This window comes from Ornithinibacillus massiliensis, assembly GCF_018310345.1.
Classification (GTDB): Bacteria; Bacillota; Bacilli; order Bacillales; family Amphibacillaceae; genus Ornithinibacillus; species Ornithinibacillus massiliensis.
In genome coordinates, this window is the sequence record NZ_JAGXBY010000001.1 from 749,730 (window position 1) to 807,400 (window position 57,671).

Below are 57,671 nucleotides of genomic sequence, written 5' to 3' on the forward strand. Positions count from 1 at the left end.
ATGACGAACGGAACTGGAGAGATCCGTCAATATACACTAGAGGAATTAAAGCAATTTACAATTCATTCTGAAGAAAAAATCCCGACTTTAGAAGAAGTGTTGGCCATAGCTAAAGATCGGATTATCGTTTCAATCGAATTAAAGAAGCCAAAACTATATCCCGGTATTGAACAGAAAATATATGACATAATCAGGAAATTCGAGATGGAAGATCAAGTGTATGTTATCTCCTTTAATCATGATTCCTTATTAAAGCTACGTGCGATATCAGATGAAATACAATTAGGCCCTTTAGTAAATAAAGTTCGTCCATCCCATTTTAGACTCATTAAGAAGATGAATGCTCGGTACTTTGCTGTGAATTGTAAGGCGATTAAAGAAAAGCACATCAAAAAGTGTGAAAGCATGGGAGTTCAATTAGTGGTCTGGACGGTAAATACTATAGAACAAATGAAGAGCTTTAAAGCGTACCCATCAATTTTAATTACTACAGATGAATTGGAAAGGTATAAGGCCTTATCTTTAGGGTAGAAGGGGAAGGTGTTTTAGAAAATGAAACGTAAATCTTATTTGAAAAAGTTAGTTTACTTCATGTTTTTTCCGGTTTTGATTTTGCTAATACTGAAGAGTTTTCGGAGAGAACAGTATGTCAGAATTTGAAAGGAGCCTCCCTAGGATTATTCCATCGGGAGGTTCCTTATGTTGTCTTTATCATAGTGTAAATAGAAAATCTCCAGCGAGAATTAATTTGCCAGAGTATCGTTACTTCGATATAATTCTACATAGTAAATGATGAAATGTAATGGGAGAATACTATGTTCAATTATATAGATTTAGCAATTGCCTTTATCATAGCTTTGCTATCCACCTTCTTATTAACTTTTGTAGTGAATAAGTTTGCGGTAAAAATTGGTGCGGTGGATTTACCGAATGACAGGAAAATCCACAAAAAGATAACTCCGAGACTGGGAGGCTTAGCGATATTTTTGGGGGCCTTTCTTGGAGCTTTATATCTACAGCCACAGGACCAACATTTAATTGAAATATTATGTGGTGCAATTGTAATTGTTATTACAGGTGCATTGGATGATCGGTTTACCCTTCGTCCAATACCTAAGCTAACTGGTCAATTGATTGCTACTTCGTTCTTAGTATCTAGTGGTTTAATAATAGACAAAGTTACTCTTCCGTTTATAGGACAAGTCGAATTAGGTTTTATGAGTGTATTAGTAACTGTTATTTGGGTAGTAGGAATAACGAATGCCATTAACTTAATTGATGGTCTGGATGGATTAGCTACTGGTGTTACGACAATCGCATTAATAAGTTTATTTGTTATGGGAATTATTGATGGACGTCTAATTGTAGTCTACCTGTGTATTGCGTTAATAGGTGCAAACCTTGGATTTCTATATCATAATTTCTATCCGGCTAAGATTTATATGGGTGATACAGGATCTAATTTACTAGGATATATGATTGCAGTTATTTCAATTCTTGGGCTGTTTAAGAACATTGCTTTATTTAGCTTTGTTATACCGATTATTGTATTGGCTGTACCAATATTCGATACACTATTTGCTATTGTAAGGAGAATGTTAAACAAGCAAAGTATTTTGAAGGCTGATAATAAGCATATTCATTACCAATTGCTTGCTGCTGGTTATAGTCATCGTAAAACAGTATTAATCTTATACGGAATCAGTGCTATCTTCGGTACGTTGGCCGTGATTTTTAATGAAGTTTCTATAACAATGAATCTTGTTGTTATAATTATATTGCTATTCTTGCTACATATTTTAGCGGAATTGGCTGGACTTGTTTTTGGTGGGAAGCGTCCTGTACTAGATACAATTGTTAAATTGTTTAAAAGAAAAGTACCAAACCAAGAGCAATAGTGGATTTTAATACATCTAAAGTATTCGATTTAATTAGTATGTATTATACTATTCCTAAAAGGTTGCTTTATCATGGTTGTATAAAGTTGACCCTAAAAGTTAGACAAACAGTCTGACTTTTAGGGTTTTATACTAGAATAAGGAACTTCAAAATGAGAAATATTTTAGGATGGGAACTAAATCGTGTTATATTTACCAATCTTCTTTTATAAAGAGTGAATAAGATTGAAAGAATGGAATGGGGCTAGTTAAATATTTCTTCACTTAACCAGGATGCACCTTAATACTAATGTGTATATACGAGTAATTTTTTTATAATTATAATTTTTCCTTCTGATTTTATATTATTTATATTATACTAGTCTTTAGAGGTGAAGAAGGAGACATGCCACTAAATTACACAAATTCAATACCACTTCATATTCAATTGAAACATGAGATAGAAGAGAAAATTTTTAACGGCGAATATATTGGCAAAATTCCTAGTGAACGGGAACTAATGGACGAATATTATGTTAGTAGAAGTACTGTTAGAGAAGGGATTGCTCAGCTTGTAAGAGAAGGGGTTCTTGAAAAGCGACCTGGTAGAGGTACGTTTGTTAAATTAAGACCTATTAATGATTGGCTTGGAAATTTAAGTAGCACTTCAGAAATCATTGAAAGAATGGGTATGACTCCTGGTGCTAAATTAATTGAGCATAATATTATTGAGCTTAGTGATAGTTTACATGAACTGACGGGTTTAAAGGATGCATATTATTTCAAAAGAATCCGGTATGCTAATAATATTCCTATTGGAATAGAAAAACATTATTATCCAGTTAATATCGGGCAGGAACTTATCAAGTTTGATTTGAATAAAGAAGCGTTTTATGAGTTGTTAGAACATAAAATAGGCATCAAGCCTTATGCGGCGGAACAAATTATTAAGTCTAATAAAGTTTCTATGGAGGATGCTAGGTTACTTGGAGTATCCCCAACACTGAGTATGCTTAATGCAGAGCGTAAAATTACTGACATTGATAATAACTTTGTTGAGTTTGAAAATGCCTTTTATCGCTCAGATATGTATTCGTTTAAAATAAATCTATCTAGGAAAAGCAATTAGCTAGTCCAAGATAGATTTATTTGTATCAGCTGTAAACTAATCTATTTGGCTTTCACCATATACTAAATTACCGTTTAGGAAAGTAGCTTTTACATTAATATCCTTAATATCTTCTTTGTCTATACTTAAAGGATCTGCATCAAGAACAGCAAAGTCTGCTAACTTTCCAACTTCAATACTTCCGGTATTTTCTTCATCAAAATTTAATATAGCGCCATATATGGTCATCGATTTTAATGCAGTTATTATATCAATTTGTTGATTTGGCCCCAAGACTCTATTAGACGAAGTTAACCTATTAACAGCTGCCCATACCGAGAACAATGGAGAAATTGGTGTGATTGGACAGTCTGAATGTAATGTGAATAGTAAATTATTACGGATAGCATCTGCTAAAGGACTTATTCGTCTTGCCCTTTCAGGTCCCAAAAACAACTCCTCATGTCTATCCCCCCAATAATATACATGATTAATAAAGAAAGAACCTGCAACTTCTAAGCTTGACATTTTTTCTAAGTCATCTAAAGTAGCTGTCTGTACGTGTTCAATGCGATGCTGGTGTCTCTTCCTAGGGAATTTGGAGATTGCATTTTCATAAGCTTGTAGGATAGATTCAATGGCACGGTCTCCGTTCCCATGAATAGCTATGCGAAAGCCCTTTTGATGCAATTGTATTATCTCTTCTTGAAAATCCTCTTGTGGATGGATTAGATTACCTAGTAAAGCTTTATTATTATGGTAAGGCTTCCGAAGCGCACCTGTTAGTCCTTGAATTGAACCGTCCTGAAACATTTTGATACTATCCAATTTTACTAATCCATTAGATTTAGCCATAAGCTCATTATTTAATTGTTCGGGTGAATAACCTTCAAAAGGAGCTCCTTCACGCAGTAACGTATGCATAATCATAAGCCTTGTTCGCATTGGATTCTCTCCAGTCTTTGCTGCTAACAGATGTACATTTAAATCTTCTACATTACTTACCATTGCATCTGTATTTGTGGTTATTCCTTGGCTTAAGTATTCTTTAGCTGCATGTTTAAGATGGTCTAATGATTCAGTTACGGACTTTTTAGGTAGGATGGAAGTTATAGGGTCCATTGCACCATTTTCATATAGCACCCCATTCACTAAACCATTTTCATACCTGCCGTAATGTCCACCAGATGGATCTTCCACATCTTCAGCTATACTAGCTAATCTTAGTGCCAAAGAATTGACATAAGCTAGATGTCCAGAAATATGTGTTATTATAACAGGGTTATCTGGTGCAACTCTATCTAACTCGTGTCTAAGGATATGTCGCTTCTCAGAAATCATAGTATCATCAAATCCGTAACCTTGAATCCATTCACCGTTAATAGTATCTGCTGCTGCCTTTTCAATTTTGTTTAGAATGTCATAAATTGAATGGTTTGGTGGTGTACTACAATTAACTTGGGAACGCATTAAAGCATACATTAATATATGATTATGGGTATCAATAAATCCTGGAATTAACGTATCCCCTTTTAAATCTATCACCGTAGTTCTTTCATTTATCTTGATATCTCCTTTTGACGGTTCTGGAGTATCCCAAATACTCACGATTTTCCCTTCTGATATCGCCACTGACCCAGCAACCCGGTTATTGCTATCTAACGTTAGCACATTAGCATTTTTAATAATTAGTGTAGCATCCATTTTTTACATATCTCCTTTTCTTACAGTTAACTTATTTTTAAGTCTGAGTTTAAGTCCTCTTCTTTTACTTCTTTCATGGAATAGAAGTAGGCTGTTACATGTTCATCCTTGGAATGTTTAGTTAATAGGCTGACTATTACTAGGATTACCATAGAAGATGTAAGGCCTGGTATGATCATATGTAAACCGAATGGATTATTAAATATACTCCAAATTACAGCTACAAGTAAGGAGCCAATTACGCTAGAAATAACACCTGCTTTTGTAGCTCGTTTCCAAAACATTGCTGCCAGAACAGGCATTACCATCGTAATAGCTGATAAGGATAAAGCAAAGGAGTAAATTTCGATTACATCGGTAATTAATAAAGCGACTAATAGCCCAAGTACTGCCATTCCAGCTACAGACAATCTAGAGACTTTAAGTACTTTCTGCGTGTCTGCTTTAGGGTTAATCCATCCTTGATAAATATCTTTAGAAATGTTCAAGGCACCACTTAAAAGGAAGGATGTAGCCCCTGTTAATACAGCAGCAAACAAGGAAACCATAAAGATACCACCAATTTCAGGAGGGAATACCTCTGTGAGAAATGCGGTATAAACTAGGTCAGGGGCAGTATTATCCGGTAGTGATTGGCGAGCAATAACCCCAATTCCTATAGAGAATATCGCAATAAAGAAAGTTATGATGAAACCAATAGAAATAGCTTTCTTTGCAACTTTTTCAGTTTTGGCTGCAGAAATTCGTTGCCAGGTTGTTTGCCAAACTAAATAGAAGGGGCCAAATATTATTAAGTAATTAATTAGCTCCGTTGTGCCCATACTAAATAAATCGAAATATTGTTTTGGTGTGTTTTGTACGACAACATCGATTCCTCCGACATAATGAAGCCCCATTAGAAACATGATAATAAGACCTACGAGAATTAAGATTGACTGGACAGCATCTGTCCATGCAACACTGGGTAGGCCACCCATTAAAGTGAATGCGACAGAAATAACAAAACCTAGGAGCATTGCGTTTGTAAGAGAAATATCAATGATTGAGCTTAGAATAGCACCCATGCCCACAATTTGCATACCAAAAGTTGGTGTCATATATAGAATACTAATAATTAATGATGGGATAATTCCTGACGCTCTACCATACCTTCTTACAAATAAGTCTGGTAAAGTATATAGTTTAAGCTTACGTATAGTTGAACCAAGTACGAACACTAATAGTATCGAAAAAAGAGCAACTGGAAAATTGGTTAAAAACCACCCCATACCGATCTCAAATCCCTTACCAGCGCTTCCAATTACTGCTGCAGAACCTAAGGATGTTGCGATAATACTTCCACAAATCGGGAAAAATCCTAAACTGAAATTAGCCATGGTATAATCATCCGCAGTTTTAATTTTTCGTGAATAATATATTCCAACTGCAGTAATGAGCACAATAAATGTTATAACCCAAAATAAGTACCAATTCATATCGTAACGCACCTTTCTATAAGTAGTTTTCAGTACCCATATTTCAAAATTCTAAAGTAAAAGTATATTTTCGTGAAGGTTATCGGGATGTTCGAACTGGCTGAACTGGTACGGACGTTCGGACAACATTGTCCCAATTCAGATCATAAATTAACATATATATTGAAGTATTATCGATATTTAAAGGAGAATGTTCATGAAAGAAAGAACGACGTTAGATAAATCCCTTAAGCCCCATTGGGTTTGGGCAATAGCATTAGGATCAGCGATAGGATGGGGAGCTTTCGTTCAACCTGTAAACTGGATGTCTACAGCCGGTCCCTTAGGTGTAATATTAGGTTTTGCTATTGGTGGACTATTAATGATTTTAATTGCTGTCAGTTATGGATTTTTAATTAAATCTTTTCCGGTATCTGGAGGGGAATTTGCATATGCATATGTTAGTTTAGGAAGGACTCATGCATTCATTAGTGGATGGTTTTTAACGCTAGGGTATATATGTATTGTTGCATTAAATGCATCTGCTCTTGCTTTAATGTTTAAGTTTGTTTTTCCAAAGTTTATTCAAAATATGCAGTTATATGAAGTTGCTGGATGGGATGTATATTTTACAGAAATAATTGTTGCAACAGTAGCGTTAGCCTTATTTGGTTATTTTAATGTAAAAAACACTTCATTTTCTGGTAGGTTACAATTTATTTTCTGTTGCGTTATGATATTAGCTATTGTAACACTTACTTTCTTAGTCGGTTCCCAGCCTGGAGTGGGATTTGCTAATATCGAACCGTTGTTTCCAACAGGTACAACAGCTTTTGCTGCTATAATCTCTATTGTAGCAATTGCACCTTGGGCATACGTAGGATTTGACAATGTTCCTCAAGCTGCCGAGGAATTTAACTTTTCTACTAAAAAGGCATTCGGCCTAATTGTATTTGCAATTATTGCCGCAGCGATATTGTATAGCTTAATGATCATCGCAACTTCGATGGCTGCACCTTGGACAGATTTAGTAGATGCAGGACATATATGGGGTACAGGAGCTGCAATTCAAGATATATTAGGTACTACAGGATTGTTAATATTAGTAGTTGCACTTTCAATGGGAATATTCACAGGTCTAAATGGGTTTATCCTATCATCTAGTCGTCTATTATTTGCAATGGCCCGTGCGAAGTTTATTCCAGAGGCATTTGCAAAAGTGCATCCTAAATATAAAACGCCGTACTGGGGGATTATATTTACGGTTATAATTGCTTTATTTGCACCTTGGTTTGGTAGAGAGGCATTATTATGGGTAGTTGATATGTCATCGGTAGGCGTAACCATAGCATACTTCTATTCCTGCTATGCTGCATTTACGTTTATTAGAAAAAGTAAAGCAAAGTCAACTTGGAAAGTAACGGTGTCAATCTTAGGAATGGCAGCTAGTATTACATTCTTAGTATTATTATTGTTCCCTGGTTCACCAGCATTTTTGGGAATTGAGTCAAGAATCGCATTGATTGCTTGGATTGTACTAGGTTTAATCTTCTACTTGATAAAGAGGAAAGATATAAATAATATTCCAGAAGAAGAACTTAATTACTTAATTTTGGGAAATAAAGAAATAAAGCCTTTAAAAGAGTAAAAATATTATAAGTCCCCCAAGGGTTAGTGTGAAAAAATCTAACTCTTGGGTTTTTTTATGACAAAATAGAATTTCGTCATTAATTAAAGGTATGAATAGCTACTTGGATCGTACGATTGAATAGGCGATGGCGAATGACTCTCAGAAATGAACAGTACTCTAATACTGGAGTATCAAGCTAACAATAAAGAAAATTTTATAAGTAAAAAATATTTGGGGGTGTTTTTAGTTGAGAGAGGGATTATTATATCTATTATTGTCACAAGGAATGGATAGGAGCAAATATGACTGGAATGATTCAGTTTAATTACTGTTCAAACCAGTCATGATGCTACTTATAATTAATATGGAATGGGAAGGGAAAAATTACTTTTTTATAAGCTCCAATATTGATAGCCTCTTGCTTGCCAATCTTTTCGATCTAACACACTTTTTATATCTACTAATACCTTTTTATCATCTCGGTATAACTTCTCTAGATTATCTAGATTGTAAATTTCTTGATATATTTTATGTGGAACTGCTAATACAACACAATCTAAATTATTGAGCTCATCTTCATTTACCAGTTTAATATTATATTCTTCGTAAACGTCATTAGCCTCTGCGATTGGGTCATGTACAAGCACATTTACACCATATTCTTTTAATTCTTCAATGATATCAATAACCTTAGTATTACGGACATCACCAACATTTTCCTTGAAGGTTAATCCTAATATAGCTACTCTTGCACCATCAATATCTTGTTTTGCTTTTATCATTTGTTTGATAACATTACTAGCAACATATTTCCCCATATCATCGTTGATTTTTCTCCCTGACAGGATTATTTGGGAATGATACCCGAGTTGCTCCGCCTTATAGGTGAAATAATATGGGTCAACTCCGATACAGTGTCCACCAACTAATCCAGGAGTGAATTTAAGGAAGTTCCACTTTGTTCCTGCCGCCTCTAATACAGCTTTAGTATTAATACCCATTTTATTGAAGACCATAGATAACTCATTCATAAAAGCAATGTTAATATCTCGTTGAGAGTTTTCTATTACTTTTGCTGCTTCTGCAACTTTAATTGATTCCGCTTCATGAACACCTGCTTCAATAATGGAGCTGTATACATTAGAAATTTCTTGAAGCGCCTCATCATCAGATCCGGAAACGATCTTAATAATTTTAGTCAATGTATTGACTTTGTCTCCGGGATTAATTCTTTCAGGGGAATACCCAACTTTAAAATCAGTTCCATATTTTAGTCCAGATACTTCCTCTAAAATCGGAATGCAAATCTCTTCAGTCGTACCAGGATATACCGTAGATTCATAAACAACAATAGAACCTTTTGTAAGATTCCTTCCAACCGTTTCACTGGCACCGATAACTGGATCCAAATTTGGTGTTTTATCAATGTTTATCGGAGTTGGAACTGCGACGATATGAAATTTACAATGCTTTAACTCCTCTTCTTCACTTGTGAATTTCATAGTGGTGTTTTGGAGTGCTTCATTTCCCACTTCATCTGTAACATCTATGCCACTTAAGTATTTATCAAGCTTTGCTCGATTAACATCAAATCCAACGACATCATATTTTTTGGCAAATTCAACTGCGAGTGGAAGTCCTACGTAACCTAATCCTATTACAGAGATTTTTTCTTCTTTTGTTATTATTTTTTCATATAAACTCATTATTTAGCCTACCTTTTTTAGTTTATATAGTAATTCAACTTTATCTTGACCTGTCTAGCAATTAATATTATACATTGTTTATTAGCTGAATGCATTTCTTTATACCTTAATAAAATTGGACGTGTAAAAAGCTTATGATAAACTTATACATATCCATTGTAACATTAGTAGAGGAGATATGATGATGAAGGTTAAAAAGGCGATTATTCCTGCAGCAGGTTTAGGCACGCGTTTTCTACCTGCTACAAAAGCACAACCAAAGGAAATGCTCCCCATTGTAGATAAACCAACGATACAATATATAGTCGAAGAGGCAGTAGCTTCTGGTATAGAAGATATTATCATTATCTCTGGTAGAGGAAAAAGAGCAATAGAAGATCATTTTGATATTTCCTATGAATTAGAAGAAAAACTTGCAAGTAAAGGGGATGAAGAGACCTTAAAAATGGTACGTGATATCTCCAACCTAGCAAACATTCATTATATCCGGCAAAAGGAACCGAAAGGATTAGGACATGCAATTGCTTGTGCTCATACTTTTGTAGGAGATGAGCCCTTTGCGGTATTACTCGGAGATGATATTGTTGAATCGAGTGAACCGGCATTAAAGCAATTAATAAACATCTATAACGAATATCAACTTTCTGTAGTAGGAGTACATGATATTCCAATGCAGGAAGTATCGAAGTATGGCGTTATTAAACCATTACAAGATGTAAGCTATAGTTCAAAGGTTACAGCAATTGAGTCCTTGATTGAGAAACCTAGTATAGAAGAAGCGCCATCTAATTTAGCCATTATGGGTCGGTACGTACTTTCCCCGGCAATATTTCCTATATTAGAGAGTCTTAATCCTGGTAAAAATAATGAAATCCAGTTAACAGATGCACTTGTAAAGTTAAATGAAGTAGAGCAAGTCTTAGCTTATAACTTCGATGGTAGGCGGTTTGATGTTGGAGATAAATTAGGCTTTGTTCAAGCAACCATTGAATTTGCGTTAAATCGACCTGAATTACGTGAGGATGTTAAGCAATTTATGAAAAAGAAGCTTCAATCATTAGAAGATAAGAAGTTGTGAGGAATTTGGCTTCCAAATTCCTTTTTTTAGCAGGAAGGCTTAAAAATCTTCCCCAACAGAATAAGAGAAACTACGATATTTTCTAAAAGGCAAGCGAATCCGAGTTTTTCTAAAGGTTATATTTGGCTAGTCCGGAACTATAATTTATAAATTTTTCATGCTATGGTATAATTCCATGAGTATTTGTTATTAAATAAGCCAAATGATGAAGAAAGGCTGTTAACATTGAAGAAGAAGAAGGTTCTTTTTTTCATTTATCAAATGGGAGCCGGTGGTGCAGCGAGAACGATGCTGAATATCGTTAACCATTTGGATCGAAATAGGTTTACTCCTGTTCTAGTTACATTAAATTATGAAGGTAGCTATGAAAAATATTTAAATGAAGATGTAAAGTTCATTAAATTACATACAAGACGACTTCGTTCGGCAATTATTCCATTGTCTAAGATTATACGAAAAGAAAAAGTCGACCTTGTATTCAGTACGATACCGAATTATAATATTGTAGCAATTTTAGCGAGACTATTATCTTTCACAAAAGCAAAGAATATCGTTAGGGAAGCTGCTTTTTTAGGTGGTTCTCGGTCTGCCAATTTGAAGTTAAGATTCGTTGGACTTCTTTATAAGTTTTCTAGTCGTGTAATCTCACTTTCAAATGGCGTAAAAGAGAATATTATAAAACGGTATAGGGTACCGTCAGAAAAAATAACGGTAATTTATAATCCTGTGGATTTAAAGGTTATTCAACAAAATATTGAGGGTGGACAGATAGAGGAAGAACATCGACATATCTTCAATGGAACAGGAAACGTTATCATTACTGCTGGTAGACTTGTCCCTGATAAGGACCATAAAACACTTCTGAAAGCCTTCTCTATGATACAACAGCAACTAGAGGCAAAACTAGTTATACTAGGAGAAGGAGAACTAGAAGCGCAGTTAAAAAAACAAGCTAAAGAATTAAATATTGAGGATAAGGTGTTCTTTTTAGGGTTTATGACGAATCCGTATATTTATTTTACTCATGCTGACCTATTTGTTCTATCATCATTAAGAGAAGGATTTGGACATGTATTAGCAGAAGCGTTGGCCGCGGGTGTACCGATTGTTTCGACAAAATGTAAACCGGGTGCAGTCGAGGTGCTAGAGGAAGGTAAATACGGTAAATTATGTGAAATCGGTAACCCGAAGGATATGTCAGAAAAAATATATCAAGTTTTAACCTTACAGGATCATGAAAAAGATTACTTGGTTCAAAGAGGCTTAAGTAGAGCTCGTCAGTTTGATGCCCAAGAAATTGTCAAACAGTATGAGGATGTTTTTGTTGATTGCCTGGAAGTAAAACAGAGGTTAGCAAGCAGGAGCTGATGAAATGAATACTCCAAAACGAGTAGTACACCTAACAACGGTGCATCATCCCTATGATCCTAGAATTTTTCATAAGGAATGTATGTCATTATCGCATGCGGGATTTGATGTAACGTTAATTGCACAAGAGGCAGAACAGCCCACTACTAACAAGGGAATAAAGCATATTCCACTAAAGAAATATTCCAATCGGTTAAAACGAATGATTTTTGGTACGTGGGATGCTTATAAAAAATCAAAACAACTAAGTGCAGACGTTTATCATTTTCACGATCCTGAGTTGTTATTAGTAGCATGGCTCTTAAAGAAAAAAAATAATATTGTGATTTATGACATTCATGAAGATTATGTTACCAGTATTATGCAAAAAGATTATATGAGTAAGCCTGTCAGAAAAATAATAGCAAAAACGTATAAGCTAATAGAGGCATTCTTTAGTAGGAAATTCGAACTTTGCTTAGCAGAAAAGTATTATAAAGACCTCTATCCAAGGGGAAAATGTATATTAAACTATCCGACCGTTAATGAGAAAATTGTGAAACATGATCGGAATGATGAAAAACCAGTAAATAAGGTGCTTTACACTGGTAATGTTACACATGTAAGAGGTGCCTTAATTCACGCTAAACTACCGTTAATAGATGAAACAATTTCGGTCCAATTTGTTGGGAAGTGTTCCCGTAGTATAGCTGATGAAATGTATCAGATAGCCAAGGATAAAAAGAATAATTTACTTATAGAGGGTTTAGATCAATTTGTGCAGAAAGAAACGATTGAAGCATACTACATGAATGAAAATTGGTTGGCGGGAGTAGCCTTATTTCCACCTACAGAGCACTATATGAAAAAGGAACTGACGAAGTTTTTTGAGTATATGAGTGCTGGAATTCCGATACTATGCTCGAACTTTCCAGTATGGAAGAAATTTGTCGAGACGTATCAGTGCGGCATTGCCGTTGATCCCTATGATGAAAAAGAAATCGAAAATGCACTCCATTATTTAAAGTCAAACCCGGATAAGGTAAGAGAGATGGGGGAGAATGGGAAGAAGGCGGTGCTTCGTAGTTTAAATTGGAAAGTGGAAGAGGAAAAGCTTGTTTCATGGTACAATGATTTATTAGCGAATAAATAGCTTAATGTTTGAGAAAAGAGGGGAGAAATTGTTAGCAAATGACCCTTTGATTTCTGTTATTACACCAGCGTATAATGCAGAAAGATTTATTGGAGAAACGATTGAATCTGTCCTATGCCAGACTTATTCTAACTGGGAAATGATCATTGTGGACGACTGTTCAACAGATAGGACAGTGGCATATATACAAGAATATGCAAAGAAGGATTCAAGGATAAAGTTAATACAACTAAAAACTAATAGTGGTTCAGCAATTGCGAGGAATACAGCAATGGAGAATGCTAGTGGTCGATATATTGCCTTTTTAGATAGTGACGATCTTTGGTATCCAGAGAAGCTTGAAAGACAACTTCGGTTTATGCAAGAAAAGGATATAGCCTTTTCCTTTACGAAGTATATTCGGATGGAAGAAGACGGAACATTAAAAGATGCTATCTCAAGGGCACCAGAATCAGTTGGATATGAGGATTTATTAAAGCATTGTGTTATTGGTTGTTTAACTGTCATGATAGATCGAGAAAAAACCGGGTATCATGAAATGATTAATATTCGTACGAGGCAAGATTATGCCTATTGGTTAACCCTGACAAAGATGGGGTTTAGGGCATATGGACTGCCAGAGGTACTTGCAAAATATAGAAACGTAGGAAATTCTATTTCTAGTAATAAAGTAAAAGCCGCTAAGCGCCAATGGTATGTTTATCGAAAGATAGAAAAACAGCCACTGATAAAGAGTATTTGGTATTTTATGCACTACGCCAGTATCGGAATTCGTAACTTAATTAAGTTTAAAATTTCATAAAACATGTGTATTGCAGGTAAAAAAGGAGTAAATTCCAATGAAATCCTATTTACAGGAATTAGCTAAAAGAAAAGATTTATTATTTTATCTAGTAAAATCAGGACTAAAAGCCGAGCATCGAAATAGCTATCTGGGCTATTTTTGGTGGTTATTGGATCCATTATTGAATGTACTAGTGTATTATTTTGTCGTTGTTATTATTTTGGAACGCGGTGGACCAGATTACCCTACATTCCTAGTTATTGGACTAGTTGTTTGGAGATGGATTAGCTCATCTATTAATGCATCAGCTCGTTCCGTATTACGTTACCGGTCCATCATTAACCAAGTATATTTGCCTAAATCTATTTTCCCTGTGGCCTTTTCTTTGACTCAATTATTTAACTTTGCCTTTGGTCTAGTAGTAATTGCGTTATTCTTAGTATTCTTTGGCTATATACCAGGGTGGGAAATTATATATTTACCAGTATTAATCTTAATCACCTTAGCCTTTTTATTAGCAATAGGGCTGTTCTTAGGGTATTTTACAGTGTTTATTCGTGATATTGATAACTTACTCACGTATGTTACACGTATCTTTTTCTATGCTTCGCCTATTATTTGGGTTGGAAGCCGTTTACCAGAAAACTATAGCTGGGCTGTAGACTATAATCCGATTGCGATCATTATCGAATCCTATCGAGATATATTAATGCGGAACACTAGTCCTGACTTTATTGGTTTAGGGATTATATTCTTTGTATCCATTATAGTCATTATTTTTATGCTTTATTACTTCAGTAAGAACGAACATAAGATTATTAAGGCGTTATAAGAAAATTATCAGATAAAGAGGGTTTTAAATTGGAAAACAAAAAAGATCCTTCCATGATACTAAGTGAAAAAAATAACCTTGTGGTAAAAGCCCGTAATATTGGAGTGTCTTTCGAAACAGGAAGGCAACGTGATGATATAAAGTCGATTTTATTCAGCGCAATAAAAGATAAGGGGAAATCAGAAAGTAAAAAGAAGGTATGGTCATTAAAGGACATTAGCTTTGATGGACATCAAGGAGAAATATTGGGAATTATCGGTTCCAATGGAGCGGGTAAAACAACATTAAGTAAAATTATTGCCGGGATTCTAAAAGAAGACAAAGGTGATATAAACGTTAATGGGAAAGTAACGGCCCTATTCTCCTTCGGTATGGGATTTAATCAAGAGTTAACAGGACGAGAGAATGTTTATTTAAACGGTATGATGCTAGGAATTGAAAAGGAAGTTATCAATCATTATATTGATGACATTCATGAATTCTCTGAAATCGGCGAGTTCCTAGATCAACCAATGAAGTATTACTCTAGCGGAATGCGGGCTAGACTTGGGTTTAGTGTAGCTGCCCATTTAGAACCCGAGGTTTTAATCCTGGATGAAGCCTTAAACACTGGTGATGCACGTTTTAGTAGGAAAGCTGCAGAAAAGATGAAGGAAATTGTAAACAAGGCGAAGCTAGTTATTATTGTGACGCATGGTTTACTATATGCGCAACGCAATTGTGACCGATTAATGTGGATTGATAATGGTAAAGTGCGAGAAATAGGCGATCCGAAAGAAATCGTCCAAAAGTATCGGGCAACTGTACCACCTAGACCACCTAGGAAGAATAAGAATTTACAATTGAAAAAAACGGAAACGAATATTGAAGATAATATCGTTATAAAGGCTGAAAAGGTAGGAATATCATATCAATTAAGCTCCAAAGAATTTTGGGCTCTAAAAGATGTTAATTTTGAAGTAAGAGAAGGCGAAGTCATTGGAATCATTGGTCATAATGGTGCAGGGAAAAGTACGTTATGTAAAGTGTTAACGAATATTCTAGTACCAGACACAGGTAATATTGAAATTAATGGCAAAACCTCGGCTTTACTTGGTTATGGTACAGGATTCAACCCACAGTTAACGGGTGTAGATAATATATATCTAAACGCGATGCTGTTAGGGATACCGAAAAAACGAGTGAATAGAGACTTTGATAAGATTGTAGAATTTTCAGGTATTGGTGATGCTATTAATAAGCCAGTAAAAAATTATTCAGCAGGTATGAAATCTCGTTTAGGCTTTAGTATTGCAGCGATACTACAACCGGATGTCTTTATTATTGATGAAGCATTATCCACTGGTGATATAGCATTTCAACAAAAAGCAAGCGAACGAATTCAAGATATGATGGAGCGTGCAAAAGCTGTAATTATTGTTTCCCATAGCATGGGATTTATCGAAAAGGTGTGTACTAGAGCCATTTGGATGGAAAAAGGTCAAATTCGTTACGATGGTACAGCTGAGGAAGCTGTTGCCAAATATCGTGAAGCAAACGGTGTGAAACGAAAAATTCAATTAAAGCAGAATAACGGAATAGACAATAATGGGTAGTGTACTTTTATAGGTGGTGGAGAAGTTGGGAATTAAAAAAGTCTTAACTGGACCAATTGATTGGTTTATGTATAATGTCTTAAGCGAGAATCAGCGTAAGCGTTTAGGGGATTTATTTACAGATGAGCAAAAGGAAAAATTGCGTGCGATAATTTTAGGAAAACAACAATTACAACGGCAAGAATTAAAACAAATTCGCTACCATCTATATAATTTAGGATTTCAAGATAGAGGTCTATCAGAATTGAAAAGCTTCTATGAACAAAATAAATATCCTTATATAAAAAGGCTGGCAGCTTGGGAGCTTGCATTATGGTATGCCAATGATTATTCAAAGGAAGGTGCTGAAAAAGCACTCCAATATATTGCCGTTGCAAAAGATGGCGAGAAAAATCAAGATCAATTAAGAAGATTTGGAATTGTGGAAGCGGAGTGTTATGACCTGCTACAAAAGAAAGAGATGGGAAAGGTTGTTTTACAAGATTTGATTCATATTCAACCACACCCCGATTTATTTCTAGGCATGGCTAATCTAGAAAATTCAATTGATAAAAAGTTAGATTGGATTAACAAGGTGATGGAACAGTATCATCTAACACCAATCTATTTTGAAAAGGGAAATGATAGTACCTACGATGATTTGAGAACGCAATCTAGTAATGAATCCATTGAAGATGTGCCTAAGATTTCGGTAATATTACCTGCCTTTAAAGCAGAGCAAGGGATTCGCATTGCTATTGAGTCCATTCTTTCACAGACGTGGAAGAATCTTGAACTCATTGTAGTGGATGATTGCAGTCCAGATGGTACGGCCGAAGTAGTGAAGGAGTATGTAGCAAAGGATCCTAGAGTGAAGCTTCTATCTACTCCAGAAAATAGTGGACCATATGTAGCTCGTAATATTGGCTTGCAGCATGTAACGGGTGACTTTATAACAGTTAATGACTCTGATGATTGGTCTCACGCCCAAAAATTAGAAATACAGGCTCGTCATCTTATGCAACATCAAGATATTATCGCGAATACATCTGCACATGCAAGACTTACAGAAGACATTAAATTCTATCGTAGAGGAACACCTGGTAAGTATATTTTTCCAAATATGTCTTCTTTAATGTTCCGAAGAAAACCAGTGCTAGAAAAATTAGGGAATTGGGACAGTGTACGTTTCGCAGCAGATGGTGAATTTAAACGTAGATTAATTAAGGCCTTCGGTAAAAATAAGTTTGTCGATTTAAATTCTGGTCCTTTATCCTTGCCGAGACAGTCTGTTAATTCACTTACTGGTAGTTCAGCGTTCGGTTATAATGGTTTCTTTATGGGAGCTCGTAAGGAATATGTGGAGAGCTTTTCAACATACCATCAGTCTGGAAGGTCATTGTTCTATCCATATCCAGCTGATAAAAGACTATATCCAGTTCCAGAACCAATGTGGCCAAAAAGAGAAGAAAAACAAGAAAATTACCGGTATTTTGAGATGATATTAGTTGCTGATTATAGGGATATTCCTAATGAAGCAGTAGATAAAATTAAAAGTCTATCCAAAACTAGTAGTAGGATAGGGCTTATTCAAATGAACAAGTATGACGTAAAGTTATCTAACAAAAAAATTCGTTCGGAAATAAGAGCTTTAATTGATAATAATCAAGTACACATGCTTGTGTTCGGGGAACAAATTAAAGCGCGTCATTTAGTTGTTTTAGGAACATCAATATTACATGATTTTCAGCGTTACATACCTAGTGTAACAGCAGATCAGATTAAAGTAATGGTAGACCATTTCATTGAAACAGATATAACTAAGTATAAGAAAAATCTGGACCGTTATTTTTCCGGACCTATGCATTGGTTGGTAAAAGATAATGATTTATTCGAAAAGTTTAAAGTAGCGTATCCAAACGAAGTTGATTTCCTTCTATTAGATAAGGATTGGAAGATATGAAATGAAATATGATGCTAAAAAACTAAAGGAACGAAATATTGAACTTCAGAACGAATTAGAAAAGTTAGAGAATCAATGGTTAGAGCAAAAAAGGCTGACTGAAGAATCACGACTATTCCGCCAAACTCTAGAGAGAGAGTTTAGAGAGATCACGAATAGTCGTATCTTTCATTTAAAGAAAATACCATCTAAATGGAAATATGCTATAAAAGAATCGGGAGCATATATTCTAGGTAGAAGAGACAAGCGTCAGCTATATAGTAAAACATATAAGCAGAAGAAAGCTTCAAATAAAATTAAAGAATACAGATACTGGCTATATACTTTAGGATTTGAAGAAAAAGTATTGAATGAATTAGAAGCAATCTTTAAGGATACGGATAATCGTTATATGAAGCAAGCTGTATCATGGGAGCTTGCTCTTTGGCATGCAAATAAAAATTCATCTATTGATGCTGTTAAAGCCTTACATTATTTACAAGCATTACATACCGTTAATGATGACGATTTTCAAAGAAGAGTGGCTATATTAAAGGCGGAATGTTATTTGTTATGTGAGGAACCAGAGCAGGCAGAACGTATCCTATCAACTTACATTAGCCACCACAACCATCCTGATTTATTGTTGGCAATGGCTAACCTAGAGAAAGACATGACATCGAAATTGGAATGGATTAATAAAGCACTGAACCATTATCAACTTCTTCCAATTGAAGTTAGGGAGAATAGTGAAGCTTATCCTTATGATCATTTAAATACATTATTAAATAAATCGTTATTACGTAATGGTCCTACTGTAACGGTCATCATCCCTGCCTATAATGCAGAAAATAGTATTTCTATTTCAATTGAGTCCATGCTAAAGCAGACATGGCAAAACATAGAAATAATAGTAGTGGACGACTGTAGTACGGATAGTACAGTAAAGATTGTAGAACATTATATAGAAAGAGATTCTCGTGTGAAACTATTTTCTACGGGGAAAAATAGTGGTCCCTATGTAGCAAGAAACATCGGCCTAAAGCATGCTACAGGTGAATATTTGACAGTGAATGACGCAGACGATTGGTCCCATGCTCAAAAAATAGCGATACAGGTGGAACACTTAATCAACAATCCATCTGTTATAGGCAATACTTCAGAACTAGCGCGTATGACAGAATCCCTTCGATTAACTAGAAGAGGAACAGAAGGAGAATACATTTTTTCTAATATGTCCTCTCTAATGTTTCGCAGAAAGCCAGTCTTAGAAAAATTAGGTGCTTGGGATAGTGTACGTTTTGCGGCAGACAGCGAGTTCAAACATAGACTTATGAAAGTCTTTGGATCTCAGAGCGTGGTTGACTTGCATACAGGCCCGTTATCTTTTGCTAGACAATCATTAAGCTCCTTAACGAGTAGTAGTTTCTTTGGATATAATGGTTTCTTAATGGGGATACGTAAGGAATATCGTGAGGCTTTTTTGGCTCATCATCAATCGAGAAGGTCATTATACTATGACTTCCCCATGAAGAATCGTCCATTTCCAGTACCCGAGCCTTTATGGGTCCAAAGAGAAGAGAAGCGTTTCGGCTTCAGAGAGTTTGATGTGATCATGGCGGCTGATTTTCGAAACGAAGGATTTGTTGAATCTACTCTTATGAAAATCCAAGAACATTTAAAACGCGGATTAAAAACGGGGCTAATTCAATGGAATGATTATCATTATAAAGATATAAAAATGATAAGCCCTAGAATTAGAGAAATCGTTGATGGCAAGGATGTTCAATTTATCGTGTATGGCGAACAAATAACATGTGACCTTCTCATCCTAATTGATCCTTCTATATTGGAAGAAAAACAAAGATATTTACCATACATAAAGGCAGAGGCAGTTAAGGTATTGATATATCAGCCGCCAAAACGAAACGGCATACCTCACTACCATTTACGAAAATGTGCCAAGCATCTTATTCAGCAAGTTGATCACTTAGGTAAATGGTATCCATGCAACCAGGAAATCAGGGAAAGCTTAGACCGATTAGCAAAAAATGATTTAAAATATATCAAATTATCTAAGGAGAATTTACAACCTTATTCTGTTCATTTAGATGATTGGATTGTACAAGAAAATCCATTTCATTTAGGTCATGTTAAAGGGGAGCAATCAAATGAGTAAAAAAGAGCATCCTATAAGCCCTATCGACAAAAGTAATCTAATGGATGATTTAACTGATTCCTTAGAAGTAGGAGAGGAAATACGTAAACGAGATTTTTTACTGGAAGCTTTATTAGACAAGGAAGTAGATATAAAAAAGTTAGCTAGTGAAAATATACAAAATAAAAAAAAGGCAAAACAAATCTCCTCAAGCAATACCTATAAACTCTTTAAGCCAATAACAAAAGCTAAATTTAGTAGGGGAACTTCTAAAGAGGTAATTATATCAGAATTAGAAGAGAAACTAGCTGAAATTCAAAAGGAACTTTATAGTACGAAGGAAAAATATCATGATCTAATAATACGTGATCGCTTGCTTAATATTGGGTCTCTCCATGATGTTCTGAAAGAAAAGAAAGAAAATGGAGAGTTAATTTCCTTCCTAAAACAAACAATTGAAAACAAAAAACAACTCGATTCTAACTATAACCATATGTTGAGGTATATAGCAAGACTATTCATGAAGGAAAAAGAAGAATATCGAGATTATATTTATCAACTAGTGTTGGATGGTTTAACGATGGAAGCTATTCCGGAGTTTATTCTAAGAGAAGGATTGAAGGATAGTCCAATAGAACTTAGGCAGGTATCATCATTTCGGGCTAGCATGAATATGAGAATCAGAAAAATGCAATTAACAGGTACGTTGCCTGAATGGCAATTAGATGATAAGCGAAATGCCTACAACTTCATGGATAAATTAAATGTTCCAATTCCTTGGGTGGCAGAGGATACGTACAGCATATCAACCATTCCAAAACGAGAAGGAATCGTTATCAAGCCTGCAAATGGTGCAGGTTCACGCGGAGTTTACTTAGTATATTCCACTACAGATATATTTGATATAAAGCGTTCTAGGAATGTAAAAAGCTGGGAAGGATTACTTGAATCATTAGCTAAAGACCTTTCTTCAGGTTGGGTTGAAGAAGACAAGTGGATTATAGAAGAGCTTATCCTGGAAAATAAGGACGATAAGCTTCCCTCACGTGATATAAAATTTTATTGCTTTTATGGTAGGGTTGGACTTATATTGGAGATATCTCGTTATCCAGAGTTGAAGTATTGCTGGTGGACAGAAAATGGTGAACGAGTAAAAACAGGAAAATATACGAATGATTTGTTTAAAGGGAAGGGATGCACACAAGCGGAAGTTCAGCTTGCAAAGGAAATTAGCCAATTAATCCCCGCTCCATTTATTAGGATTGACTTCCTCCGTTCAGATAAAGGACTAGTGTTTGGGGAATTTACGCCTAAACCAGGAAACTATGATGAATTTGATGAAGCCACAGATAAGTGGTTAGGTGATTATTTTAACGAAGCTGAAGGTCGATTAATAAATGATTTACTAAATGGTAAGGAATTTAGTTATTTTAATGAGATGATCAAAACGTTTTAAGCGTAACTATTTTAGGAGAGAAATTTAGGAGGATATTCAATGGAAGATGAGAAACAATGGCTACCACACCTTTCTAGTAAGTTTGCTTCAGAGGCACATGGGAATCTGTTAGATGCTTATGCAGTTTCCTTAGAAGGTTGGAGAAGAGGTCTGAAATTAAGATGGCATGTAAAGGATTCTGAGAAATTTAAAGAAATGAAGACGTGGTATGTCGATAAGCCTGGACAATTATTCTCTCTAAGCTCTGAAAAGAAAACACACTATTTCTTTAGAACAAGAGGGGATCTCATTCCAAACCAAGCAGTTGAAATCGGTATGGATAAAGAAAAAACAAAACATTATCTTAAAAAAGCTGGGGTCCCTACACCCGAGGGTAAGAGATTTTCATCCGAAGATGCTAACGAGACAATTATTAGTTTTGCTAATTCTTTAGGTTATCCAATCGTAATAAAGCCAACCGATGGTAGCTTTGGTCGAGGGGTAGTAGCTAATATCACTAGCTCAGGAGAATTAGAATATTCACTAGATTATGTGCGTAATGAATTAAACTATAAGGATATTATCGTCGAAAAATTTATAGATGGATCGGATTATCGAATATATGTAGTAGATGATAGGGTAGTCGGTGCTATCATACGTATCCCTCCTAATATTATTGGAGACGGTATAAATACAATTAAATCATTAATTGAATTAAAAAATGAGGAAAGAAGCTTAAACCCTCGATTAGCTAGTTGTTTAATTGAAATTAATCAAGAATTACTAGAGGTTATTGGTCGTAAGGGTTATACAGTAGACTCAATTCTTGATAAAGATGAGCAACTATTCTTAAGTACAAAAAGTAATATTTCACTTGGTGGTGATCCAATTGATGTATTAGATGAGCTACCGGAACATGTCAAACAAACTGCTATAAATGCTTTAAAAGCAGTTCCAGGTCTTGTACATGGAGCTGTCGATTTAATTTATGATAGTAATAACAATACAAATAATAATTCAAGTATTGTTATTGAACTTAATCCAACCGCTCAATTGGGTGGGATATTGTATCCTATTAAAGGAAAGTCCAGAGATGTTCCCGCAGCAATTATTGATTATTACTTCCCGGAAACCAAGGGGGATATAGAGAACAAAGGTAGGACGTATTTTGATTTCCATGATGTCTTGGATCCACTTATATCTAGACAAGGTTTTATTACAACTGTTACGCCATCACCAGTAGGGAAGATATATTCTAAAAAGTATATTGTGTCTGGGGATGTACAAGATATCGGCTATCATCGTGGGTTAAGAAAACAAGCTTTTGAAAGATACCTTCATGGATTCGTTAGTAACCTTGAAAATGGAGACATCGAGGTAGTAGTTGCTGGTACTGATGAGGAAATGGTCAATGATTTTAGAAATGCTCTATTTGAGGATCCAGAGAGATCCCATGTATTAGAGGTTCAGGAAGAGATTTATCAGGAACCAATAAAAGTAGGTTTTGAAATCAAAGCAGATTTAAAGACACAGTTAGAGGAACTAAAAATTATCCTCCAAGAGTTAGAGGTAACTGAACTATCGCTAAAGAAAGCTGAATTGCAAAATCGTAAATTTGAGCAAAGCCTCTCCTGGAGAGTATCTAAGCCAGTTCGGTTAGCTGGAGCTTTATTTAAGAGATTCAAATAATATATCTAGTGTTTATAGGAGGAATTCACCCATGAAAGAAGAGCAGGGTATCAGTTTGCCTCAATTACCGAATGAAATAGTTGTCAATGCTCAGAAAACGAGGCTAGATGCGTTTGCTATAGCTCTTGAAGGCTGGAGAAGAGGTCTTAAACTGAAATGGTATACAAGGGACTCGGAATATTTTAAGGATATGATTATTTTTGGAGTTAATCCACCAGGGAGATTATATTCTTTAAGTTCCGATCAACGAACCCATTTCTTTTTCCGTTCCAGAGGAGATAAAGTTACCAATGAAGCAGTAGAAATTGGTTCAGAAAAGGACGATACAAAGATTTGGTTAGAAAAAGCGGGAGTTCCAGTTCCGAAAGGGAAAGGTTTTAATGAGGACGCGCAGGATGAGGAGATTATTAGTTATAGCAAAACCATCCCATATCCTTTAGTTATTAAGCCTACAAATGCTAGTCTTGGAAATGGTGTAGTAACAAATATTAGAAGTGAAAAAGAATTTAGAAAAGCGTTGACTTATATTCGGGAGGAACTAGGCTATCCGGAAGTAATAGTTGAACAGCATGTAGAAGGTAAGGAGTATAGAGTTTATGTAGTAGATGACAAGGTTATTGCTGCTTATAACCGAGTACCCGCAAATATTAAAGGTGATGGAGTACACACCATTGAAGAACTAATCGAAATGAAAAATATCGAGAGAAGAAAAAATGCACGGTTGAAGAGTTGTTTGATAGAAATTGATAAAGAAATTCTAGAGTTCGTTCAAGAAGCCGGTTATAGGATGGAAGATGTTCCTGAAAAAGGAAAACTTATCTATTTAAGAGAAAAGACAAATGTTTCTTCTGGTGGTGATCCTATTGATGTAACGGATACAATGCCAGTTGATATAAAGAAAATTGCAATTGACGCACTAAAAGCTATACCTGGTTTATACCATGGTGGTGTTGATATAATTGTAAATGAAGACAGATCGATTAAGGATAAGGCAGTTGTTATAGAATTAAACCCAACAGCACAAATAGGTGGAGCACTGTTTCCTTTACGTGGAAAAGCGAGAGATATACCGGCGGCTATAATTGATTATTATTTCCCTGAAACAAAGGGTATTGATACATCTAATTCAAATATATACTTTGATATGTCTACCGTTCTAGAACCATTAGAGAATAGATCAGCAATAGAAGTCGAAGTAGCTCCAGCTCCGAACAATAATTTATTTGCTAAGCGCTATATTGTTACAGGTAATGTCCAAAGACAGAGCTACCACCAATGGTTAAAGAAGCAAGCTTTAGAAAGAAATTTACATGGATATGTAAAAAATATGGTTTTTGATGAAATTGAGGTAGTTGTTGCGGGAACAGACAAATCTATCGTTAATGAGTTTAAGAAGGTAATGGGTGAATATAAGCATGTGCATATAGTAAAGGTGAAAGAAGAAATCTGGAATGAACCAATAATGGTTGGATTTGATATTGCAGAGAGATTTAATACTTCTAATTTAAAATCAGTACAGTATGCTCTGCGAAAGTTGGACAAAGAGCTGAAGCACATGACTAAGAAGAAAAACAGAATGGAGAAGGACAACAACCATATTTTAAATAGTACGTCATGGAAAGTTATGGCTCCTATCCGAACTGTAGGGAAAGTGATTAAAAAAGTAGTAAAAAACAATTAGCTTTAGGTTAGGAAAGGCGGGATATTCTTGAGATTATTCAAGAAAAAAACAGATACTGTTTCTATAACAGCAGTAGGTGATATTTTATTACATGGTAGAGTCTACGGTGGCTTGAATAAGAAATCGGATTATGATTTTGATAATCAATTAAAGAATGTAAAAAGTTTAGTGGGACAAACCGACATCACGATTGCTAATCTGGAAACGATAATAGCTGGTAATGATATTGGGCTATCCTCCTTTCCTAAATTTAATGCACCAAAAGAAATTGGTTATACATTAAAAAACATGGGTGTTAATCTAGTAACAATAGCAAACAACCATGTACTAGACCACGGAGAAGAAGGTCTATTAAAATCGATAAAGAACTTAGAAGAAATTGGATTAGAATATGATGGCGCTTATAAATCTGAAGAAGACAGTGAACGTTTACGAGTTATAGAGAAAAATGGTTTACGGATAGCCTTTGTTTCTTATACAAGAGGTACTAATGGTATTAAAGTACCGAAATCATATCTCGTGAATAGTCTAAAAAATACGCCCGTATTAAGTCTAGTAAAAAAATTGAGAAAGATAAAAAGGGAAAATCTAGCTGATGTAATTGTTGCAAATCTTCATCATGGTGAAGAATATCACTTACAACCTAGCAGCCAGCAGAGAGAGGTATTTGCTTCACTTGCGGATGCAGGTGCCGATATTATAATTGGACATCATCCACATGTCCTTCAAGCACCAGAATGGATTGAAACTTCTCGTGGAACTAGGACTTTTGTAGCCTATTCTCTAGGAAACTTCTTTTCAGGACAAAATGGGTTGCATAGACAGATAGGTGCATCATTGTCATTAGAGGTTAGTAAGCCAGATCCCAAGTATAGTGGTATTGAGGTGTTAAACCCAAGATATAATCTTACATACGTACACCGAGAAAGTAAGCTGAAATATGTCATCTATCAATTGAAGGATTGGATTGAAAAAAATCCATATATCGAAACGGATGATGGTTTATTCTCCTCACAAGAGATATATGAAAATACAATAAAAAGAATGCGTTCAAGTATTACTGATTTAGACATTGAGTGAATGAAGGTGAAAGGTTTGAAGAATTATCAGCATAGTTTACCAAGTTTAAAGAACTCTGTACCTCCTGAAGCATACGGCTATATAGTAAGTATGTACAGTGTAGCATTGGAAGGATGGAGAAGAGGGTTAAGTTTAAAGTTTATTAATAAAAATACAGCTGCTGCTCATACCTATTATTCACTTTCTAATGGTAAGGTAGAACATTCCTTTACTGTTGCTAGAGGGGATATAGTGTCTAATGAAGCAATTAAAATTTGTATACATAAAGACCTAACAAAGAAATATTTAGAGAAAAAAAGTATTCCTATCCCTAGAGGGAAAGTATTTACTAATGACAATACAGATCAAGATATTCTTCAATATGCATCAAATGATTTAGGATATCCAGTTGTGATTAAACCAGTGAATGGTACTGGCGGTCATGGTGTTATAGCTAATATACGGGATGAAAGGGAATTTGAGAATGCACTTCAGTATGTAAAATACGAACTCAATTATTCAGATATTATTGTCGAAAAGTACTTTTTGGGAGAAGATTACCGTTTATACGTAATTGGTAATCGGGTAGTAGGCGCATTTAAAAAAATCCCAGCTAATGTTATTGGTGATGGAAAGAGTAGCATTAGAGAACTATTACGTATTAAAAATCAAGAAAGAAATAGTATTCCTGCTTTTAACAACCGACTAATAAAGGTTGATAAAGAAACAAACAGTCTGTTAGAAGAAAAGGGTTACACATTAGATACGGTGCCTAAAGCAGGAGAACAAGTATTTTTAAAGACAAAAAATAATGTGTCTTCCGGCGGAGACCCGATTGATGTTACAGACCTATTAACAGATGAAATAAAGCAAATTGCTATTGAGGCTTGTAATGCTATTCCTGGCTTGGTGCAATGCGGTGTTGACATGATTGTTGATCCTTCTTTTAAAAACGGTGTTGTTCTAGAGATAAATTCTAGACCTCATATAACTTCACACCTGTTCCCTATGCAAGGAAAAGGGAGAGATATTCCCAAAGCTATTATTGATTACTATTTCCCTGAGACAAAGGGAAAAATTACAGAACACGCTAGCTTATTATATTTCGATTTTAAAAGTGTAGTAACAGCTTTTCGTAATGGTTTTGCCCAAGAAATTAGAATTCCTGACTTACCCACAGGGGAAATGAATTTCACTCGATACCATTTGATTGCACCAAAGAAAGAGAGTTTTAGAAAATGGGTGCAAAGACAGGCGAGAAAACATAACATAAATGGATATGTGAAATTGTTAAAAAATGGAAAGACCTCAGTTGTAGTAGGAGGGAATATAAATTCGATAAATAAGTTAAGAGAACTTCTTGATAATCACCCACAAATAAATAGTATTGAAGAAAAAAGCTGGAATAAACCAGTCAAAGTCGGATTTGAGTTGATTGAAATAGAAGATATAGACAAAAAACCAGAAGAGAAACCGTATCTTATTAAATACCAGAAGTTAGAAAAAGACTATATTCTATTAAAGAAAAAGTATCAAAGTGTAATCAATAGTACTTCATGGAAAACCACAAGATTATTGCGGAGTATAGGAAGAATTTTTAAAAGGTAAAATAGTTTTATAATCTTTTTAGAAAGTTGGTTTAGAATGCTTTTAGGCTACATGAGGAATTTTATAAAGCCACCAATTATGGCGGAAATTACAGCAAGATTTTGTAAAGCATATGGTATAGATATGGTTTATATACTACCTAGTGGAGTAGATATGAAGAAAAATAAAGTAACTGGAAAAATGCTTTTGGAAGATACTTGGATTGAAGTAACAACCGATTTACCTGTATTTTTTGATATCTCACCATATTGCTTTAAACCTAAGAATAAGAAAATTATGGACTACCTACGTAAAAATACGGTGTTATCAGATCCTAGAACTAATATTTTGTCTAAGGATCGATTGCAAGAAAAGCTAAAGGAAGATACTAACTTTGCTCATCTAGTAATTCCTACGGAGAATGTGATAGACATTGATAGTGTTGATGATTTTCTTGAGAAGTTCGGATCAATAGTATTAAAGCCTCTTAGAGGGGAAAGAGGACAAGGTGTATATATACTGAATAAGACTGGTTCAGAATACATTCTTGGTTATGGTAAAGAGGAGACCACTATTACACATAAGGAATTAATGAAATTTGTAACAAGAACGGTAGCAGAACGTAAATATATTATGCAAAAATATATTAACTCTCGAACAAGCAATGGTGACCCTTTCGATTGTCGCATACACGTAGAAAAAAATGGACAAGGTCAATGGCAGGTTGCTCGGAAATATATCCGAATTGGTATTGGACAAAAAGTAATATCGAATGTTAACCAGGGTGGTGGAATCGCAGACGCAGATGTATTTTTAAAGGCCAATTTCCCAAACAATTGGGAAGAAATTAACGTGAAATTAGATGAGCTTGGTAATTCATTACCATATAAAATTGAAGAACTAAGAGGGACATCTGTGATGTCCTTAGGGATGGATGTTGCAATACATGGGGACGGTAATCTATATATCTTTGAAGTGAATGGTGCACCAGCAACAGCTGCTTTAAAGGCTGAAGCAGCTTTACTACGTACACAATATTATGTCTACATGCTCAATAGAATAAATAATGAACAATATAAATAGTTATTGTTAAGCTGAAAATAATAATACAAAATAGAAGGTGAAGAGACTTAATGTGTTTATACAACATTAGATTAATCAATACCGATGAAACCAAATTAAAATTAAACAGCTCATTGAATGCAAAATTACAAATTAATCAAATAAAGTACACAAATTTAAGATTCGGACACCGAGTAACAGAGGTAAGTATTGAGATAGATGATTCTTTAAAAGACAATGAGATTCTATTAGCAGAATCACTAGTAGATAAGCTAAAGCTACCAGTTGAATGCCGCTACAACATCCTTGTTAAGAATAATGAATTAATCTTTGGACCTTTCATTGGTATTTTCCTTGGAGAGAAGGAAACTGTCGTATTGAAAAAATTACGATTTTTAAATAGTTATATATTACGATACCAAGAAATTAATGGTGTGGTATTTGCTTTTACCCTCGAGAATATCAATAAAGCAGATTTATTAGTTGAAGGATATTATTATAATCCTAAGTTAGACACTTGGGAAAAAGCAACCTTACCCTTTCCGGCTGCTATCTATAAGAGGAGCACGTTTACTAAAGAATGGAGAGAGTATTTTGGTATCTTCTATGGAAATAAATTATTTAACTACAACACATTTGATAAGTGGAATATGTATGAACGTTTACAACAATTCCCTGAAGCATTAGATTTATTACCTAGAACCGTATTGTACCAAGATAGTGAGAATCTAGTGGATTTCCTAAATGAGTGGGGCAATATTTACATTAAACCGATTAATGGTAAGAAGGGACTAGGAATATTTAATGTACTCAAGGAAGACAATAAATATTGCGTAAAAACACGTGAAAAAGAAGCTAATGTACAGTGGGATTTTCTAAATGAAGACGAACTTTTAACATTTATGAGATCTAAATTAGAAACCAAAGGCATTACTTATATTATGCAAAATACTATAGATATTCATATTAACCAGAAGGTATTAGATTTTAGAGTAGGTATGGATAAAGATAAGCATGGTAACTGGCAAAATATTATGTTAGTCTCCAGGATAAGTGGTGAAAATAGCATTGTAAGTAACAGGGCGATTAGTGGTGGAGAAATTCAACGTGTTTCCGATGTATTAAAAAATATCTATGGTTATGAAGAAGAAAAAGTTAAGTTTTATGAAAGAGAATTAGTTCGTAATGCCAAATTAGTTTCAGAATTTTTGGAGAGGACAGGCTTATTAATAGGGAAGTTAGCATTTGATTTTGCTATCGATACAAATGGGAGAATTTGGATTATCGAAATTAACAGTCGATATCCTGACGATTCTTTGGCAAACAAATTAGGTGATAAGGATGTCTACTTTGATATCCACCATTCTAATATCATGTATACAAAGTTTTTAACTGGCTTCGAAAAGGCATCTACAGATTTTGAAGTGGTTCCAATAGAAAGAGTCCCTGAACCAAAAAATTATAAATTAATTATAGCAATTCCTGTCAAAGAGAGAAAGAACTACATAAATAATATTAGACAGGAGTTACAAAAAATTGGATATCCAGAAAAGGTTAGCTATAACACTGACCTTAAAAAAGTAGAGATAGAATTCTATGGTACAAGAATGGAACTTGATAGATTTATTGAAAATATAAAGTTTGGCGTAGAGCATAGACAAAAAAGTATTATTAGTGTAAAGGAAGTGTAATAAAGACCTTTCTCAAGAACACTTGGGAAAGGTCTTTATATTCAACTTCGCTAAGTTTAAGACTTTAAAAATGTAATATTTATCCGATACTTATAAAGTAATAATAAATTGACCATGATGGAGGAGACAATTTTTTGAGAATAACGAGAAGTACTATTGCTATACTATTTCTAATAACCTATTTTTTTACTTATAGTCCACAGATATTTGCTTCAGAATTAAAAGTAGATTCTAGTAATATGGAAGTGGGAAATGTAGCACAAGAACCACTAGATGAGGAATTAGATGTTGAATTGAGTACGGTCGATATAGAATTCCAGGAAAATGAAGAAATTTTAGAGACAGGAACTAACAAAGATGCTACTTCTGATGAGGTAGAGAGTGTCGGGGATGAAGAGTTAGATACTGAAGTTAATGATAAAAGTCATGAAAATACTAAACAAGAAACTACAACAGATTCTTTAATAGAAGAATCTAGTAATAAAGATTTACTAAGTAATACTGAAGAAGAAAAGATTCCTGGACTTTATTTAAAAAAAGGAATGTTTCATGAATCTGTCATCGAGTTGAAGAAAGACTTGGAAAAACTCGGCTTTATAAAATGGAAAAGTCAACCAAATGATTATTTTGGCCCGTCAACTGAAGAGGCTTTAATAAATCTACAAAATTATTATGGCCTTGAACCAAGTGGGCAAACAGATATTGAAACATTGAACAAAATTTCAGAGATCCTCTCCCTCCCATACCAAAATGGAAAAAGAGATAAATCTATCATAACTCTGAAAGTGAATTTAGGAATACTTGGTTATGTAAAATGGAAGAATCAACCAACAGATTTTTATGGCAAACAAACAGAGAATGCAATCATGGCATTTCAGAGTGATAATAATTTACCATCATCCGGAATTGCAGATCCACGTACTATATTAAAATTAGAGGAATTAGCAAATGCGCCTCTTAAACGTGGGATGTATCGACAGGATGTAATTGATTTAAAGAAGAAATTAGAAAAATTAGGTTTTGTGAAGTGGAAAAATGAACCAAATGATTTCTTTGGAAGTTCTACTGATAGTGTATTAAAGGATTTCCAGCAATATTACGATGTAAGAGTAACCGGAATAGCGGATGAGGAAACTTTAAAATTAGTAGAACAGATATTGTCAAGTCCACTTCAAGAGGGTAGATCAAGTAAAGATGCAATTAAGTTAAAAAAGGATCTTGAAACCTTAGGGTACGTACAGTGGAAAAACAGTCCAAATGAGTATTATGGAGCTAGCACGAAAGAAGCGGTTAAAAAATTCCAAAAATCATATTCTCTTCCAGAGAGCGGTATAGCAGATGCTAAAACCTTAAATAAAATAGCAGCTATTTTGAAAACTACTAATAGTATTGGCAACAGACATAAGGACAATATACAATTGAAAAAAGACCTAGAATTATTAGGGTTTGTTAGTTGGAAGAATCCACCAAATGATTATTTTGGTGTAAGCACTGAACAAGCGGTGAAAAGTTTTCAAAAACATTATGGTCTAGCAGTTAATGGAATAGCGGATAAATTTACATTGGACAAAATAGAAGAAATAAAGAATAGTTCATTACGTATTGGTCAGAGACATAAAGATGTTATCCAACTGAAAAAAAACCTGGAAATATTAGGATATGTGAAATGGAAAAATAGCCCAAATAATTATTATGGTAAAGAGACGGCTTGGGCTGTGAAGAAGTTCCAAAAGGAGAATAATTTACCCACTTCAGGTATTGTAGATGAAATTACGTTAACTATATATAAGAAGGCTACAAAGAGTATTGTTAAAATATTCCTTGACCCAGGCCATGGTGGGAAGGATTCCGGTGGTGTTGGGATTGGATTAAAAGAAAAGGATGTAGTTCTTGATATTGCCTTAAAAACAAGTTCATATTTAACAAACGGCTATCTAGGGGTAGATGTAAAACTGTCTAGGACTACAGATCAATTTATTGAATTAGTTGATAGAAGCCAAATAGCAAATAGCTGGGGGGCTGACTATTTCGTAAGTTTGCATACAAATGCTCTTAATGGTACTGCGGAAGGTTTTGAGACCTATATTTACAATGGAAAAATATCTAAAGAAGAAAAAGATAGACAAGCTGACATTCATAATTATATATTAAAGCGGATCGAAGTAAAAGATAGAGGGATGAAACAAGCTAATTTTAGTGTACTACGAAATACAAACATGCCTGCTATTTTGATAGAGTATATGTTTATTGATAATGCAGTTGAAAATAGATTATTAAAATCTGCTAGTTATCGAGATTATTTGGCAAAAATTACTGCTGATGCAATTGCAAATTCCTATGGATTAAAAAGGAGATAAATCATTTATATGGTTTATCTCCTTTTCTTAAATTGGATGAGATAGATAGATATATAGAGAAAATCTTATTGAAAAAATGCAGTTTTTGTCGGATACTAGTATAGTAATTTACTTTATAATAAAGGGGAGGTGAAACTAAAGTGAAAATAAAAAATATTATGGTGATTTTGGTGCTCATATCCCTATTCCACTTTAGTCCACTATTAGCAAAAGCGAATGAGGTAGGAGAAAATGAGGAACAGGTAACAGAAGAGTATCATGAGAACGACGAATCTATTAATCTACAAAGTCTTCAAGTCGCAGCTTCAACAGAAGAAGCTGTTGAAATACAAGAGAAACTTGTAAAGTTAGGATTTCTTTCTAATGAACATGTTACAGGTTTACTAGATGAACATACAGTTAAAGCTGTTAAAGAATTACAAAAGTATTACGGCTTACCTGAATCAGGAAATATAGATGAAACTACTAGTCTTAAAATGGATGAGGTCTTATCAAGTCCTTTTCAAGTTTCAAAAAGCCACTCTGATACAGTTAGCTATAAGAAATACTTAGTTATTCTGGGGTATGCTAAGTTTACTAATCCTAATGAATACTTTGGTTCTCAAACGGAGCAAGCTGTAAAGGATTTTCAAAGAGACCAAGGATTACCTGTATCCGGTATAATTGAATCCAATACAGGTGTTAGATTAAAAGATTTGGCAACAGGTCCTTTACAAAATGGTATGTACAGAGATGATGCAATTGAATTTAAGAAAAACTTAGAGAAACTAGGCTTTATCTCATGGAAAAGCCCTCCAAATAATTATTTTGGTTCTTCAACCGAACAGGCTTTAACTGTTCTTCAAAATTATTATGGTTTAACAGAAACGGGAATAGTGGATGAGGCAACATTAGCAAAAGTAGAAGAGGTATTAGCAAGTCCATTTCAAAGTGGGAAAAATCATTCTGAAACTGTACAACTTAAAGAGTATCTAACAATATTAGGATATGCAGATTTCAAGAACCCAACAACTTATTATGGAGCTCAAACATCAGCTGCTGTAAAGGATTTCCAAAAGGCGGAGGGGCTTGCTGTATCTGGTATAATTGAGCCAGTTACTAAGGCTAGATTAACAGAATTAGCAACTAGGCCATTAGCTAAAGGGATGCGTAGATTGGACGCTATCCAATTTAAATTAGACTTAGAAAAGTTAGGTTTTATTTCATGGAAGAATCCTCCGAATGATTTCTATGGTGACTCCACTGAAAAAGCAGTACTAGAATTACAAAACTACTATAGTTTACCTAAGACTGGAATAGCGGATAAAGAAACGTTAACCTTAATCAAAGAAGTATTAGAAAGTCCTTTTCAGAAAGGTAAAAGTAATAGTGAGACGATTATTCTTAAAGAGTACTTAATGCTATTGGGTTATGCAAATTTTAAAAATCCAACAACTTATTACGGGGTTGAAACATCAGCTGCTGTAAAGGATTTCCAAAAAGCAGAGGGACTTGTTGTATCTGGTATTATTGAACCAGTAACTAAGGCTAGATTAACTGAACTAGCAACTAGGCCTTTAGAAAACGGTATGAGACGTTCTGATGCAATCGAGTTTAAATTAAACTTAGAAAAGCTAGGATTTGTATCTTGGAAAAATCCACCAAATGATTTCTATGGTGCTTCCACAGAACAGTCAGTAATTGAGTTACAAAAGTACTATGGATTGCCTATAACCGGAAAGGCTGATCAAGCAACCTTATCAAAGATTAAGGAAGTGTTAAATAGCCCGCTTCAAATGGGAAAAAGTAATGACGCTTCTATCTCATTAAAGGAACAACTTGTTCAACTAGGCTATGCCGAATTCAAAAATCCAACCAAATATTATGGGATACAAACGGAGACAGCAGTAAAAGACTTTCAAAGGGATTATAATCTAGTTGTTTCTGGTATTGCTGAGGAAATAACGATTCAAAAAATATTAGAAGTATTAGAGAGCTCCTTAAAACAAGGAGTAACTAATCCTGAAGTTGTTGAGTTAAAGAAACAACTAAACAGACTAGGATTTCCAATCTCTGATTCAACTCAAAATTATAATTCTGAGACATCAAAAGCTGTATCTAATTTCCAAAAACATTATGGCTTAATTAGTAGTGGAGTAGCTAACCCTAAAACGGTTGAAAAAATTAATGAGATATTATCAACTCCATTTCAAAGAGGGGTAACTCATGAAGATAATATTCAACTGAAGAAGTTTCTAGAAGTTTTAGGGTATGTAAAATGGCAAAATGAGCCAAATGGGTTCTTTGGCGCTAGTACTGAACAAGCTGTAAAAGACTTTCAAGCGGATAATGGTCTCCCTGTTAGTGGGATAATTGATGAAATAACGCTATCATTGCTTGCAGAAGCAGCTAATGCTAAAGAGGTGGTACTAACTACACAATATGATATTACTCTAACAAAAGCATTAAGCTTGCAGATGAATGTTAATCCTCAATCTGATAAATACTACTCAGGATATATCAGTAGTAGTTATATGAAGGTATATGATGGAGGAACAATTACAGGTCTTACTGTTAATTTACGTACCTCTCCAGAGATTACAAATGGTAATGTGTACAAGGGTGTTGGTGTTGGAGAACGATTTATTCTTCTAGATGATAATGTTACTGGAACGAAATATAGTAACAGCACTCGATGGTATAAAATCGAGTACGAAGGTAGAGTTCTATACGTTCATAGCTCCTTAGCAGAACCAACTGGAAAAATGGGTGTGACTACTGAAAGAGTTAATATTAGAGCAGGACAAGGTACTAATACACACGTTTATGAGACCGTAAATGCGGGTACTGTTTTCTCTATTTCACAAGTAGGTACTAACTGGCATAAGGTAAACCTAGGATATAAATGGAGAAATGCTACTTCAGATGACACGTTATATTATCTAGATCCGAGAAATTTTGTGAAAGATGAAAATCAAAAATATCAGTTTCTAGATTTACGTCATTTTACTGGGGTACCTGTTGAAGAATTGAACAAGCTACTTCAAGGAGCAGGTAAACTTGCTGGAAAGGGTGCAGTATTTAGTGAAGCTGCGCGCAAAGCCAATATAAATGAGATTTACTTAGTGTCACATGCGATATTAGAGACAGGAAGAGGAAGCTCTTCTTTAGCCGATGGTAGTATGAAGCATGAAGGTAAATCAGTTTATAACTTCTTTGGTATAGGTGCATATGATAACTGTGCTAAAGAATGTGGTAAACAAAGAGCTATTGAAGAAGGTTGGTTTACCGTAGATGAAGCTATAATTGGTGGAGCCCAATTTGCTAAGAATGACTATATCTATGCTGGACAACATACTTTATATTTGATGCGCTGGAATCCGGCAAACATGGTTCAGTATAATAGAGCAGGTCATCAATATGCAACAGATATAGGATGGGCATCGAAGCAAATCACTAATTACAAGAACATTTATTCAAAAGGTAATTACAATCTAATCTTTGATGTACCTGTTTATAAGTAATCTCTCAGTCTAGTTCTTCTTTGTAAGGACTAGACATTTTTTTAGAGGATTCACTATAATACTATATCTAACTGAGTTCGTAGAAAATCTATAGCGAGATAAAGTAAAGTGTAGCTTAGGTTCTCGATGCAAAGGTAAAAGTTATAGTCGAGTTATACATTATATAGTATTTAATTGTGGTAACCAATAGAAAAAGGTTCTGAACATCAAATTATGGTGTGCAGAACCTTTTTCTATTCTATTTGGTTATATCACAATCTATTTATTTATTCATTTACTAGCATATGATATTTATTCTATCAAGTTTTAATTAACGTGGTTACACCTTAAAATTAAGAGCTACATTTCGAATAATATGTTAGAATACTAATAGAAAAAAATTATTAGAGTTGGTGCATTATGTTTAATGTGAAGGAATTAATTATCGCTTTTTGTATAGCAACATTAACCACTTTATTCATTACACCTCTAATCAAAAAAATAGCATATAGGTGTAATGGCGTTGATAAACCAGACCAAGACAGAAAAATGCACGGTAAAGAGCGTGCGAGTATGGGAGGTTTAGCTATTTTTATTGGTGCCTCTGTGGGGTTTCTATATTTGAAGCCATATGACCCGCACATGAACGCCATTATCATTGGTGCAGTGATTATGATTATTACTGGCTTGATAGATGATATTTTTAACCTTAAACCGTTACTTAAACTGACTGGTCAAATTATGGCTGCAGTTGTAGTGGTCTCCTCTGGATTAATTATAGAAAAATTGACCATTCCTTTTATTGGAACAGTTTATATAGATTATTTCGGAATCGTACTAACAATCATTTGGATTGTTGCTGCTTCTAACGCAATTAACCTGATTGATGGGTTAGATGGATTGGCTGCTGGCGTTTCAGCGATTGCGTTAATTAGTATGTTAGTTATGGGGATAATGGACGCGCGTTTAATAGTCGTGTCATTATGCATTATTTTAATTGGAAGTTGTCTAGGTTTTTTATTCCACAACTTCTATCCAGCCAAGATATTTATGGGAGACACCGGGGCATTATTTTTAGGCTATTCTATTGGAATTATATCCATGCTAGGTCTATTTAAGAATGTTGCCTTCTTTAGCTTTATTATTCCTATTATCGTAATAGCTGTCCCAGCTTTTGATACCGTTCTTGCCATAATAAGAAGAATTCTGAACAGGCAGGGCATTGCTACTGCTGACCGAGATCATATCCACTATCGTTTAATGAAAATGGGATATTCACATCGTACTACAGTACTTATTATATACGGATTTAGTGCGTTTTTTGGTAGTATGGCAATTATATTTAACAGTACAAGGCTCCTTACTTCATTAGCTATTTGCTTTTTTATTAGTTTAGGAATCCAGTTAATTTCTGAATTAGCAGGGATTACACGTGATAACCGACAGCCGCTATTAAATAGCTTACGAAAGATATCCTTATTTAGTAAGGGACCAAGGGTAAAATAAGAAATAACAACTTAATCTTAAGCGGTAATGCCCACTGAAAGGGAGAGTTTCAAATCTTACTTTCAGTGGGATTTTTAGTTTGGTTAAATATCATGAGAAACGTAGATATTCATAATGGAATGGAAATATTTCTAAGGAGATGGAAATTAAAACTAGGGATAATAAAAAGTACCGCTCCCTAAAAGATTTACTTTTAGGGAGCGGTGCCTAGATTGAGTTTATCTATACTTAAGGAGTACTATTACTATTATCTATAGATTGGTTGACTACTTCAGTATTTTCCAACTCCAAATGGTTCTTAAGCAGTGTTTTTACATCATAAAGTGATGTTTGATCTAACTGCCAGTAGTAAACCGATCCTGGTTGATAATCTGAACCTTGTACGGTCATCGATTCCATATCCAGGCCGTCTCCATTTAAGGCATAGGAAACTAAACTTGTCATTTCATCAAATGTCATATTTGTTGTCATGTTGGACCCTACTGCTTCAATCACATCTCCTAGTTTTAGAATGGAACTAGCAGACATGGATTCTTTAACTACTGCTTTGATGATTTCCATTTGGCGTTTTCCACGTTCTATATCGTTATCTAGCTTTCTAGTACGAGCTAAAGCTAGTGCCTCTTCACCGTCTAATACTTGCTCACCTGGTAATAGGTGGATAGAATTTTTCTTGTCTTCTGAATTGGATTCCCAAAATTCATATGGTACTTCAACTGTAATACCACCAATTGCATCAATTACTTCAACGAAAGCGTGGAAGTTGACCTTCACATAATAGTCGACAGGTATTTCTAATAAATTTTCTACTGTTTCAATTGATGCTTCTACCCCACCGAATGCATGGGCATGAGCGATTTTATCTTCATAACCAACCTCTGGTATATAAACATAAGAATCACGAGGGATACTTAATAATTTTACACTTTTATCTTTTTTATTCAAAGTGGCTAGAATTAATGCGTCGGATCTTGAGTTTCCTTCGTTAGCACGATGGTCACTTTCATCAACACCAATAATTAAAATCGATACATTATCCACATTAGGATCTACAACCACATCCCTAAATTTGGACTTCTCTCTTCCATCATCTTCATATGAGTCGGTAATAGCAGCGTCTGCCTTTATATATAAAGATATAGCGTAGCCAACTCCAGCAAATATAACCAGTAGTGGCACTAAGAGTATAAATACTCTTTTCCTTAACTTTCTTTTTTTCTTTCGTTGTACCATCCGAGACTGGTCGGAATCCTGTTTAACCATTTTAATTTTTCCCCTTTTTCTTAAAAGACTTGTAGATTAAAAGCTATCCTTTATTTTACTATGAATTAAGACACTCGTACATTAAAAATTTATTACATGTACATGAAAAAACTGTCATTACATTAGACGAAACTTAACTAAAGATGTTTCAAAAGACACAAACTATTCTAGCATATTTAGATCATTTCAACTACAACTTATTAATAGTAACCAATTTAGGTTAGAAACTTATTTAATGGGATTAGTATGTGAATTGTCACACAATGTAGGTTGTGTAGGATATTACAAAGAATATTGGAAAAGTAATAGGTTACCCTATATAGTAAACGCTGGGACATTTGCTTAATGGAGATGTTGTCTTCTTATGTATATGTCCACGAAAACGAATAAAATTATCCTTACTCACTATAACATAATGGTATAATTAGGAGAGGAATTTTAAGGAGTGACTACAATGAATATAACAGTAGCTGGCATTGGATATGTCGGATTATCCAACGCTATCTTATTAGCTCAGCATAATGAAGTAATTGCACTAGATATAGTGAAAGATAAAGTAGATATGATTAATAATAGAAAATCTCCGATAGAAGACAAAGAGATTGCGGAATATTTAACTTCAAGACAATTATCCTTAACCGCAACAACTGATGATACCCTAGCTTTTCAACATGCAGATTATGTAATCATTTCTACACCAACCAACTACCATCCTGATAAAAACTATTTTGACACTAGTAGTGTGGAGAATGTAATAGAGAAAGTGTTGTCGATAAATCCTAATGCTGTAATGGTAATAAAGTCTACTATTCCGGTTGGATTTACGGATAAAGTTAGAAAGCAGTTTAATACAGATAAGATTATTTTCTCACCAGAATTTTTAAGAGAAGGGAAGGCTCTGTACGATAATTTGTATCCTTCTAGAATTATAGTTGGGGAGCAATCAGATCGAGCAAAAACTTTTGCTGATTTGCTAGTACAGGGAGCTATTAAGGAAGATATTCCGGTTCTTTTTACAAATTCAACAGAGGCTGAAGCTATTAAACTTTTCGCCAATACCTATCTTGCTATGAGGGTTTCTTTCTTTAATGAGCTAGATACGTATGCAGAAATAAAGGGGCTAAATACTCGTCAAATAATTGAGGGAGTTGGATTAGATCCGCGAATTGGCGATCACTACAATAATCCTTCCTTTGGGTATGGTGGCTATTGTCTACCAAAAGATACGAAACAGCTCTTAGCTAATTATAAAGATGTACCGAATGTTATTATTAAGGCTATTGTTGAAGCAAACGACACTAGAAAAACCCACATTTCTCGTATGATTTTGGAACGAAAACCAAAAACGGTTGGAATTTTTAGGCTAACAATGAAATCTGGTTCGGATAATTATAGAGAATCGGCAATACAGGATGTGATGAAACAAATTAAAGACCATGGTGTTGATGTTGTTATTTATGAACCTACCTTAAAGGAAAGTACATTTATAAATTCAAGTGTGGTTAATGACTTTGAAGAATTTAAACAGATTAGTGATGTCATTGTTGCTAACCGTTTTTCGGAAGAATTAAGAGATGTGAAAGATAAAGTTTATACAAGAGATGTGTTTAGCAGGGACTAATAACAGAAGCTCCATTGGCACTTTCAATGGGAGCTTCTTTCTATTAGAGGACACTTTAATCGTAAACGCGTATAATTGAAATCTTTGGCTTGTTAAATATGGCCCAAAATCCAATGTCTTCTTTTTTTCGTACAGGTACTTTTTTATCGGTTATTGTCGTTACATAAATCTTGCATTATCTTTGTGGTGGAGATGCCGATGGTCCTTGGTAAATAGATAACTTCACAATACTCCCTTAAGAAATCAAACTTCCCTTCCCAGTCGTCACCCATCACGAATACATCAATCTCATGTTTAATGACATCATCAATCTTTTGTTCCCAAGTGTTCTCTTGGATGACTTCATCGACATAGCGAATTGCTTCTACGATCGCTTTTCTATTGTCGAAGCTGTGATACGCTTTTTTATTTTTTAACTGGTTAAATTCGTCTGTAGACACGGCTACGATTAGATAATCACCTAAATTCTTAGCTCGCCTGAGTAGATTAATATGTCCAGTATGAAGTAAATCAAATGTACCATATGTGATAACCTTCCTCATCCTACATGCACCTCCAGTTATTAGTATCATAATAGCATAGTTCCACCAATACTTAATAAATAATAAGAAAATGTAAATTCGATTAATTCCTCATATATTCCTCTACAAGTAATTTATCATACTAGCAAGTCTTCCAATTATTATCAATAATAAATGGTAAAACCTTCCTAAAAAATGTATAATAAAATAAATTATAAAGAAAATTCTAAATTCGAACGAGGTAGGCGAGAATGTCCAATTCCAATCAGTCTGAAAAAACAAAACTACATTGGCTAACCATTAGTATAGGAGCTGTCATCTTATGCGTCATTATAACAGTAGTTCATATAGATAACTATTATAGTAGTGTAATGGAAACCTTTCATAATCGTATGTATCAACCTCTTTCAACAATTGACCACGAGCGTTCAAAGGAAAAGCTTGCTAATAAGGAGAGACTTAACTTTCTTCTTCTAGGAGTAGAGCAACGTGCCGGAGATATAGGTAGAGCCGATTCAATCGTTGTTTTATCCTTATATCCAAGTACAGATTCGATTAAGCTGATTAACATTCACAAGGATACACGGGTAAGTATGATTAGCGAGGGTACGGAGGGTAAATTAGCACATGCGTTTGCTAATGGAGGAGTTGAAATGGTAGTGGAATCCGTGGAGAATTTACTCGATATGGAGCTAGATTACTATGTTCAATTGAACCTAACTGGTATAGCGGATTTAGTTGATTCCCTCGGTGGTATTATGATAGATAATCAGTTGGACTTTGAAGTAGATGGTGTTCACTTTGCTAGTGGTGAGCTTCATTTGAGTGGTACACAGGCAATGCGATATGTTCAGAAGCTCGCTGATAACCCTATGGATGACCTTACTCAAATGATAAGACAACGGCAAGTACTGGACGCAATAATCGATACAGCTTCTAAGGAGCTAACGATACATAAGGTAGAGGTTTTACTAGATTTTCTTTTAGAGAATGTGAGAAGCAATTTACATGTTGACCTGATGAAGGATTTCATTGTGAACTATGCTGATGTTCATAAAGAGGTATCGAGCTATATGCTTCAAGGGAGCATATAGGAAATGGATGGTGTCTATTATTTTATTATTCCGGATGAGGAAGTGGAAAAGGTTCAACATATGCTCGGTGATTCCGCGGGAGAGCTTTAAGACACGTAAATCAGACGTAATGTTAGGTTACCTGTAGAGGATTTATCAAGAGTTGGAAAATGGACAAATTGATGAAGAGGAATTTTATGATATTATCGAACAGGCAGATAGCCAGTAAGCTAGTTTGACTGGAAAATTAGGTAGTTGTTATAACAATAGTTTGTAAGAATTTATTGAGGTGGTTGATTAAACTAAGATTTTAATCAACTGCTTTTATATATAATCGAAAATTTCTTTAGGAAAGTGGCTGTGATTTTGGATGATATAGAACAGCATAGTGTTTAAATTTTTTTCAAATTATGTGCCCCTTTTTCCTCCTTTCTCACGATTATAGTAGTGAAAGGAGGTGCTTGAGCATGGCTGTGGCAGATTTAATGAATTCTCAGCTGCGTCTGGTGTTTCATGATGGGAATGACCCAGTTAATGGGAGTCCTATTTATAAAGCGAAGAGCTTTAACAATGTGAAGACAGACGCAACACCAGATCAGCTTTATGCAATTGCAAATGCGTTTGCTGGATTGCAGGAGCGTCTATTGTTTAACATCGAGCGTAAGGATAGTTCTGATATTCGCCAAGGTTAAGGGACTATTGCGAAGCTGCTTGGAATATAGGGAAAGGAGGAGCTTAAGTGAAGGTACTAGAGTTAAAGTTCGAAAATACGGACGGTAAAATTGTAACCTATTCATTGGAGCAACCAATCGAACCAGTTGATCCTGCTAGCGTTTCGGAAGCAATGAATGAAATCATTGCACAAAACGCATTCACGTCAAGTGGCGGGGATTTAGTAGCGAAGCATAGTGCACGTATCGTTGACCGCACGGTGGAAGAAATTGAATTAGTCTAACGATGAGGGAGGTTACCTTAAGCGCAAGGTAGCCTCTTTTTTACTTGTATGGAGGTGAGCACGGTGGAAAATTGGATATCACTCATCACAGATTTAGGCTTTCCGGTAGCGGTAACGTTTTATTTACTGCATCGTATTGAAGGAAAGCTAAACCTTTTGATTGAGTCGATTCATGCACTGCCAGAGAAGATGAAGTAAGATTAGGAAGGGGGACAGGCTTGTTAACCATCTTGTCCCCAGTCTTAACTAATTGAAACATTTGCTTAATTTGTATCGTCTTATTCGTTACGGGGGTGGTCTTGATGAAAAAGCAATTCAAACTATGGATTTGCTATGGCGGAATATTGTTATTACTAATTGGTTGTGCACAAGAAAGGAATAGCTCCATTATTAACGAGGATGTAGAGTTTGATCGTGAAGATTATCAGAAGGTTGTTTTACATAACAATCAACTAGGATTCGACTTACTAGCTTCTGAAGAATTAAAGCAAGATGGAAATCTATTCATCTCGCCGATAAGTTTATTCATGGCGTTGTCGATGGTCCAAAACGGTGCAGATGGCAATACCTTAGATGAAATGAATGCTGTCTTACATAGTAACGGAATGGACTCACTGGAGCTAAGTAAGGCTAATGCTTCATGGATGGACATCCTTCATCGAGATTCAGACCATATTCAACTACATGTAGCGAATTCCATCTGGTTAAATAATCGATTTTCCTTCCAAGAGGAGTTTGCTCAATTGAACCGGGATTATTTCAATGCACACATAGAGGAATTCGATATTTCTACTGATGATACAGTAAACGAAATGAATGATTGGATCAAGCGTTCCACCAATCAGAAGATTGATGAGGTCATAACATCGCCACTTGATTCCGATACGGTGGCTATTCTTCTAAATGCGATTTATTTCAAAGGTGATTGGAAGTATGAATTTAATAAGAAAAGAACAGAAGTGAGCTCTTTTTATCTTGATGATGAAACATCCAAAGAAATACCGCTAATGATGCTTGAGGAAGAATTAGCATACCTTGCTACTGATGATTTCCAAGCTGTATCACTACCATATGGAAATGAAGAAATGAGCATGAAAGTATTCTTGCCAAAAGAAGAAAAGGGCTTAAAGGGATTTTTGGAAATGCTGACTTATGATAATTGGAAGAAATGGACAGGAGATTTCAAGAAAAAAGAAGGAACAGTTTACCTACCTTCATTTGAGCTGGAATATGAACTAGTCTTGAATAATATATTGAAAGAACTTGGGATGGAGTCTGCCTTTGATTATAATGCGGATTTCACACGAATGATTGAAGAAAAGGATCCAATTTGGATTAGTGAAGTGAAACAAAAAACATTCCTTGAAGTGAATGAAGAAGGTACCGAGGCAGCTGCCTCTACCTCTGTTGGAGTGGTCACGGAATCGGCTACTTTGGATGGACCATTCTACATGAGGGTTGACCGGCCCTTTTTTCTAGCCATTGTAGATGATGAAACAGAAACAATATTATTTATGGGAGCGATTCGTAATCCATAACGGATAATGTCACATCCCCCCTCCTTGTAATAACGATCCAAATACTAGTACATACTAGTAATCACAAAGGAGGGATTGATCATGGCGGATGAAAAACCATTCTACAAAAAATGGTGGTTTTGGTTACTTGTTATCATCATACTGTTATTTGTCCTTTTCGGTAGAGGGAATGAAGAGGATTCCTTAGAATCCCCGGAAAACGATAATGAACAAACGGATACAATAGACAGAGATATAGAAGAACAAAATACGAATGAAGATGCGACAGAGGGAGAAAATCCTGACGATGAGCAAGCTACGAGAGACAATTCCAATGCAGAAGAGACAACACTTCATGCTGGAAACTTTATAGTAGGGGAAGATATCCCAGTTGGTCGTTATGTCATTACTGGTGATGGTACGGGTAATTTATTTGTGTATGATGAAGATGGCTTACCTACTGTCAATGAAATTCTTGATAAATCTGGCGAGATGGGCGTAACCAGTATTACGACGAATTTGGAAGCTGGACATGAGATCGAAATCTCTGGCCTTGATAATGTAACATTTACCCCGGCAGAAACGTCCTTATCTAACACACTCTCCACAGGAACTTGGCAAGTGGGATTGGATATTGAACCTGGTCGATATGATGTCACCGCCCCAAGTGGCATGGGGAACTTTGTTATCTATAACGCTATGGACCTGCCCGCAACAAATGAGATTCTCGATGCTTCTGGTGAACTAGGTGTCACGCAAATAACAGTAAATTTAGAAGAAGGCCAAGTGATTCAGATTAGTGGATTGAATGAAGTGAATTTTGAACCGAAATAATAGTGAGGCTGCTGACTTAGTGTTAGCAGCTTTATTATTGGAGTTTAGTAATTAGAAATAATAATCCGCCCGGAAATGCATTTGTGTCTAATATGAACACTATAGTAGTATAACTTTTTTATTTTGATAATAGGGTTAAAAGAGATCAAAAAATTAAAAAGGTTAAATCAGTTCCATATATTGTCGTGGTTGTAATACTTTGTTATTCTTGTAATAAATAATGCTTATAAAAAGATTTGTATAAAAAATCACAATTTATTGATACATACTTAAATTTAACTAGTTCCTATGAAACTATAAAGCAACCTGATAGATTTGATATACTGAAAAAATGAGGAAGTGGATGACAATGATTGACATTCATAGTCATATTTTGCCTGGAGTTGATGATGGTGCAAAAACAATAGATGACAGCCTTGTGATGGCACAGGAAGCAGTACAACAAGGTATTCACACGATTATTGCAACACCGCACCATCAGAACGGCAAATATATTAATGTAAAGGAAGATATTGAGATTCATGTAGAAAAGCTAAATAAAGCATTACGGGAAAAAAATATTCCTCTTACAGTCTTAACAGGACAAGAAACACGTATACATGGGGACCTGATACAGGAATTAGAAGCTAGCAATATTGCTACACTTAATAATACTCGTTATCTATTCATTGAGTTTCCATTTGGATACATACCTCAATATGCAGAGCAAATGGTATTTGATATTCAAGTTGCAGGGTACAAACCAATTATTGTACATCCTGAGCGTAATCGCCAAATTGCAGAGAATCCCTCTACACTTTACAATTTCGTTAGAAAAGGTGCGTTGACCCAAGTTACTGCTGCAAGTCTAGCTGGTAAATTCGGGAAGACGGTTCAAAAATTATCCCATCAATTAATCGATTATAATCTAGCCCATTTCATAGCGTCAGATGCCCATAATACAACCTCAAGAGGATTTGTTATGAGGGAAGCCTATCGTATTTTGAAGAATAAGCATGGTAATGATACCTATTATATGTTCATGGAGAATGCACAGTTAGTTATTGATGGGCTACATGTACATCAAGACGAACCGGCTAGGATACGAAAAATTAGAAAAGTATTTGGACTATTTTAGAATAGAGCTATAAGTGAATTATCTATCCATGAACCTGTTAGAAGGAGTTGAATTATAGCAGTAGAACCCTGGCAATTAATTCGGAAGGGAGTTCAAACACTAATCGATATAGAGCAAGATTTAAAAGTGATCAAAGCGCGTTCTAAGATCATGGAAGCAAACCAATTGCGAATCAGTTACATATATTTAGGAAACATTGAGGAACTATATTAGTTGTATTTATAAGATACTTTGTATTAAAAAACGCGAGAAGGTAATTCAATTTTCAACGAGCTTGCTGAGGTGACACATTACGACTAATTCCAACAGATTCAAGACTTTTGTTACTTTAGTCACTATTATATGTGACTGTTTGTATAGTAAAATTGTTATAGTTAAGAAAAATAGGTCCAGAATAACAGGGAGCTAAAAAGGAAGTATTGGGATGAGAATTTGTTTACTTCAAGAAAGCAAGTTTTTTCTTTTACTTAAGGAACAATTAACTAAATACGACCATGTGTCAATAGTGACGAGATTACCAGCTGATGTCGTGTTATTAGATGATGAGAATTTTACAGAGCACGATGTGACTAATATAGTTCGAATTCTAGGAGAAGAAAAGATTATTCTAATCACGGATGAGTATGAAGAGCTAACTGTTCTACCGTTAATTGATGCTGGTGTCTGTAGCATACTTCCTAAACAGAATCTACTCTATGAAAATCTGGTTGCACTATTGGAAAAGATTCTAGATAATCATTTTTATATACCACAGAATATGGTCTATGACTTTATTAACCATATAGTTCGGATGAAACGTATAGAATATGATCAGTTCTCTGTACGGGCACATTTAGAATGTGCTTTCACATTAAAGCAAACCCGGGTTGCTTCACTTATGCAATATGGGCATTCCAATAGAGAAATTGCGTGCTTATTAGGGATGTCTGAAGGTAGTGTGAAGGTACATATAAGTCAGATTTATGCTAAACTTGGTACGAATAAACGATCAGCAGCTATCAAGAAGCTAGTGGAAATGTAATTAGCAAAGATTATTAAAGAAATAATTATTTAATGAGTTGCCGTAAAAAATGGGGGATAAATATGAAAACAGTAAAAAAAGCTATAATACCTGCTGCAGGTCTAGGGACTAGATTTTTACCAGCTACAAAAGCGATGCCAAAAGAAATGCTACCGATAGTTGATAAGCCAACTATTCAATATATAGTTGAAGAAGCAATTGAGTCGGGTATAGAGGATATAATTATTGTAACTGGTAAAGGTAAACGTGCTATAGAAGATCATTTTGATAATAATTTCGAACTTGAAGACAACCTTATGAACAAGGGGAAATTTGGATTACTAGAAAAGGTAAAACAGCCTTCTGAAGTCGATATCCATTATATTCGTCAAAAAGAACCAAAAGGACTTGGACATGCTGTATGGTGTGCAAGAAAGTTTATTGGGAATGAACCCTTTGCTGTGTTATTAGGTGACGATATAGTTCAAGCTGAGACACCTGCATTAAGACAATTGATTCAGCAATTTGAAATAATAGAATCGTCTATCGTCGGAGTGCAACAGGTTTCAGATAGTGAAACTCATCGTTATGGAATTGTAGATCCTAATACGATTGAGGGGCGGCGTTATCAGGTGAATAATTTTGTAGAAAAACCAGCTCCGGGAAATGCTCCTTCTAATCTAGCAATTATGGGTCGGTATGTATTTACTCCTGAAATCTTTGATTATCTTGATAGACAACAAATAGGGACGGGTGGAGAGATTCAATTAACAGATGCGATTCAGATGTTAAATGAGGTACAGAAAGTTTATGCTTATGATTTTGATGGTAAGCGATATGATGTTGGAGAAAAACTTGGCTTTTTGACTACTAATATTGAGTTTGGGTTACAGAATGAGAATATTCGTGAAGAATTAATCGCTTATCTAGTTGAAAAGATTAGTAACCTTACTGTCAAAGGATAAAGAAGGGTATTCTATTACAGAGGTAAGGGCGTAATCCTGCAATATGTTATTAGACATAAAATGTTTTATCTGTTTAAGAGTAATTTGGCTCTTTCAATAATACTCAGGAAATTTTCGTTAATTCTCAATAAATAAAGAGAAGAATTAACCAATTATTAGCTTTGATTAAAAATGTGAATGTAATTAATTATATCTTTTTTAAAATTTACATGTAAATGAAATAACAAAGGAATGTATCAGTATCCCACGATAGATAGAAAGAAGGCTCTCATGAAAAAAGTATTAATCATCTCACAGAATTTTTATCCTGAAATAGGTAGTGCAGGAAATCGAATGAAAAATATATATTTACTATTAAAACAACGGGGATTTGACGTAAAAGTACTTACAACTGAGCCAACTTATCCAAATAGAAAAATCTACGAGGATAATAAATTTTGGGATAATGATGGATTAAATGACGATCAAAATATTTTTCGAATCAAAGTGACTAATACTAAATATTCTAGAAGTCTAATAAATCGCCTAATATACTATTTAGAAGTAGCTATTAGAATGTTGGGTTATATTATAAAAAATAAAGGTGAGTTCAGTAAGATAATAGTAACTTCTCCACCGATATTTATAGGCATAGTTGGTTTATTTGCTAAAAAATACTATAATGCCAAACTAATACTAGACATTCGTGATTTATGGCCCGAATCACTAAAAGGTGTTGGCGTATTTAATAATCCTATTATAATTAGATTATTCAGAGTAATAGAAAGAGTTATGTATTCAAGAGCCAATGAAATTATCGTAAATAGCAAAGGCTTTATACCATATATTAGTTCAAAGCTAAAAGCGGGTGTGGAGAAAATAACGTACATACCAAATGGTGCCACTAAAGAAGAAATTGGTAGTAAAAATAATAGTACATTTCAAGTAATATATGCTGGGAATATTGGCTTAGCTCAAGATGACTCAATACTAAAACAGCTAGCAAAAGAGCTTTATCAAAGAAGAATTGGACTAACTATAATAGGATATGGTCTAAGAAAAGATAGCTTGATAGAATACTGCCAAGAGCATAATCTAACAAATGTCACATTTCTTACGCCGACCACAAGAGAGGAGAGTTTAAAAATAACCTCGGAACACCAAGTTGGAATTGTATCTCTAGAAGATAAGGATGTATTTAAAACAGTACTACCAGGAAAGATTATTGATTATATGACTTGTGGTATTCCTATTGTAGGATCTGTATCCGGAATTGCTAAAGAAGTCATCCTGGCTGAGCAGGTTGGTTTTGTTTCAGAAAGCAATGATGTAAAAGATTTAATCTATTATATTGATACCATAAGAGGGAATCCCTTATTACGCCAAGAAATGAGCGAAAATGGTAACCGTTATGTTCATAAGGATTTCTTATGGGAAACTAATATAGATCCTTTAATCGATATTCTCGAAAGCTAAGTAATGGAAACATTAGAATAGGATGGAAAACTAATGAAGAAAAATGTATGTATGTTTGTATGGAACCATTTTACAAACGATGCACGTGTATTAAGAGAGTGTACTGCTCTCTCTGAAAATGGTTATAAAGTCGATCTCATATGTATTCATGATCCAAGTGATAAATCCTTACCTAAATTTGAAGTTCGTAATGATGGATTTCGTGTATTTAGAGTTAGAAGGTATCCGTTTTTACTAGATTTGATGCAAGGTATGGCTAAAAGAATGATTAAAAACAAACTAATAGGTTTATTGGGACTAATGTTGTGGTTAACTGCTATATACTTTATTCCGTATATTTCTGCAATAATAACATTTTTAGCAATAATTTTATTGAAGTCAAAACTTAAAGTAGTCTGGATTAGAGGCAACATATTTCTCCGGATGATAGTCAGAGGTCTCCAACAAAAATATGATATCTATCATTCTAACGATTTAAACACCCTACCACAAGGTTATATCTGTTCGAAACTCCGCATAAAAAAGAAAAAGCTTGTCTATGATTCACATGAAGTCCAAACTAGTCGGACTGGCTATGATAAAAGTTTTTATGGAAAATCAGAGAAATTCTTTATCAAAAAGATAGACACTATGATAGTTGAAAATCATACAAGGGCGAAATATAACGAAGAATTATATGATTTTTACCCCAATGTTGTACATAACTACCCATTTAAACAAGATGATAATAGGGTGAAAAAGGCTCCTTTACATGACATACTTGATCTACCTAAGGAAGAGAAAATTTTACTCTATCAAGGAGGTATACAAGCTGGAAGAGGTTTAGAAAAATTAATTCAAGCTGTACCTTTATTTAATGAAGGGACACTAGTTTTTATTGGCGATGGAAGAATTAAAACAGATTTATTAAAAATGGTTGATGAAATGAATCTCCACAATAGAGTAAAATTCTTACCAAAAGTACCGGTGGAGGAACTCCCCAGTTATACAAAGAATGCTTACTTAGGTTTTCAAGTATTAAATAATACTAACTTTAACCATTACTCAGCCTCTTCAAATAAACTTTTTGAATATATTATGAGCGGTGTACCGATAGTAGCATGTAGTTTTCCAGAAATAAAACGAGTAGTTGAAGGAGAACAGGTTGGAGTGTGTGTTGATTCTCATGATTATGAGTCGATTGCTGAAGGGGTTAATTTCCTTTTAACAGATATAGAAACCAGGAAAAATATGGTTGATAATTGCTTTAAAGCAAAGTTTATATATAATTGGGAAAATGAAAAAGTTAATTTTTTATCCATTTATAGAGTATTAGTTACTTGAAAAAGGTGGTTTAATTATGAAAATACCCATAGACCGTATAGCTGAAGCTTACTTTGATCAAATGGGAACAAGCTTTGGGAAAAAAACTAGAAAAAGAATTCATTGGATTTGTGAAAATGCATTAGGGGAACAAATACTTGATGTTGGATGCTCGCAAGGTATTACTTCTATATTACTCGGGAGAGAAGGAAAGAAAGTTATAGGGATAGACCTTCTAAAAGACTCAATAGACTATGCTAAAGAAATGCTAACTGGTGAAGCAGAAGTAACAAAACAACATGTAGAATTTATTAATGGTAACTTTATTGATTATGATTTTAAGCAAAAAAAATTTGATAGTGTGATATTTGGAGAGGTATTAGAACATTTGACCGACCCAAAACGATTTGTAAGGAAGGCATACGATATTTTAGCTGAAAATGGACAGATGATAATAACAGTACCTTTTGGTATAAATGATTACTTTGATCATAAAAAAACTTATTATCTATATGAATTGTTAGAATTACAAATGGATTTATTTAGTATTAAACAAATTGAATTCTTTGGTAAATGGATTGGTATAGTACTAACTAAGGGTTCAAAAGAAAATTTGAAAATTGATCTAGAATTACTAAAAAGATTAGAACTGACTTTTTATGAGATAGAAAGAAATTATATCGAAGAATTAAATGTAAAAAGAGAAAGCTTGGATAAATTAAAAGATGTAAGACTGTTGAATAAACAATTAGAAAAGAAAATACTAGATAGCGGAAAAAGGGAAGAAAAACAACTAATTGAAATCAATAAATTAAATATTAAAATTTCAGAACTCGAAACTGAAATTAAAGAAACAACTAAAGTAAAAAATGAAAATATCCTTCTAAATGAAGAGCTTAATAGACTTAAAGAGAGCTTAGAAATTCAAAATACTAAAGTAGATGAGAGTAAAAATGAAAATAAAGAAATAATTGAATCTTTATCAATGGAGTTAGAATCTCATAAAAAAGAAATATCGAGATTAGAAGAAGATAGAAAAGCTACACAAAATAAATTAGAGATACAGAAGAAAGATTATGAGCAACAGGTATTAAGGTTAAAGAATGAAAATACTGAGACTAAAAAATTATTATTGGAAGCATATGAAAAAGAGGAAAAGTTATTAAAGAATCATTCTAAGTTAACTAAAATAAATAAAAGGTTGGAAGAATCATTAAATAATTCTGAGCAAAACTACTTAAATGAAAAACGTATGAAAATCAACTCTGATAAATTATTACTAGAAGCCTATTCTAAAGAAGAAAGATTGTTGAATAGCTACTCAACTTTGTTGAAACGGTATGATGCATTGAAAAATTCAAAACTTGGTAATCTTACAATTGGATATTGGAAATGGCGCAAAAAAAGAATTAGGAGGTAAGTAAGTGGACCAAAAGTCGATTCAACAAAGATTAAATACAATAAGTAAATTGAAGGAAAAATTAATAAAACAAATAAATGAAGATACACTTTTTCTTACTAAAAAACAACATGAACTAAATGGTGATAGTAGAGTTGTCAATGAAACAGTTAAAAAAAATGGTAAAAAAAATCAGTTGAGTGAAGAAGAAATTCAAAAGAAACTAGAATATTTAGCTTATAGAGATAAGGCTGCGGATATAAGCTTTATTTCTAGTGTAAAACCGCTATTAGACAAACTGCCTGAAAGTAATGGTAGTAGATATTACAAGAAAATAAATGTAAATATCGGTATCATAGCAGATGAATTTCTTTATAACTCTTTTGACGGAGTAGCAAACTTCTATTATATTACTAGAGATAATTACAAGGAATATACAGAAAAATTAGATATATTTTTACTAGTAACAACTTGGAAAGGTTTAAATATGGAATGGAAAGGGCTTGGGAATCCAAATATTAGAAGGCACAGGAAAGATATGTTTGAAATTCTTGAGCATTATAAGAGTAATGGGATAAAGACAGTTTTCTATTCAAAAGAAGATCCTGTAAATTATGATATTTTTATAGAATTAGCTCAAAAATGTGAATATATTTTTACAACTGCTGAAGAGGTTGTTGAAAATTATAAAAGGGATTGTAATAACAGTAATGTTTCTGTCCTTAACTTCGGAATTAATCCAACCTACCATAATCCTGTAGGAATAAAAAAGTTTAAAAAACGTAAAGAAGTACTATTCTCAGGCTCTTGGTATGATAAATATCCCCATAGAATAGAAGATACAAAAAGGATTTTTGATGGTGTCATTGATAGTGGTAAGGATTTGAAGATTATAGACCGTAATTTCGAATTAAAATTGGAGAGACACTTCTTTCCTAAGGAATATGTGAAATATGTTTCACCGGCTGTGGATCATAATACATTGCAAAAACTCCATAAGCTTTTTGATTGGGCGATTAATTTGAATTCTGTTAAGTATAGTAACACTATGTTTGCAAACAGAATTTACGAACTTCAAGCATTAGGTAATATCTTACTATCAAACTATAGTGTAGGTGTAAATAACAAATTTCCTAATGTTTTCTTAATAAATAATCAAGGTGAAGTTAAGGATATTCTGAACGGATTTTCAGAAGAAGATATTTATAAACACCAAATCTATGGTGTACGAAGAGTTATGACAAGAGAAACAACCTACGAGAGAATTAAACAGTTGTTAGTGACTACTAATACTCCTTTTAATAACAATGATAGATCCATTGCGGTTCTTATTAATAAAAGAACTGAGCGAGTAGTTAATAGTTTTAGTAAACAAAGCTATCAGAATAAAGAGCTAATTCTGATGTCAAATTTTAATGAAGAAATCAAGGCTAAGTTTGATATGATTACTTTCTTTGATGAAAATAAAGCCTATGGCGAGTTTTATTTAGAGGACATGATTAATGGTTTTAAATTTACAAATTCGGACTATATCACGAAGAATTCCTATTATGATGGTGATAAGCTAGTAAAAGGAATTGAACATGATTATGTCGACAGAATTGATGATAAGCATAGAACAGTCTTTTGGAGTAATGCTTTCTCCATTAATGAATTGTTAGAAATGGACAAGCCGTTGTATAGGGAGAACGGATATAGTATCGATCATTTTGAGTTTAATAATTGCCCAACTAGAGTTGAAGTAGTTGATAGAAAGTATAAGTTATCGGTTATTATCCCAACGTATAATAATGGTGAGCATTTACTAAATAAATGTTTTAATAGTCTTAAACGAAGTAGTATTTTCGAAGAAATGGAATTAATTGTGGTAGATGATGGTTCAAGTGATAAAAATACAATATCAATTATTAATAGTATATCTAGTAAATATTCCAACATGAAAACTTACTTCTACAATGATGGAGGAAGTGGAAGTGCATCAAGACCAAGAAATAAAGGCATGGAACTTTCTACATCCCAATATGTAACATACTTGGATCCTGATAATGAAGCAATAAATGATGGGTACAGCAAGTTATTAAAGGAAATTGAAAAAGGTGATTACGATTTTGTAGTAGGTAATATGCTTAAAATTTCGGATAGGGTACAAAACTTTGATTACTATAAAACAATGATACAATTTAATGGAAGTGAAGTTATTCATAAAAAGGATATAAAACAATATCTAATAAATACATCATTTAAAGCAATGAGTATTCAAGCATTGGTACTGAAAAAAGAACTAGTAATCAATAATTCTTTAAAAATGGTTGAAGGGGCAATTGGACAGGATACTTTATTTTTTCAGGAATTGTTAATGAATGCTAAGAAAGTAAAAGCAATTAATTTAGATATTCATATCTATTATGCTGCTGTTTCTGGTTCTGTGACGAATGTTATCTCTAAGAGCTTTTTTGACAGATATTTAATTCTTGAGAAAGAGAGAAAACATTTTCTTGAACAACATGATCTTCTAGGTGCTTATATTGAAGAAAAATTCTTTTTGTATTTTAAAAATTGGTATCTAAAACGTTTAAGAAAAATTAAGAAAGAAGATGTAAGTCAATCAATTGATAAACTATATGAGATTTATGAACTATATAGGGAATATTTAAACAGGTATGATGAAGACTTAACTGATTTTGAAAAGTTATATATGCAAAGAGACTTTGACAAATTAATTAATAGATTTAAATAATAAATAAGAAATGGGGAGAGTATTATGAAATTAACAACAGTGGGGTTGGGGTATATTGGGTTACCAACTTCAATTATGTTTGCGAAGCATAATGTTGAGGTAGTAGGCGTAGACGTAGTACCAGAAGTAATAGAATCATTGAATTTAGGTAAGATTCATATTGAAGAACCAGGACTTCAAGAAGCGTTAGAAGAAGTAATTGAAATGGGGACTTTTAAAGCTTCGCCTACACCTGAGAAAGCTGATGCATTTATCATTTCGGTGCCAACACCAAATAACGATGATGAATATAAATCAATGGACCCAACATATGTAGTAAGTGCAGTTAATTCTATTATTTCCTACTTAGAGAAAGGCAATGTGGTAATAATAGAGTCTACAATTGCTCCAAGAACAACAGAGGATATAGTAAAGCCTATTTTAGAAGAAGCAGGGTTTATTATTGGTAAAGATGTATATCTAGTACATTGTCCTGAGCGAGTACTACCTGGACAAATTATGTATGAATTAATTCACAACAACCGAATCGTAGGGGGAATAACACCTGAATGTACCGAAGTGGGGGCAATGGTTTATAGTACTTTTGTTCAAGGAGAAATTATTAAAACAAATGCGAAAACCGCAGAAATGTCTAAATTAATGGAAAATACCTTTAGAGATGTTAATATAGCTCTAGCAAATGAGCTAACTAAAGTATGTAATGAACTAGATATTAATGCGTTAGACGTAATTGAAATGGCAAACAAACATCCAAGAGTAAATCTACATACACCTGGTCCAGGTGTAGGTGGACATTGTTTAGCAGTAGACCCGTATTTTATCATTGCTAAAGCTCCAGATACAGCTAAACTTATTAATCTATCAAGAGAAATAAATACATCTATGCCTAACTATGTTACTGAAAATGTAAATAAGCTTATGGAACAAGTAGAGGGACAGATAGTTTCTATATTTGGACTAGCTTATAAAGGAAATGTAGATGATATTCGAGAGAGCCCCGCTATGGAAATTTATGAATTATTAAAGGCAGAAGGTAATTATGAAGTAAGAGCATTTGATCCACATGTACACAAAGATTTTGTTGAAGAAAATATGGAAGATGCAATAAGAGATTCAGATTTAGTACTTGTATTAACAGACCATAATGAGTTTAAAGAAATGGATTGGAGTAAGTTTGATATTATGAAAAATGCTAGAATCCTAGATACTAAGAACATAATTTTAAACCCTGCAGATAATATTCAATATATGAATTTTGGAAATCTCCATAAGTTTGTTAAAGAAGAGACAATTCTTGTATGATATCAGTTTTTTCAATCTTAAAGGAGCAGGTGATTCATTTTCCATTAATCTTTCGCTTGGCCTTTTATGAGATAAAAAGCAAGTATCAAATGCATTATTTAGGAATTATTTGGCAATTCCTTAATCCTTTCATTCAAGTGTGTGTTTATTGGTTTATTTTCGGGATTGGATTGCGTCAAGGGGAATCTGTTGGAGATATACCTTATATTATCTGGCTGCTTACAGGGTTAATACCGTGGTTTTTTATAAGCCCTTCAGTTGTTCAAGGTGCAAACAGTATTTATAGTAAGGTTAACTTAGTTTCGAAGATGAAATTTCCAGTTAGTATTTTACCTACAATTACTATTATAAGTAATAGCCTAAACCTTATTGTTATGCTTGCTATTTTTGGAATAGTTGCTTGGTACTATAATATTAGTTTGAGTTTGCATATTGTTCAACTTCCGTATTATATGCTTTGTTTATATGTGTTTTTATTTGCATTGACTTTGTTATCATCAACTATCTCTGCACTTATAAGAGATTTTCAGTTGTTAATACAATCTATAATGCGCTTGTTATTCTTTTTAACACCAATTTTATGGAGTATTGATAGGTTTCCAGAACAATACCAGACAATTTTAAAATTAAATCCATTTGCTTATATAATAAATGGCTTTCGAAATTCTATATTAGAAGGAAATTGGTTTTTTAATGAGCGGAGATATATGTTTT

General features: G+C 34.1%; 43 protein-coding genes (2 of these 43 cut by a window edge). 38 read left to right on the forward strand and 5 right to left on the reverse strand.

What is annotated here, in order from left to right:
* The 3 genes from KGF86_RS03605 to KGF86_RS03615 all read left to right on the forward strand — a co-directional run.
* Window positions 1–531: the 3' portion of a glycerophosphodiester phosphodiesterase gene (locus KGF86_RS03605; protein ID WP_186868370.1), read on the forward strand. The gene continues 168 nt to the left of window position 1, outside the view; the window shows 531 of its 699 coding nt (coding positions 169–699); its start codon lies beyond the left edge, outside the window; the stop codon is at window positions 529–531.
* Between the two features lie 284 nt (window positions 532–815).
* Window positions 816–1,898 carry a glycosyltransferase family 4 protein gene (locus KGF86_RS03610; protein WP_186868371.1) on the forward strand — a complete coding sequence of 361 codons (1,083 nt, stop codon included), beginning with the start codon at window positions 816–818 and terminating at the stop codon, window positions 1,896–1,898.
* Window positions 1,899–2,325: 427 nt separating this feature from the next.
* On the forward strand, window positions 2,326–3,006 hold the full coding sequence (locus KGF86_RS03615) for a GntR family transcriptional regulator (RefSeq protein ID WP_343221414.1): 681 nt from the start codon (window positions 2,326–2,328) through the stop codon (window positions 3,004–3,006).
* Between the two features lie 36 nt (window positions 3,007–3,042).
* Here the strand turns inward: KGF86_RS03615 and KGF86_RS03620 are convergent, their stop codons facing one another.
* Both KGF86_RS03620 and KGF86_RS03625 read right to left on the reverse strand, forming a co-directional pair.
* Entirely contained in the window at window positions 3,043–4,689 is a 1,647-nt protein-coding gene (locus KGF86_RS03620; protein ID WP_211741143.1) for an amidohydrolase, read from the reverse strand.
* 26 nt (window positions 4,690–4,715) lie between these two features.
* Entirely contained in the window at window positions 4,716–6,164 is a 1,449-nt protein-coding gene (locus tag KGF86_RS03625) for a sodium:solute symporter family protein (protein WP_211741144.1), read from the reverse strand.
* Window positions 6,165–6,360: 196 nt separating this feature from the next.
* On the opposite strand from KGF86_RS03625, the gene KGF86_RS03630 reads away from it, so the two are divergent.
* On the forward strand, window positions 6,361–7,791 hold the full coding sequence (locus KGF86_RS03630) for an APC family permease (RefSeq protein ID WP_186868375.1): 1,431 nt from the start codon (window positions 6,361–6,363) through the stop codon (window positions 7,789–7,791).
* A 374-nt stretch (window positions 7,792–8,165) separates the two neighbouring features.
* On the opposite strand, the gene KGF86_RS03635 is transcribed toward KGF86_RS03630, so the two are convergent.
* Window positions 8,166–9,479, reverse strand: a complete 1,314-nt coding sequence (locus KGF86_RS03635) for a nucleotide sugar dehydrogenase (protein ID WP_211741145.1) — start codon at window positions 9,477–9,479, stop codon at window positions 8,166–8,168.
* Between the two features lie 184 nt (window positions 9,480–9,663).
* Between KGF86_RS03635 and galU (KGF86_RS03640) the strand changes: the two genes are divergently transcribed.
* The 18 genes from galU (KGF86_RS03640) to KGF86_RS03725 all read left to right on the forward strand — a co-directional run bounded on the left by galU (KGF86_RS03640) (window position 9,664) and on the right by KGF86_RS03725 (window position 37,896).
* Window positions 9,664–10,557, forward strand: a complete 894-nt coding sequence (gene galU, locus KGF86_RS03640; protein WP_281413748.1) for a UTP--glucose-1-phosphate uridylyltransferase GalU — start codon at window positions 9,664–9,666, stop codon at window positions 10,555–10,557.
* A gap of 183 nt (window positions 10,558–10,740) precedes the next feature.
* Window positions 10,741–11,925, forward strand: coding sequence for a glycosyltransferase (locus KGF86_RS03645; protein ID WP_343221415.1), 1,185 nt, complete (start codon window positions 10,741–10,743; stop codon window positions 11,923–11,925).
* Between the two features lie 4 nt (window positions 11,926–11,929).
* Window positions 11,930–13,057, forward strand: a complete 1,128-nt coding sequence (locus KGF86_RS03650; RefSeq protein WP_211741147.1) for a glycosyltransferase — start codon at window positions 11,930–11,932, stop codon at window positions 13,055–13,057.
* Between the two features lie 4 nt (window positions 13,058–13,061).
* The gene (locus tag KGF86_RS03655) at window positions 13,062–13,859 is read left to right on the forward strand and encodes a glycosyltransferase family 2 protein (protein ID WP_186868380.1); all 798 of its coding nucleotides are present in this window, start codon (window positions 13,062–13,064) and stop codon (window positions 13,857–13,859) included.
* Between the two features lie 37 nt (window positions 13,860–13,896).
* Window positions 13,897–14,673 carry an ABC transporter permease gene (locus tag KGF86_RS03660; RefSeq protein WP_186868381.1) on the forward strand — a complete coding sequence of 259 codons (777 nt, stop codon included), beginning with the start codon at window positions 13,897–13,899 and terminating at the stop codon, window positions 14,671–14,673.
* Window positions 14,674–14,726: 53 nt separating this feature from the next.
* Complete coding sequence (locus tag KGF86_RS03665) at window positions 14,727–16,268, forward strand: ABC transporter ATP-binding protein (protein ID WP_211741212.1); 1,542 nt, start codon at window positions 14,727–14,729, stop codon at window positions 16,266–16,268.
* Window positions 16,269–16,293: 25 nt separating this feature from the next.
* Complete coding sequence (locus KGF86_RS03670) at window positions 16,294–18,210, forward strand: glycosyltransferase (protein ID WP_211741148.1); 1,917 nt, start codon at window positions 16,294–16,296, stop codon at window positions 18,208–18,210.
* A gap of 1 nt (window position 18,211) precedes the next feature.
* Complete coding sequence (locus KGF86_RS03675) at window positions 18,212–20,368, forward strand: glycosyltransferase family 2 protein (RefSeq protein ID WP_211741149.1); 2,157 nt, start codon at window positions 18,212–18,214, stop codon at window positions 20,366–20,368.
* Complete coding sequence (locus KGF86_RS03680; RefSeq protein ID WP_211741150.1) at window positions 20,361–21,803, forward strand: ATP-grasp fold amidoligase family protein; 1,443 nt, start codon at window positions 20,361–20,363, stop codon at window positions 21,801–21,803. The genes KGF86_RS03675 and KGF86_RS03680 overlap by 8 nt, the downstream gene beginning before the upstream one ends.
* A 39-nt stretch (window positions 21,804–21,842) precedes the next feature.
* Window positions 21,843–23,471 (forward strand): acylphosphatase, encoded by a 1,629-nt coding sequence (locus tag KGF86_RS03685; protein ID WP_211741151.1) that lies wholly within the window; start codon window positions 21,843–21,845, stop codon window positions 23,469–23,471.
* Between the two features lie 31 nt (window positions 23,472–23,502).
* Complete coding sequence (locus KGF86_RS03690; RefSeq protein WP_186868385.1) at window positions 23,503–25,152, forward strand: acylphosphatase; 1,650 nt, start codon at window positions 23,503–23,505, stop codon at window positions 25,150–25,152.
* Between the two features lie 27 nt (window positions 25,153–25,179).
* Window positions 25,180–26,232, forward strand: a complete 1,053-nt coding sequence (locus tag KGF86_RS03695) for a CapA family protein (RefSeq protein WP_186868386.1) — start codon at window positions 25,180–25,182, stop codon at window positions 26,230–26,232.
* Window positions 26,233–26,337: 105 nt separating this feature from the next.
* On the forward strand, window positions 26,338–27,819 hold the full coding sequence (locus tag KGF86_RS03700) for an ATP-grasp domain-containing protein (RefSeq protein WP_211741152.1): 1,482 nt from the start codon (window positions 26,338–26,340) through the stop codon (window positions 27,817–27,819).
* 51 nt (window positions 27,820–27,870) lie between these two features.
* Window positions 27,871–28,881, forward strand: coding sequence for a YheC/YheD family protein (locus KGF86_RS03705; protein WP_246521274.1), 1,011 nt, complete (start codon window positions 27,871–27,873; stop codon window positions 28,879–28,881).
* A gap of 50 nt (window positions 28,882–28,931) precedes the next feature.
* Entirely contained in the window at window positions 28,932–30,551 is a 1,620-nt protein-coding gene (locus KGF86_RS03710; protein ID WP_186868389.1) for a YheC/YheD family endospore coat-associated protein, read from the forward strand.
* Window positions 30,552–30,685: 134 nt separating this feature from the next.
* Complete coding sequence (locus KGF86_RS03715; protein ID WP_211741153.1) at window positions 30,686–32,908, forward strand: peptidoglycan-binding protein; 2,223 nt, start codon at window positions 30,686–30,688, stop codon at window positions 32,906–32,908.
* 140 nt (window positions 32,909–33,048) lie between these two features.
* Complete coding sequence (locus KGF86_RS03720; protein WP_211741154.1) at window positions 33,049–36,411, forward strand: peptidoglycan-binding protein; 3,363 nt, start codon at window positions 33,049–33,051, stop codon at window positions 36,409–36,411.
* 399 nt (window positions 36,412–36,810) lie between these two features.
* Window positions 36,811–37,896: a glycosyltransferase family 4 protein gene (locus KGF86_RS03725; RefSeq protein WP_186868392.1), complete on the forward strand. Its 1,086-nt coding sequence runs from the start codon at window positions 36,811–36,813 to the stop codon at window positions 37,894–37,896.
* A gap of 228 nt (window positions 37,897–38,124) precedes the next feature.
* On the opposite strand, the gene KGF86_RS03730 is transcribed toward KGF86_RS03725, so the two are convergent.
* Window positions 38,125–39,159: an LCP family protein gene (locus KGF86_RS03730; RefSeq protein WP_186868393.1), complete on the reverse strand. Its 1,035-nt coding sequence runs from the start codon at window positions 39,157–39,159 to the stop codon at window positions 38,125–38,127.
* 454 nt (window positions 39,160–39,613) lie between these two features.
* Here KGF86_RS03730 and KGF86_RS03735 point away from each other — a divergent pair, with 454 nt between their 5' ends.
* Entirely contained in the window at window positions 39,614–40,780 is a 1,167-nt protein-coding gene (locus tag KGF86_RS03735; RefSeq protein WP_211741155.1) for a nucleotide sugar dehydrogenase, read from the forward strand.
* A gap of 143 nt (window positions 40,781–40,923) precedes the next feature.
* Here the strand turns inward: KGF86_RS03735 and tagD are convergent, their stop codons facing one another.
* Window positions 40,924–41,322, reverse strand: coding sequence for a glycerol-3-phosphate cytidylyltransferase (tagD, locus tag KGF86_RS03740; protein WP_186868395.1), 399 nt, complete (start codon window positions 41,320–41,322; stop codon window positions 40,924–40,926).
* A gap of 230 nt (window positions 41,323–41,552) precedes the next feature.
* Here tagD and KGF86_RS03745 point away from each other — a divergent pair, with 230 nt between their 5' ends.
* From KGF86_RS03745 to KGF86_RS03815, 15 genes are all read left to right on the forward strand, one after another.
* Window positions 41,553–42,395, forward strand: a complete 843-nt coding sequence (locus KGF86_RS03745) for an LCP family glycopolymer transferase (RefSeq protein ID WP_211741156.1) — start codon at window positions 41,553–41,555, stop codon at window positions 42,393–42,395.
* A 446-nt stretch (window positions 42,396–42,841) separates the two neighbouring features.
* A complete protein-coding gene (locus KGF86_RS03750; RefSeq protein WP_211741157.1) occupies window positions 42,842–43,066 on the forward strand; it encodes a DUF1659 domain-containing protein in 225 nt (74 codons plus the stop codon).
* A 47-nt stretch (window positions 43,067–43,113) separates the two neighbouring features.
* A complete protein-coding gene (locus KGF86_RS03755) occupies window positions 43,114–43,329 on the forward strand; it encodes a DUF2922 family protein (RefSeq protein ID WP_186868398.1) in 216 nt (71 codons plus the stop codon).
* A 63-nt stretch (window positions 43,330–43,392) separates the two neighbouring features.
* The gene (locus tag KGF86_RS03760; protein WP_186868399.1) at window positions 43,393–43,527 is read left to right on the forward strand and encodes a YvrJ family protein; all 135 of its coding nucleotides are present in this window, start codon (window positions 43,393–43,395) and stop codon (window positions 43,525–43,527) included.
* 104 nt (window positions 43,528–43,631) lie between these two features.
* A complete protein-coding gene (locus tag KGF86_RS03765) occupies window positions 43,632–44,867 on the forward strand; it encodes a serpin family protein (protein ID WP_186868400.1) in 1,236 nt (411 codons plus the stop codon).
* An 81-nt stretch (window positions 44,868–44,948) separates the two neighbouring features.
* Complete coding sequence (locus KGF86_RS03770; RefSeq protein WP_211741158.1) at window positions 44,949–45,680, forward strand: hypothetical protein; 732 nt, start codon at window positions 44,949–44,951, stop codon at window positions 45,678–45,680.
* 349 nt (window positions 45,681–46,029) lie between these two features.
* The gene (locus KGF86_RS03775) at window positions 46,030–46,797 is read left to right on the forward strand and encodes a tyrosine-protein phosphatase (protein WP_211741213.1); all 768 of its coding nucleotides are present in this window, start codon (window positions 46,030–46,032) and stop codon (window positions 46,795–46,797) included.
* Window positions 46,798–47,221: 424 nt separating this feature from the next.
* Complete coding sequence (locus tag KGF86_RS03780; protein ID WP_186868402.1) at window positions 47,222–47,818, forward strand: LuxR C-terminal-related transcriptional regulator; 597 nt, start codon at window positions 47,222–47,224, stop codon at window positions 47,816–47,818.
* A 62-nt stretch (window positions 47,819–47,880) separates the two neighbouring features.
* Entirely contained in the window at window positions 47,881–48,762 is an 882-nt protein-coding gene (galU, locus tag KGF86_RS03785; RefSeq protein ID WP_186868403.1) for a UTP--glucose-1-phosphate uridylyltransferase GalU, read from the forward strand.
* A gap of 270 nt (window positions 48,763–49,032) precedes the next feature.
* Window positions 49,033–50,217 (forward strand): glycosyltransferase family 4 protein, encoded by a 1,185-nt coding sequence (locus tag KGF86_RS03790; protein ID WP_211741159.1) that lies wholly within the window; start codon window positions 49,033–49,035, stop codon window positions 50,215–50,217.
* Between the two features lie 33 nt (window positions 50,218–50,250).
* Window positions 50,251–51,540 (forward strand): glycosyltransferase, encoded by a 1,290-nt coding sequence (locus KGF86_RS03795; protein ID WP_186868405.1) that lies wholly within the window; start codon window positions 50,251–50,253, stop codon window positions 51,538–51,540.
* A gap of 16 nt (window positions 51,541–51,556) precedes the next feature.
* Window positions 51,557–52,939: a methyltransferase domain-containing protein gene (locus KGF86_RS03800; protein WP_211741160.1), complete on the forward strand. Its 1,383-nt coding sequence runs from the start codon at window positions 51,557–51,559 to the stop codon at window positions 52,937–52,939.
* A gap of 4 nt (window positions 52,940–52,943) precedes the next feature.
* Complete coding sequence (locus KGF86_RS03805; RefSeq protein ID WP_186868407.1) at window positions 52,944–55,655, forward strand: glycosyltransferase; 2,712 nt, start codon at window positions 52,944–52,946, stop codon at window positions 55,653–55,655.
* Window positions 55,656–55,679: 24 nt separating this feature from the next.
* Complete coding sequence (locus tag KGF86_RS03810) at window positions 55,680–56,957, forward strand: nucleotide sugar dehydrogenase (protein ID WP_186868408.1); 1,278 nt, start codon at window positions 55,680–55,682, stop codon at window positions 56,955–56,957.
* A protein-coding gene (locus KGF86_RS03815; RefSeq protein WP_186868409.1) for an ABC transporter permease crosses the window boundary here: on the forward strand, window positions 56,954–57,671 show its 5' portion. It continues 86 nt past the right edge of the window; only the first 718 of its 804 coding nucleotides appear in the window; it begins with the start codon at window positions 56,954–56,956; its stop codon lies beyond the right edge, outside the window. Before KGF86_RS03810 ends, KGF86_RS03815 begins: the two co-directional genes overlap by 4 nt.

Bases quoted from the DNA above. Each gene is read 5' to 3' on its own strand.
- KGF86_RS03635 (WP_211741145.1), bottom strand. From the start codon at position 9,479: ATGAGTTTATATGAAAAAATAATAACAAAAGAAGAAAAAATCTCTGTA.
- KGF86_RS03725 (WP_186868392.1), top strand. From the start codon at position 36,811: ATGTTTAATGTGAAGGAATTAATTATCGCTTTTTGTATAGCAACATTA.
- KGF86_RS03675 (WP_211741149.1), top strand. From the start codon at position 18,212: ATGAAATATGATGCTAAAAAACTAAAGGAACGAAATATTGAACTTCAG.
- KGF86_RS03810 (WP_186868408.1), top strand. From the start codon at position 55,680: ATGAAATTAACAACAGTGGGGTTGGGGTATATTGGGTTACCAACTTCA.
- KGF86_RS03665 (WP_211741212.1), top strand. From the start codon at position 14,727: ATGATACTAAGTGAAAAAAATAACCTTGTGGTAAAAGCCCGTAATATT.
- KGF86_RS03775 (WP_211741213.1), top strand. From the start codon at position 46,030: ATGATTGACATTCATAGTCATATTTTGCCTGGAGTTGATGATGGTGCA.
- KGF86_RS03800 (WP_211741160.1), top strand. From the start codon at position 51,557: ATGAAAATACCCATAGACCGTATAGCTGAAGCTTACTTTGATCAAATG.
- KGF86_RS03680 (WP_211741150.1), top strand. From the start codon at position 20,361: ATGAGTAAAAAAGAGCATCCTATAAGCCCTATCGACAAAAGTAATCTA.
- KGF86_RS03745 (WP_211741156.1), top strand. From the start codon at position 41,553: ATGTCCAATTCCAATCAGTCTGAAAAAACAAAACTACATTGGCTAACC.
- galU (WP_281413748.1), top strand. From the start codon at position 9,664: ATGAAGGTTAAAAAGGCGATTATTCCTGCAGCAGGTTTAGGCACGCGT.
- KGF86_RS03690 (WP_186868385.1), top strand. From the start codon at position 23,503: ATGAAAGAAGAGCAGGGTATCAGTTTGCCTCAATTACCGAATGAAATA.
- KGF86_RS03790 (WP_211741159.1), top strand. From the start codon at position 49,033: ATGAAAAAAGTATTAATCATCTCACAGAATTTTTATCCTGAAATAGGT.
- KGF86_RS03705 (WP_246521274.1), top strand. From the start codon at position 27,871: ATGAGGAATTTTATAAAGCCACCAATTATGGCGGAAATTACAGCAAGA.
- KGF86_RS03795 (WP_186868405.1), top strand. From the start codon at position 50,251: ATGAAGAAAAATGTATGTATGTTTGTATGGAACCATTTTACAAACGAT.
- KGF86_RS03765 (WP_186868400.1), top strand. From the start codon at position 43,632: ATGAAAAAGCAATTCAAACTATGGATTTGCTATGGCGGAATATTGTTA.
- tagD (WP_186868395.1), bottom strand. From the start codon at position 41,322: ATGAGGAAGGTTATCACATATGGTACATTTGATTTACTTCATACTGGA.
- KGF86_RS03770 (WP_211741158.1), top strand. From the start codon at position 44,949: ATGGCGGATGAAAAACCATTCTACAAAAAATGGTGGTTTTGGTTACTT.
- KGF86_RS03650 (WP_211741147.1), top strand. From the start codon at position 11,930: ATGAATACTCCAAAACGAGTAGTACACCTAACAACGGTGCATCATCCC.
- KGF86_RS03660 (WP_186868381.1), top strand. From the start codon at position 13,897: ATGAAATCCTATTTACAGGAATTAGCTAAAAGAAAAGATTTATTATTT.
- galU (WP_186868403.1), top strand. From the start codon at position 47,881: ATGAAAACAGTAAAAAAAGCTATAATACCTGCTGCAGGTCTAGGGACT.
- KGF86_RS03620 (WP_211741143.1), bottom strand. From the start codon at position 4,689: ATGGATGCTACACTAATTATTAAAAATGCTAATGTGCTAACGTTAGAT.
- KGF86_RS03630 (WP_186868375.1), top strand. From the start codon at position 6,361: ATGAAAGAAAGAACGACGTTAGATAAATCCCTTAAGCCCCATTGGGTT.
- KGF86_RS03750 (WP_211741157.1), top strand. From the start codon at position 42,842: ATGGCTGTGGCAGATTTAATGAATTCTCAGCTGCGTCTGGTGTTTCAT.
- KGF86_RS03685 (WP_211741151.1), top strand. From the start codon at position 21,843: ATGGAAGATGAGAAACAATGGCTACCACACCTTTCTAGTAAGTTTGCT.
- KGF86_RS03655 (WP_186868380.1), top strand. From the start codon at position 13,062: ATGTTTGAGAAAAGAGGGGAGAAATTGTTAGCAAATGACCCTTTGATT.
- KGF86_RS03710 (WP_186868389.1), top strand. From the start codon at position 28,932: ATGTGTTTATACAACATTAGATTAATCAATACCGATGAAACCAAATTA.
- KGF86_RS03780 (WP_186868402.1), top strand. From the start codon at position 47,222: ATGAGAATTTGTTTACTTCAAGAAAGCAAGTTTTTTCTTTTACTTAAG.
- KGF86_RS03730 (WP_186868393.1), bottom strand. From the start codon at position 39,159: ATGGTTAAACAGGATTCCGACCAGTCTCGGATGGTACAACGAAAGAAA.
- KGF86_RS03610 (WP_186868371.1), top strand. From the start codon at position 816: ATGTTCAATTATATAGATTTAGCAATTGCCTTTATCATAGCTTTGCTA.
- KGF86_RS03735 (WP_211741155.1), top strand. From the start codon at position 39,614: ATGAATATAACAGTAGCTGGCATTGGATATGTCGGATTATCCAACGCT.
- KGF86_RS03625 (WP_211741144.1), bottom strand. From the start codon at position 6,164: ATGAATTGGTACTTATTTTGGGTTATAACATTTATTGTGCTCATTACT.